Source organism: Devosia sp. LjRoot16, assembly GCF_964252795.1.
GTDB lineage: Bacteria > Pseudomonadota > Alphaproteobacteria > Rhizobiales > Devosiaceae > Devosia_A.
Genome location: NZ_CAXUPH020000007.1, coordinates 115,344 through 173,014, shown reverse-complemented (window position 1 = coordinate 173,014; position 57,671 = coordinate 115,344). Strand labels below are relative to the sequence as shown.

Annotated in this window: 49 protein-coding genes (2 of these 49 cut by a window edge); 31 read left to right on the top strand and 18 right to left on the bottom strand. The window is 65.6% G+C overall.

The annotated features are described in order from the left end of the window. Nucleotides 1-518: the 5' portion of an FAD binding domain-containing protein gene (locus ACSQ23_RS27280; protein ID WP_436092565.1), read on the bottom strand. Its footprint begins 436 nt before the window's first position; only the first 518 of its 954 coding nucleotides appear in the window; the start codon lies at nt 516-518; the stop codon falls past the left edge of the window. Continuing rightward, the gene (locus ACSQ23_RS27275; protein WP_436092564.1) at nt 515-1,063 is read right to left on the bottom strand and encodes a 2Fe-2S iron-sulfur cluster-binding protein; all 549 of its coding nucleotides are present in this window, start codon (nt 1,061-1,063) and stop codon (nt 515-517) included. Before ACSQ23_RS27275 ends, ACSQ23_RS27280 begins: the two co-directional genes overlap by 4 nt. Nucleotides 1,064-1,338: 275 nt before the next feature. On the opposite strand from ACSQ23_RS27275, the gene ACSQ23_RS27270 reads away from it, so the two are divergent. The 4 genes from ACSQ23_RS27270 to ACSQ23_RS27255 are packed head-to-tail and all read left to right on the top strand — an operon-like array spanning nt 1,339 to nt 7,533. Beyond that, nucleotides 1,339-3,339: a DUF5107 domain-containing protein gene (locus tag ACSQ23_RS27270; protein WP_436092563.1), complete on the top strand. Its 2,001-nt coding sequence runs from the start codon at nt 1,339-1,341 to the stop codon at nt 3,337-3,339. After that, entirely contained in the window at nt 3,339-4,199 is an 861-nt protein-coding gene (locus tag ACSQ23_RS27265) for a transcriptional regulator (RefSeq protein ID WP_436092562.1), read from the top strand. Before ACSQ23_RS27270 ends, ACSQ23_RS27265 begins: the two co-directional genes overlap by 1 nt. Beyond that, nucleotides 4,199-6,244 (top strand): ROK family protein, encoded by a 2,046-nt coding sequence (locus ACSQ23_RS27260; protein ID WP_436092561.1) that lies wholly within the window; start codon nt 4,199-4,201, stop codon nt 6,242-6,244. The genes ACSQ23_RS27265 and ACSQ23_RS27260 overlap by 1 nt, the downstream gene beginning before the upstream one ends. Continuing rightward, nucleotides 6,241-7,533: a class II D-tagatose-bisphosphate aldolase non-catalytic subunit gene (locus tag ACSQ23_RS27255; RefSeq protein ID WP_436092560.1), complete on the top strand. Its 1,293-nt coding sequence runs from the start codon at nt 6,241-6,243 to the stop codon at nt 7,531-7,533. Before ACSQ23_RS27260 ends, ACSQ23_RS27255 begins: the two co-directional genes overlap by 4 nt. Before the next feature lie 163 nt (nt 7,534-7,696). Here ACSQ23_RS27255 and ACSQ23_RS27250 read toward each other — a convergent pair whose 3' ends face one another. Next, nucleotides 7,697-8,635, bottom strand: coding sequence for a threonine ammonia-lyase (locus ACSQ23_RS27250; RefSeq protein ID WP_436092559.1), 939 nt, complete (start codon nt 8,633-8,635; stop codon nt 7,697-7,699). Beyond that, nucleotides 8,632-9,654, bottom strand: a complete 1,023-nt coding sequence (locus ACSQ23_RS27245) for a succinylglutamate desuccinylase/aspartoacylase family protein (protein ID WP_436092558.1) — start codon at nt 9,652-9,654, stop codon at nt 8,632-8,634. Before ACSQ23_RS27245 ends, ACSQ23_RS27250 begins: the two co-directional genes overlap by 4 nt. Nucleotides 9,655-9,828: 174 nt before the next feature. Here ACSQ23_RS27245 and ACSQ23_RS27240 point away from each other — a divergent pair, with 174 nt between their 5' ends. Continuing rightward, the gene (locus tag ACSQ23_RS27240) at nt 9,829-10,755 is read left to right on the top strand and encodes an IclR family transcriptional regulator (RefSeq protein ID WP_055877563.1); all 927 of its coding nucleotides are present in this window, start codon (nt 9,829-9,831) and stop codon (nt 10,753-10,755) included. Between the two features lie 155 nt (nt 10,756-10,910). Here ACSQ23_RS27240 and ACSQ23_RS27235 read toward each other — a convergent pair whose 3' ends face one another. From ACSQ23_RS27235 to ACSQ23_RS27215, 5 genes are all read right to left on the bottom strand, one after another. Further along, nucleotides 10,911-11,267: an L-rhamnose mutarotase gene (locus ACSQ23_RS27235; protein WP_436092557.1), complete on the bottom strand. Its 357-nt coding sequence runs from the start codon at nt 11,265-11,267 to the stop codon at nt 10,911-10,913. Next, nucleotides 11,264-12,139, bottom strand: coding sequence for a carbohydrate ABC transporter permease (locus ACSQ23_RS27230; protein ID WP_436092556.1), 876 nt, complete (start codon nt 12,137-12,139; stop codon nt 11,264-11,266). Before ACSQ23_RS27230 ends, ACSQ23_RS27235 begins: the two co-directional genes overlap by 4 nt. Next, nucleotides 12,136-13,065, bottom strand: coding sequence for a carbohydrate ABC transporter permease (locus ACSQ23_RS27225; RefSeq protein ID WP_055877041.1), 930 nt, complete (start codon nt 13,063-13,065; stop codon nt 12,136-12,138). Before ACSQ23_RS27225 ends, ACSQ23_RS27230 begins: the two co-directional genes overlap by 4 nt. Nucleotides 13,066-13,310: 245 nt before the next feature. Next, complete coding sequence (locus ACSQ23_RS27220) at nt 13,311-14,597, bottom strand: ABC transporter substrate-binding protein (RefSeq protein WP_436092555.1); 1,287 nt, start codon at nt 14,595-14,597, stop codon at nt 13,311-13,313. A gap of 278 nt (nt 14,598-14,875) precedes the next feature. Continuing rightward, entirely contained in the window at nt 14,876-15,967 is a 1,092-nt protein-coding gene (locus ACSQ23_RS27215; protein WP_436092554.1) for a Gfo/Idh/MocA family protein, read from the bottom strand. A 176-nt stretch (nt 15,968-16,143) separates the two neighbouring features. On the opposite strand from ACSQ23_RS27215, the gene ACSQ23_RS27210 reads away from it, so the two are divergent. From ACSQ23_RS27210 to ACSQ23_RS27130, 17 genes are all read left to right on the top strand, one after another. Continuing rightward, on the top strand, nt 16,144-17,733 hold the full coding sequence (locus ACSQ23_RS27210) for a hypothetical protein (RefSeq protein WP_436092553.1): 1,590 nt from the start codon (nt 16,144-16,146) through the stop codon (nt 17,731-17,733). Between the two features lie 8 nt (nt 17,734-17,741). Further along, nucleotides 17,742-18,638 (top strand): amidohydrolase family protein, encoded by an 897-nt coding sequence (locus ACSQ23_RS27205; RefSeq protein ID WP_436092552.1) that lies wholly within the window; start codon nt 17,742-17,744, stop codon nt 18,636-18,638. A 44-nt stretch (nt 18,639-18,682) separates the two neighbouring features. Further along, nucleotides 18,683-19,720, top strand: coding sequence for a LacI family DNA-binding transcriptional regulator (locus ACSQ23_RS27200; RefSeq protein WP_436092551.1), 1,038 nt, complete (start codon nt 18,683-18,685; stop codon nt 19,718-19,720). Between the two features lie 371 nt (nt 19,721-20,091). After that, complete coding sequence (locus tag ACSQ23_RS27195; protein WP_244488570.1) at nt 20,092-20,772, top strand: RraA family protein; 681 nt, start codon at nt 20,092-20,094, stop codon at nt 20,770-20,772. Then, the gene (locus tag ACSQ23_RS27190; RefSeq protein WP_436092550.1) at nt 20,772-21,803 is read left to right on the top strand and encodes an ABC transporter permease; all 1,032 of its coding nucleotides are present in this window, start codon (nt 20,772-20,774) and stop codon (nt 21,801-21,803) included. The genes ACSQ23_RS27195 and ACSQ23_RS27190 overlap by 1 nt, the downstream gene beginning before the upstream one ends. A gap of 67 nt (nt 21,804-21,870) precedes the next feature. Further along, nucleotides 21,871-22,851 (top strand): substrate-binding domain-containing protein, encoded by a 981-nt coding sequence (locus ACSQ23_RS27185; RefSeq protein WP_436092549.1) that lies wholly within the window; start codon nt 21,871-21,873, stop codon nt 22,849-22,851. 67 nt (nt 22,852-22,918) lie between these two features. Beyond that, nucleotides 22,919-23,686, top strand: coding sequence for an ATP-binding cassette domain-containing protein (locus tag ACSQ23_RS27180; RefSeq protein ID WP_056003960.1), 768 nt, complete (start codon nt 22,919-22,921; stop codon nt 23,684-23,686). Nucleotides 23,687-24,117: 431 nt separating this feature from the next. Further along, entirely contained in the window at nt 24,118-24,909 is a 792-nt protein-coding gene (locus tag ACSQ23_RS27175) for an IclR family transcriptional regulator (RefSeq protein WP_436092548.1), read from the top strand. 17 nt (nt 24,910-24,926) lie between these two features. Then, nucleotides 24,927-25,232, top strand: coding sequence for an L-rhamnose mutarotase (locus ACSQ23_RS27170; RefSeq protein ID WP_055877009.1), 306 nt, complete (start codon nt 24,927-24,929; stop codon nt 25,230-25,232). 7 nt (nt 25,233-25,239) lie between these two features. Then, nucleotides 25,240-26,121, top strand: coding sequence for an amidohydrolase family protein (locus ACSQ23_RS27165; RefSeq protein WP_436092547.1), 882 nt, complete (start codon nt 25,240-25,242; stop codon nt 26,119-26,121). 38 nt (nt 26,122-26,159) lie between these two features. Next, on the top strand, nt 26,160-27,344 hold the full coding sequence (locus ACSQ23_RS27160) for an enolase C-terminal domain-like protein (RefSeq protein WP_436092546.1): 1,185 nt from the start codon (nt 26,160-26,162) through the stop codon (nt 27,342-27,344). 222 nt (nt 27,345-27,566) lie between these two features. Then, nucleotides 27,567-29,348: an ABC transporter substrate-binding protein gene (locus tag ACSQ23_RS27155; protein ID WP_436092545.1), complete on the top strand. Its 1,782-nt coding sequence runs from the start codon at nt 27,567-27,569 to the stop codon at nt 29,346-29,348. 371 nt (nt 29,349-29,719) lie between these two features. Then, nucleotides 29,720-30,724, top strand: coding sequence for an ABC transporter permease (locus ACSQ23_RS27150; RefSeq protein WP_436092544.1), 1,005 nt, complete (start codon nt 29,720-29,722; stop codon nt 30,722-30,724). Further along, nucleotides 30,721-31,581, top strand: a complete 861-nt coding sequence (locus ACSQ23_RS27145) for an ABC transporter permease (RefSeq protein WP_055876996.1) — start codon at nt 30,721-30,723, stop codon at nt 31,579-31,581. Before ACSQ23_RS27150 ends, ACSQ23_RS27145 begins: the two co-directional genes overlap by 4 nt. Next, nucleotides 31,581-32,615 (top strand): ABC transporter ATP-binding protein, encoded by a 1,035-nt coding sequence (locus ACSQ23_RS27140; RefSeq protein ID WP_436092543.1) that lies wholly within the window; start codon nt 31,581-31,583, stop codon nt 32,613-32,615. Before ACSQ23_RS27145 ends, ACSQ23_RS27140 begins: the two co-directional genes overlap by 1 nt. Next, nucleotides 32,612-33,634 carry an ABC transporter ATP-binding protein gene (locus ACSQ23_RS27135; protein ID WP_436092542.1) on the top strand — a complete coding sequence of 341 codons (1,023 nt, stop codon included), beginning with the start codon at nt 32,612-32,614 and terminating at the stop codon, nt 33,632-33,634. The genes ACSQ23_RS27140 and ACSQ23_RS27135 overlap by 4 nt, the downstream gene beginning before the upstream one ends. 28 nt (nt 33,635-33,662) lie before the next feature. After that, nucleotides 33,663-34,688, top strand: a complete 1,026-nt coding sequence (locus ACSQ23_RS27130) for an aldo/keto reductase (protein ID WP_436092541.1) — start codon at nt 33,663-33,665, stop codon at nt 34,686-34,688. Nucleotides 34,689-34,857: 169 nt separating this feature from the next. Here the strand turns inward: ACSQ23_RS27130 and ACSQ23_RS27125 are convergent, their stop codons facing one another. The 7 genes from ACSQ23_RS27125 to ACSQ23_RS27095 form a co-directional block, all read right to left on the bottom strand. Beyond that, nucleotides 34,858-36,885 carry a putative bifunctional diguanylate cyclase/phosphodiesterase gene (locus tag ACSQ23_RS27125; RefSeq protein WP_436092540.1) on the bottom strand — a complete coding sequence of 676 codons (2,028 nt, stop codon included), beginning with the start codon at nt 36,883-36,885 and terminating at the stop codon, nt 34,858-34,860. An 89-nt stretch (nt 36,886-36,974) separates the two neighbouring features. Continuing rightward, nucleotides 36,975-38,021 (bottom strand): DUF4185 domain-containing protein, encoded by a 1,047-nt coding sequence (locus tag ACSQ23_RS27120; RefSeq protein WP_436092539.1) that lies wholly within the window; start codon nt 38,019-38,021, stop codon nt 36,975-36,977. 218 nt (nt 38,022-38,239) lie between these two features. Continuing rightward, on the bottom strand, nt 38,240-39,358 hold the full coding sequence (locus ACSQ23_RS27115; protein ID WP_436092538.1) for an ABC transporter ATP-binding protein: 1,119 nt from the start codon (nt 39,356-39,358) through the stop codon (nt 38,240-38,242). A gap of 2 nt (nt 39,359-39,360) precedes the next feature. Continuing rightward, nucleotides 39,361-41,916 carry a GH116 family glycosyl-hydrolase gene (locus tag ACSQ23_RS27110; protein ID WP_436092537.1) on the bottom strand — a complete coding sequence of 852 codons (2,556 nt, stop codon included), beginning with the start codon at nt 41,914-41,916 and terminating at the stop codon, nt 39,361-39,363. Between the two features lie 15 nt (nt 41,917-41,931). Further along, nucleotides 41,932-42,786 carry a carbohydrate ABC transporter permease gene (locus ACSQ23_RS27105; protein WP_436092536.1) on the bottom strand — a complete coding sequence of 285 codons (855 nt, stop codon included), beginning with the start codon at nt 42,784-42,786 and terminating at the stop codon, nt 41,932-41,934. A 3-nt stretch (nt 42,787-42,789) separates the two neighbouring features. Beyond that, the gene (locus ACSQ23_RS27100; protein ID WP_248310505.1) at nt 42,790-43,686 is read right to left on the bottom strand and encodes a carbohydrate ABC transporter permease; all 897 of its coding nucleotides are present in this window, start codon (nt 43,684-43,686) and stop codon (nt 42,790-42,792) included. Nucleotides 43,687-43,775: 89 nt separating this feature from the next. Then, the gene (locus ACSQ23_RS27095; protein ID WP_055999955.1) at nt 43,776-45,029 is read right to left on the bottom strand and encodes an ABC transporter substrate-binding protein; all 1,254 of its coding nucleotides are present in this window, start codon (nt 45,027-45,029) and stop codon (nt 43,776-43,778) included. Between the two features lie 289 nt (nt 45,030-45,318). Between ACSQ23_RS27095 and ACSQ23_RS27090 the strand changes: the two genes are divergently transcribed. The 6 genes from ACSQ23_RS27090 to ACSQ23_RS27065 all read left to right on the top strand — a co-directional run bounded on the left by ACSQ23_RS27090 (nt 45,319) and on the right by ACSQ23_RS27065 (nt 52,018). After that, nucleotides 45,319-46,323 (top strand): LacI family DNA-binding transcriptional regulator, encoded by a 1,005-nt coding sequence (locus tag ACSQ23_RS27090; protein ID WP_436092535.1) that lies wholly within the window; start codon nt 45,319-45,321, stop codon nt 46,321-46,323. Nucleotides 46,324-46,409: 86 nt separating this feature from the next. Next, nucleotides 46,410-47,750 carry an ABC transporter substrate-binding protein gene (locus ACSQ23_RS27085; protein WP_436092534.1) on the top strand — a complete coding sequence of 447 codons (1,341 nt, stop codon included), beginning with the start codon at nt 46,410-46,412 and terminating at the stop codon, nt 47,748-47,750. Nucleotides 47,751-47,922: 172 nt separating this feature from the next. Further along, nucleotides 47,923-48,861: a carbohydrate ABC transporter permease gene (locus ACSQ23_RS27080; protein ID WP_055876965.1), complete on the top strand. Its 939-nt coding sequence runs from the start codon at nt 47,923-47,925 to the stop codon at nt 48,859-48,861. Next, a complete protein-coding gene (locus ACSQ23_RS27075) occupies nt 48,854-49,690 on the top strand; it encodes a carbohydrate ABC transporter permease (protein WP_436092533.1) in 837 nt (278 codons plus the stop codon). The genes ACSQ23_RS27080 and ACSQ23_RS27075 overlap by 8 nt, the downstream gene beginning before the upstream one ends. A gap of 22 nt (nt 49,691-49,712) precedes the next feature. After that, nucleotides 49,713-50,882, top strand: a complete 1,170-nt coding sequence (locus ACSQ23_RS27070; RefSeq protein WP_436092532.1) for a glycoside hydrolase family 172 protein — start codon at nt 49,713-49,715, stop codon at nt 50,880-50,882. A gap of 2 nt (nt 50,883-50,884) precedes the next feature. Further along, the gene (locus ACSQ23_RS27065; protein WP_436092531.1) at nt 50,885-52,018 is read left to right on the top strand and encodes a glycoside hydrolase family 172 protein; all 1,134 of its coding nucleotides are present in this window, start codon (nt 50,885-50,887) and stop codon (nt 52,016-52,018) included. 165 nt (nt 52,019-52,183) lie between these two features. On the opposite strand, the gene ACSQ23_RS27060 is transcribed toward ACSQ23_RS27065, so the two are convergent. After that, the gene (locus tag ACSQ23_RS27060; protein ID WP_436092530.1) at nt 52,184-53,398 is read right to left on the bottom strand and encodes a lytic murein transglycosylase; all 1,215 of its coding nucleotides are present in this window, start codon (nt 53,396-53,398) and stop codon (nt 52,184-52,186) included. Nucleotides 53,399-53,599: 201 nt separating this feature from the next. Between ACSQ23_RS27060 and ACSQ23_RS27055 the strand changes: the two genes are divergently transcribed. Further along, the gene (locus ACSQ23_RS27055) at nt 53,600-54,595 is read left to right on the top strand and encodes an arabinan endo-1,5-alpha-L-arabinosidase (protein WP_436092529.1); all 996 of its coding nucleotides are present in this window, start codon (nt 53,600-53,602) and stop codon (nt 54,593-54,595) included. 262 nt (nt 54,596-54,857) lie between these two features. After that, nucleotides 54,858-55,874, top strand: a complete 1,017-nt coding sequence (locus ACSQ23_RS27050) for a hypothetical protein (protein WP_436092528.1) — start codon at nt 54,858-54,860, stop codon at nt 55,872-55,874. Here the strand turns inward: ACSQ23_RS27050 and ACSQ23_RS27045 are convergent. Beyond that, on the bottom strand, nt 55,837-56,865 hold the full coding sequence (locus ACSQ23_RS27045) for a LacI family DNA-binding transcriptional regulator (protein ID WP_436092527.1): 1,029 nt from the start codon (nt 56,863-56,865) through the stop codon (nt 55,837-55,839). The two genes, ACSQ23_RS27050 and ACSQ23_RS27045, sit on opposite strands and share 38 nt — an antisense overlap. Before the next feature lie 208 nt (nt 56,866-57,073). On the opposite strand from ACSQ23_RS27045, the gene ACSQ23_RS27040 reads away from it, so the two are divergent. Beyond that, a protein-coding gene (locus ACSQ23_RS27040) for a glycoside hydrolase family 2 protein (RefSeq protein WP_436092526.1) crosses the window boundary here: on the top strand, nt 57,074-57,671 show its 5' portion. The gene runs 2,147 nt beyond the window's last position; 598 of the gene's 2,745 nt are visible here — the first part of the coding sequence; the start codon lies at nt 57,074-57,076; the stop codon falls past the right edge of the window.

The following is a 57,671-nucleotide window of genomic DNA, read 5'->3' as shown; positions in this document are numbered from 1 at the left end:
TCGAGCGCCCGCAGCGCCACGCACATGTCGGAGGGGTGGGTGGCGATGCAGGCATCGCTCACCCCGAGCACTGCGAGGTTGTGAGTCAGGCCACCGATCGCCGAGCAACCCGAGCCGGGGCGCCGCTTATTGCAGGGCATGTCGGTATTGTAGAAATACGGGCACCGAGTGCGCTGCAGCAGGTTGCCCGCCGTCGTCGCCTTGTTGCGCAACTGCCCCGAGGCGCCCGACAGCAGCGCCCGCGCCAGCACCGCATAATCCCGCCGCACCCGCCTGTCCGCCGCAAGGTCGGCGTTGCGCACCAGCGCCCCGATGCGCAAGCCGCCCTCCGCCGTCGGCTCGATGGTATCGAGCCCCAGCCGGTTGACGTCGATCAGATGATCAGGCGCTTCGATCCCGAGCTTCATCAGGTCGAGCAGGTTGGTACCGCCGGCGATGAACCGCGCCCCCGGCCGCGCCGCCGCGGCCTCCACCGCCTCGGCCGGAGTCGTCACCCGCTCATAGCTGAACGGCTTCATGCGCCCTCTCCCAGATAGTCGCGGATCGCCGCCATGATGTTGGGGTAGGCGGCGCAGCGGCAGAGATTGCCGCTCATCCGCTCGCGGATTTCTGCGTCGCTCAACGGGATCGGCGCTTCGAGATCGCCGGTGACATGGCTCGGCACCCCCGCCCGGATCTCTTCGATCACGGAGAGCGACGAAAGGATCTGCCCCGGCGTGCAATAGCCGCACTGGAAGCCGTCATGCTCGATAAACGCCGCCTGCATCGGGTGCAGCGCCTCGGGCGTCCCCAGCCCTTCGATGGTCGAAATCTCGTCGCCTTCATGCATCACCGCGAGGCTGAGGCAACTGTTGATCCGCCGCCCGTTCACCAGCACCGTGCAGGCGCCGCACTGCCCCTGGTCGCAGCCCTTCTTGGTGCCGGTGAGCAACAAATGCTCGCGCAGCGCGTCGAGCAGCGTCACCCTCGGATCGAGCGATAGCGTGCGAATTTCGCCGTTGACGCTCAGCGTCACCGGCAGCCGGGGCGTGGCAGTCATGGATTCCCCCCTCAAGAAAAGCACCGGTGAGCCTAGAGCGGTTTTGGGAAAAAGCCAGTGCTGATCCTCCCCCGCGTGGCGGGGGAGGGGGACCAGCGAAGCTGGTGGAGGGGGGAGCCAAAGCCTGAGACTCTTGCCGCCCCCTCCACCGCCTTTGGCGGTCCCCCTCCCCCGCCACGCGGGGGAGGATCACGGCACGGCCGGTGCCAACGCCAAACAATGTAGTTTCACAAACATCGATGTTGCAAAACTACAAACACCGTATACTTTCGCCGCGCTTGCACGACCGGGAGGCGCCAATGACCAAGACCAAGATCACCAGAACGTCGCGCCAACTGCCGATGTCGAACCTGGGCGGGCCGAGCACCCTGCCCCGCTTCCGCTGGCAGCAGCCCACCCTCGACAAGAACACCCCGCCCAATCGTGGCCTCACCGATGAGGAAAACGCCCACGGCTTCAACTGGGGCAAGGATTCGATCCTGCCCTACCGCGTCTACGACGATTACGATCGCTCGCAGGAGCCGGGTGAGATGCCGCTGGTGACGCTGGAGAACGGGCGGCTGCGCGTTTCGGTGGCGCCGCAATATGGCGGGCGCCTGATGGAGCTGCGCGACCTGAAGCTCGGCCGCGACCTGGTGTTCACCAATCCGGTATTCCAGCCGGCCAACCTCGCCGCGCTCAACGCCTGGTTCTCCGGCGGCATCGAGTGGAACGGCCTGATCCCCGGCCACACCCCCTTCACCACCGCCCAGGTGTTCGCCGGCATCATCGAGACCGACCGCGGCCCGGTGCTGCGCATCTACGAGTTCGACCGCATCGTCGAAGCCACCTGGCAGATCGACCTGTTCCTGCCCGATGACGACGACCGGCTCTATGTGCATGGCCGCATCGTCAACAATACCGATGCAGTGAAGCTCGCCTATTGGTGGACCAATGTGGCGGCGCCGATGTCGAAGGGCATGCGCGTCCTCGCTCCCGCCGATTACTCGATCGAGCACGTGCTGCCCAATAACGAGCTGGCCCGCTTCCCTTTCCCCGATCCCGATCGCTTCGACGGCTCCTATCCGGACAAATGGCGCGACTCGACCTCGGTGTTCTTCAGGAAGCCCGATGCCGAGCGGCTGTTCATTGCCGGGCTCGATGCCGATGGCGTCGGCCTGGCGCAGACCGCCACCTCGGCGCTCAAGGGCCGCAAATTCTTCTATTTCGGCACCGGCGCCGGCGGCCAGCAGTGGATGGATTACCTGGCCAAGCCCGGTGAGGGCGACTACATCGAAATCCAGAGCGGCATCGCCCCGACGCAGAACCAGCGCTTCGAATTGCAGCCCAACAGCGAAGTACACTGGACCGAGGTCTATGGCGCGCTGAGCGTCGACCCCGCGGACGTGCATGCTGCCGATTACCAGCGCGCCGTCGGCGCTGCGGCCAGGGCGATCGACACCCGCTTCCCCGCGACCGAGCTCGCCGATGTCGACGCCTTCCTCACGGCAGTGTCGCGCCAGCCGCTGACCCGGCGCCTGAGCGACGGTTCGCCGTGGGGTGGGCGGCAGGAAAAACTCACCGGCAAGCCGCTCGCCCAGGGCCTCGATTTCGCCGTGCCGCACCCGACCGATTGCTGGGATGAGCTCGCGACCACCGGCCGCTTCTCCGAGGCCAGCCTCAAGCGCGTGCCGGCCGATTTCGCCGTCTCGCCCCTCTGGGTGGCGGCGCTCGAAAAGAGCCGCGACAAGCAGGGCGAGACCTGGCTCCACGCCTTGCTGCTCGGCATCGCGACGCTCGACAATGGCGATCGTGATGCGGCGCGCGCCCTGTTCGAACGCTCCATTGCACTCAAGCCCACCTGGCTCGGCCGCCGCCAGCGCGCCCTGGTCACCAGCGACCCCGATGCCGCCGATCGCGACTATCTCGCTGCCTGGGCCAGCGGCGATGCGCCGCCGGCGCTCGCCGCCGAGATCGTGAGCCTCCTGGTCAAGCACGGCCGGCTCGAGCGGTTGCGCGCCTTTGCCTCCGGCCTTCCAGCCTCAGCGCTCACCGATGAGCGCGTGCATCTGGGCCGTGCCATGGTCGCGGCGTCGGAGGGCGATTTCGACCTCTTGGAACGGCTGCTCGACCGCCACTTCGCCACGGTGCGCGAAGGCGAGAACCTGCTCGATGAGCTCTGGGTTGCCTTGCAGCGCGGCCGCCTGCAGCAGGCGCTGAAGCGCGCCCCCTCGCCGGCCGAGCTGGCCGAGCGGCTGAAGCAGCATCCGGTGCCGGCGCATCTCAACTTCCGCATGCGGGCCGCCGACGAGGTGAAGTAATGGCGGCATTGGAGCCCACGGCCCCCACGCTGATCCAGTCGATCTCGCTGGGGCTCGGCGGCTACAACAAGGCGTTCCAGCTGGTGGGCGGGTACCTGCTCGCCTCGCCCGAGGCCTTCATCCGCGAGCCGCTGCAGGAGATCGCTCGCGCCGCCGGGGTGAGCGAACCCACCGTGCTGCGCTTCTGTCGCCAGTTCGGCTTCAAGGGCCTGCCGGATTTCCGCATTGCGCTGGCCATGTCGCTGGCCCGCGAGGCACAAGGGGCGTTCATCGACCCCGGCGTCAGCGACAAGGCGGTGGTGAACCTCGGCGCCAAGCGCGCCATCGCCCGTTTCGCCCTGTCACTGGTCGGCGACGATCGCTCGATCATCATCGATTCCGGTTCGACCACCCAGCTCTTCGCCGAGAACCTCAGGGCGGCCAACCCGCTGGTGATCATGACCACCGGCCTCAACATCGCCGAGGCGTTCCGCGGCGCCAGCCAGCACACCGTCATGCTGCCCGGCGGCACGGTGCGCTTCGAATCCAACTCGCTTTCCGGCCGCATGGTCGAGAGCACGCTCGGCGGCATGCGCTTCGACACCATCTATCTGGGCGCCGACGCCATCGACCCGGTGCTGGGGCTTTCGACCTTCAACGAGGCCGAAGCGCACCAGAACGCCGCCATGGTGGCCGTCAGCCAGCGGGTGATCGTCCTTGCCGATTCCACCAAATTCCGCGCTCCGGCCCTGCACCGGATCTGCGAGCCCGACCGTATCCACGCCGTGATCACTGACACTGGCCTTGCCGATGACACCGCCGCCCTGCTCGAGCAGCATGGCGTCGCCGTTCACCGGGTCGAGCCGGAAGGAAGCACCTGATGACCAACGCCGCATTTCCCGCCACCGACCTCGACCGCTGGGCCACCACCCGGGAGATCAAGCGCCAGCCGGCGATCTGGCGCAGCTTCGGCCCGCATCTTGCGACCATCGCCGCCGAGATCAAGGCCTGGATCGCCGAGCGCCGTCCCGATGAAGTGTGGTTCTCAGGCGCCGGCACCTCGGCCTTTGTCGGCGAGACGCTGGCGAGCTACCTCAACACCGCGCCCGGCCCCATCCGCTTCCGCGCCATCCCCTCGACCGACCTGATCGCCGCGCCACGCAACTACCTCAGGCCCGGCATAAAGCTCCTCGTGGTGTCGTTCGGCCGCAGCGGCAACAGTTCCGAGACCATCGGCACGCTCGACCTTCTGGCTGCGCACGCACCGGAAGCCGATCGCCTGCACATCACCTGCAACGCCAATAGCGCGCTGGCCCGCACCGACAATGCCGGCCCAGGCGAGCTGCGCAACATCGTGCTCCCACCCGAAACCGACGACAGCGGCTTTGCCATGACGTCGAGCTACACTACCATGCTGCTGACGGCGCTCGCCGTTTTCGACCCCGCCCCGCCGGCGCCGATCGCCGAGCTCATGGCCCGGCTGGCCGACGGCGCCGAGGCGCTGCTCGCCGGGCAGTTGGAGCGGCTGATCGCGTTGCCCATGCCGGAACGCGCCGTGTTCCTCGGCTCGGGCCCGCTCACCGGCTCGTCGCGCGAGAGCGCGCTGAAGGTGCTGGAACTGGCGGCCGGCCAGATCCCCACGTCATGGGATTCGACCCTCGGCTTCCGCCACGGCCCCAAGGCCATCACCAATGGCCGGACGCGGGTCTTCGTGCTGCTCTCCTCCGACCCGCACACCCGCCGCTACGACACCGACCTCGCCACCGAGGTCGCGGCGCAGTTCGGCGCCGATGTGGTGCTGCGGCTCGGCGACCCCGCCGCGGGCGCCGATATTCCGGTGCCGTCGGTCGGCACCGACGCCTGGTCGTCGGTGCTCTACGTCATGGTGGCGCAGCTCTTGTCGGTGATCTGGTCGCACAAGCTGGGCCTCACCGTCGACAACCCGTTCGCCTCGGGCAACCTCACCCGCGTTGTCGCCGGGGTGAAGCTCTACCCGCTGCCCGCGACTGGCCCGCAGCTGTTCGGGGCCCTCGATGTCGGCGGCACCAAGATCGAGGCGCGGCTGTTCGATAACAAACTGGACGTCATCGAGCGCCAGCGCTTCCCCACCGCCAAGGGCAGTTACGAAGAGCTGCTGCAGGCGCTTGAGGGCGCCGTCGGCTGGCTCGACCAGGTGAGCGGCACCAAGGTGCAGCTCGGCGTCGGCCTTCCCGGGTTGATCGATCCGGCCACCGGCATCTCGATGACCTCGAACGTGCCGGCCACTGGCCACACCCTCAGCGCCGATCTCTCGGCCCGCATCGGCCGCGCCATTCCGGTCGAAAACGACTGCAAGTGCTTTGCCCTCTCCGAAGCCAATGGTGGCGCCGGGGCGGGCTATCGCACGGTGTTCGGCCTGATCCTCGGCACCGGCGCCGGCGGTGGCGTCACGGTCGATGGCAAGCTCGTCGTCGGCCACAACGGTCTGCCCGGTGAAGTCGGCCATTTCGGCCTCCCCGCCGAACTGGTGCAGCGGCACAACCTGCCGATCGTCGCCTGCGGCTGCGGCCGCACCGGTTGCTACGAGACGCTGCTCTCCGGCCCCGGCATGGGCCGCATCGCCAAACACCTCACCGGCGAGACGGTCGACTCCGCCGCCATCGTCGCCCGCGCCGCCGCCGGCGATGCCGCGATGCGCCAGGTGCTCGACATCTGGTTCGATATCCTCGGCGAGCTGGTCCACACCATCCAGCTCACCATCGACGCCGATTGCGTGGTGATCGGCGGCGGCCTCTCCAATATCGATGGCCTCGTCACCGAGCTGTCGCGGGTCTTCGCGCCCAAGATGCTGCCGGGGGTGCGCCAGCCGGCCTTCGCCACGGCCCGCTTCGGCGATGCCAGTGGCGTCCGCGGCGCCGCCATGCTGGTGGCGGGAGCTCGCAAATGAGGGAACTCCGCGATCTCATCACCCGCAACCGCAACGGCTCCGGCGAGGCCTTGCCCTCGGTCTGCTCCGCCCATCCCGACGTGCTCGCCGCCTCGCTGCTGCTCGCCGATGAATGGGACGTGCCGCTGCTGATCGAAGCCACCAGCAATCAGGTGAACCAGTTCGGCGGTTATACCGGCATGACGCCACCGGACTTCATCAGCTTCGTCCGCGGGATCGCCGCGCGCAGCGGCGTCGACGCCAGCCGCGTGCTGTTCGGCGGCGATCACCTCGGCCCGCAAGCCTGGCGCGACCAGCCGGCTGATATCGCCATGGCCAATGCCCGCGATCTCGTCGCCGCCTATGTGAAAGCCGGCTTCACCAAGATCCATCTCGATTGCTCGGAAGGCTGCGCCGGCGAGCCCGCCGCGGTCGGCGATGCGCTGAGCGCGGCCCGCGCCGCCGACCTCGCCGCGATCTGCGAAGCCGCCACCACCGATCCGACCACGCTGAGCTACATGTTCGGCACCGAAGTGCCGCCCCCCGGCGGCGCCCGCGCCGAGGAAGGTCCCATCGGTATCGCGCCCACCGAGCCGGCCAATGCCCGCGCCACCATCGCAGCGCATCGCGATGCCTTCGCCGCGCTCGGGCTCGAGCACAGTGCCTGGCAGCGCGCCGTCGGCCTCGTGGTGCAACCGGGCTTAGAGTTCGCCCCCGACCACATCCACCGCTTCGACACCACGTCGCCCGACCTGCTGTCGCCGGTGCTCGACGGCCATGACGGGCTGAGCTTTGAGGCGCACTCCACCGACTACCAGTATCCGGACGTCTTCCCGGCTTTGGCGCAGCGCCACTTCGCCGTGCTGAAGGTCGGCCCCGCCCTCACCTTCGCCTACCGCCAGGCCATCTACGCCCTCGACGGCGTCGCAAGCTGGCTGGCGCCCGACGCCGACCGCCAGCCCATCGCCCCGGTGATGGAAGCACTGATGCTGGACAACCCCAAGAACTGGGCCAAGCACTATGCCGGCGACGCCGCGACGCTGAAACTGCTCCGCCACTTCAGCTACGCCGACCGCATCCGCTACTACTGGGCCCAGCCACAGGCGACGGCGGCCGTCGGGCAATTGCTGGCGGCACTGGGCACGGCCAAACCGCCCGCGCCGCTGCTCGAGCAGTACTTCGCGCCGGAGGTGATCGCGCGAGCCGAGCGGCTGGAATCTCGGTCGCCGGATTGGGCCAGAGCGCTGATCTACGCCGAGGTGCAGACGGCGCTGGTGCCGTATTTCGCGTGTATCGGGGTGGCGACGTAAGCCCAACACTTCCGCCGGTGCGCGCTGACCCCCACCCTTGATCCCTCCCCGCAAGGGGGAGGGAGACGCAGACTGATATGCCCGTGTGAGGGTCTCCCTCCCCCTTGCGGGGAGGGGACAGGGGTGGGGGTCCACAGCCACCAGCGGCAGCAGCGACGAGCCGTTAAGCAATCCCCTCGGGCCCGGCCCCGCACACCAGCGCCCCGACCGAAACCCCGGCGCCATACGCCACCCGTCCGGTCATCAGCGCCGCCACTGCCGCAGCCCCACTGAGATCCGCGGCAATGCCGAGCTCGAACCACAGCCAGCGGCTGGCTTCCAGCATGTCTTCGTCGCTGAGCAGCACCACGTCGTCGACCACCGACCGCACCACGTCGAACACCTGCGGGTCGGTCTCGGCGCAGCTCATCGTGGCGATACGGCTCGTCACCTCCGTCAATCGCACCACGTGCCCCGCATCGAGCGAGGCCTTGAGTGTCGGCGAGCCCACGGGCTCGATGCCGATAATCTTCACTGATGGCTTCAGCGCCTTTATCGCCACGCCCATGCCCGAGACCAGCCCGCCGCCGCCGATGGCGACCAGCACCACGTCGAGATCGGGCACATCGGCCAAAAGCTCCAGCGCCGCCGTCCCCTGTCCGGCCATCACCGCCGCGTCGGCGAAGGGGTGGAAATACGCCGCGCCATGGGTTTCGGCGAAGGCGAGCGCGTGGAGGTTGGTCTCGTTCCACACCGCGCCCGTGATCTCGACCGTCGCGCCCCAGCGCTTCAGCTTTTCGACCTTCGCCGCCGTGATGTTCTCGGGCACGTAAATCGTCGCCGTCACCCCGGCGAGCTTCGCCGCCCGCGCCACGGCCAGCCCGTGATTGCCGCCTGAGGCGGTGACGATGCCGCGCTGCAAGGCTGTGGGCGGCAGCGACAGCAGCTTGTTGGTGGCGCCGCGCGCCTTGAACGAACCGGTCGCCTGCAGGCTCTCGAGCTTCAGCGACAGCTTTGCCGGCGTGATCGGCGCGGACAGAGCCCGCGCTTCGATGGTCGGGGTGCGCCGCACATGCGGCGCGATGCGCGTGGCGGCAGCGTTGATATCGGCCAGGGTGATCATGCTGCGGGCGCCGTGTAGGGCGAGGCGACGACGAAGCAGCAATTGCCCGGCCGCACCCGGCCCGGCTGGCGACGACCATAGAGAATGCCGCTCGCCCGGTAGTGCAGTTCAACCGGTGTCCGGCCGGGATTGGCGAGGAAATGGATGCGGCCGGCCAGTTGCCCTACCTCCACTGCCGTGCCGAGCTTGTGCAGCGGCTCATACACCCCGTCATCCTCGGCGATCACATGCGCCTTGGGGCCGAGATCATAAAGTTTCGGCTCGGCCGCCACCGGGCTCGCCATCCGCGCCGGCAGCACCCCCAGATGCGCCAGGACGTTCCGCACGCCGCGCCGGCAGAGCGCCAGCGCATCGACCGATACCGTGCCGCCGCCGGCCATCTCGGTGCCGATCACCGTCATCCCCTGCAGCGCCGCCGAAGCGGTGGCAGTGCGCGGGTCGCCGCGATTGTCGATCACCACGGCGATCTCAGTCCCGAATGCCTTGGCCGCCGCCACATTGGCCGCATGCTGCTCGGGCGTCGCACCCGGCTCGATCACCGAGCTCGGGATGATATCGAGCGACGAGCCGCCCGAATGGAGGTCGATGAACACATCGCCCATCGGGAAGATCACGTCGTTCACATAAGCCGCGATCTGCCGCGTCGTGGTGCCGAGCGGATCGCCCGGGAAGGTGCGGTTCATGTTGATTTCGTCGATCGGCGAAGTGCGCCGCGCCGCGTTCACGGCCGGCAGGTTAATCGCCGGAATGAAGATCAGCCGGCCCTGTACATCGGCCGGGTCGAGCTCGCGGATCAGCTCGCCCAGCGTGATCGGGCCTTCATATTCGTCGCCATGGTTGCCGCCTTCGAGGATCACCGTCGGGCCCACCCCATTCTTGATCACCGCTACCGGCACCGGCACCACGCCCCAGGCATCGTCATGCACCGACAGCGGGATGTGGAAAAACCCGACCTGCTTGCCCGGCTTGTCGAAGTCCACCGTCGCGGTGGCCAGCTTCTGTGAAATGTTGCGGTCCATGTTTTGCTCTTGGTCGTGATGTCGGGGTTGCCCACGGCCGCGAAAGCCTGGACAAATTTTACAGGTGATAGTCTACGTTCTCTTGTGATAGTCGATGCGCCGTACGCCGTGCCGTCCCGGCTCTTGCGCTGCAGCATCGGCTCTGCCACCAGAATGCCGAGGGAGACCAATTGAATGGCCAGAACCGGACGCCCTGCCGCGGCAGCGATGACGCCCGAAAAGCCCGTGAAGGCAGCGCGCGCGAAGCCGGCGACCAAAGCCGCCGACAAGACCGCCGACGCCGGCGACAAGCTCGCCTATGGCGTGCCGGCGCTGGAAAAGGGGCTCGACGTGATCGAGCTCCTCGCGACGCAGTCGAAGGGCATCACCCAGAGTGAGATCGCGCAGCTGCTCGGCCGCTCGCTGCAGGAAGTCTACCGCGTGGTGATGGCGCTCGAGCGCCGCGGCTACATCCAGCGGCGGCCGGGCGAGGATGGGTTCTTCCTCTCCAACCACCTGCACGTGCTGGCCAACCAGTATCCGCCGATGCGCCGGCTGCTCGATGCGGCGCTGCCGATCATGTACTCGACCTCGATCGCCGCCTATCAGGCGCTGCATATCGCCATTCTCGACCGGCTCGCCATCCGCGTCGTGGCGCAGGTCGATAGCCCCGCCCCGCTCGGCTTCCGCCTCCGCGTCGGCACCCAGAACCCGGCCGCCTCGACCGCTTCGGGCCGCCTGCTGCTGGCCTTCCAGCCGCCGGCGATTAGAGATTGGGTGATGGCCGAGATCGAGCGCACCGCGCCCGAAACCGACATGGTGGCGCTGAAGCGCCGGGTCGAAACGCTGCACCGCACCGGCTACGAAATCATCGCCGGCGAAGGCCTGCAGGGCATCACCGATGTGAGCTTCCCGATCCTCGACGCCAACGGCCACGCGCTGGCTGTGCTGACCATGCCGTATCTGCCCTCGAGCAAGGAGCGGGTGTCGCTGGAAACGGCAAGCCGCGCCCAGTTCGCGGCCGCCAAGGCCATCACCCAGCTGTTCGACGGCACGCTGATCGAGCCGAGTTTTCCGCTGGCTCCGATCAGGGAAAAACGCCCGCCGGCGCGGCCGACTTAATCCTCCCCCGCGTGGCGGGGGAGGGGGACCAGCGAAGCTGGTGGAGGGGGGAGCCCAAGCCGGAGAGTCTTGCCGCCCCCTCCATCGCCTTCGGCGGTCCCCCTCCCCCGCCGCGCGGGGGAGGATCACGGAGAGGCTGGTGTGTGCAGCAATGCTCATCGCGTCGTCTCCCCGACCCGATGCGCGAACACCTCGTTGAGCCACAACGGCTCGCCCGCGGCATCGCCGATCTCGAGGAAGATATCCGCCATCGAAGCCGTCCAGGCCCGCTGCACGTCCGACACGGCAGTCGCCGCCGACGCAGCACGAAATCCGTCACGGGCCCGCATGCGGCAGACGACGATCTCCGCGTGCCGCCAGATCTGGTAGTCATAGATCCCGGCCGCATCGATCAGCTTGAGGATCTCCGGCCACACCGCGCGGTGCTTTTCGTCATAGGCCGGGCCCATGCCGGGCTTCAGCCGGTAGATGTAGAGGAACGCCTCACCTGGCGCCGTATCGCGAGCCGTCATTTCACCGCCCCCGCCAGCGCGCCCGACAGGATCTGCCGCTGGAACAGCAAGTAGACGATCATCACCGGCAGCAACGCAACGATCAAACCGGCGCTGATCAACGGAATCGACACGTCATACTGGCCCGAGAGCAGCGCCACCCCGACCATCAAGGTGGTCTTGTCCGAACCACCCATGATCACCAGCGGCAGCAACAGGTCGTTCCACATCCAGACGAAGTTGAGAATGGAGAGCGCCGCGATTGCCGGGGTCGAGATCGGCAGCATCATCTGGAACAGGATGCGCAGCTCCCCTGCCCCGTCGATGCGGGCGGCCTCGATCAGCTCATCGGGAATGGCGCGGAAGAACGCCGCCAGCATGTAGGTGCTGATCGGCAGCCCGAACGCCGCGTAGGAAAAGATCAGCCCCTGGTAGGTGCCGCCCAGCCCCAGATCGAGGATGGTCTCGTAGAGCGGATAGATTACCACCTGGCTGGGGATCACCAGCATGGCGATGATGAACAGAAAGATCAGGTTGCCGCCCTTGATGCGGAGCTTGGTCACCGCATAGGCGATGAACAAAGCCGCCACGGTGGAGAGCAGCAGCCCGCCACCGGTGGTGATGATGCTGTTGAACAACAGCCGCGGCACATCCATGCGCACGAACGTCTCGGCATAGTTCTCGAAGCTGATGTCGAGCGGCAGCCCGAGCGGGTTCTGAGCATAGCCGGTGCGGGTTTTCAGCGAGTTGAGGACGGTGAACACCAGCGGGTAAAGCGCCACCACCGCCACCACCACGAGGATGAAGGTCACCAGCCACTTGACGATGCTGCGAACCAACGGGTTGCTGCCCGGCGCGACTTCAGCGGTGGCGGCGTCGGAAACCAGGCTCATTTGCTGGCCTTTCCTTCGGCATACATGCGCCGGACCACGAAGGCCGAGACGATGGCAGCGAACACGAACAGCGCCATGCCGATGGCCGCGCCCTTGCCGCGATTGAGGAACTCGAAGGTGGTGGTGAACACCAGGTATTCGGGCAGCATGGTGGCGCTGCCCGGCCCGCCACGCGTCAGCGCATAGATCAGCGGGAACATCCAGATCAGCATCGACGAGGTGCAGAGCACGGTCCAGTAGCCGATCACCGGTTTCAAGAGCGGCGTCACGATCTCGATCAGCAGCCGCCAGAACCCGGCGCCATCGAGCCGCGCCGCCTCGATCACCTCGTCGGGGACGGTCGAAAGCCCCGAGAGATAGGTGAGAACCCCGAGCCCGAAAAAGCTCCACAGCGCCACCGCGGTCAGCGAGAACAGCGCGCTCGTCGCCCCGTTCAGCCACTCGATGGCGAGCGGCGCGAGGCCGATGAAAATCAGGAAGGCATTGAGCGGCCCATCGGGCGCGAGGATCTGCCGGAACATGATGCCGACCACGATCGGCGCGATCATGTAGGGCAGGAAATACACCGCGCGAAACAGCTTCCAGCCCGGCGAGCGCTGGAAGATCAACAGCGCCAGCACCAGCGGCAGGAAGATCCATACCGGCAGCGTCACGAACACCAAGGCCGCGTTCTTGAACGAGGTGACGAACACCGGGTCTTTGAACATCGAGGCGTAGTTGGCGAGGAAGGCAAACTTCGGCTCCTCGAAGCCGCGCGTATGGTAGAGGCTGAGGATGAACGCCCGGACCAGCGGCACCAGCTTGAAGACCACCGCCAGCGCAATGCCCGGCACCACCAGCGCGATGCCGAGGATCAGCTCCGGCCGCATCCGCCGTTTTTTCGCCCGCGTCAGGCCGCTGCTCGATGACTGGTGGATCTGGGTCATGGAATGTCCGAAGGCCTGGGAAGACGGAGCCGGGTAGCCGGCTCCGAAGGTCGTTGGTTGGACTGCAACTGCCTGTAGTGGGCTCATCCCCAGCCCACCCACCGGCTGTCATCCCTGCGAAAGCAGGGATCCATTTCACAGCCCGCACCAGCTGATAGTTGGGTCCCAGCTTTCGCTGGGATGACAGCTGGTGGGTGGGGTGAGGGCCGGGCCAACACAGCGGCCCCGGCCCACTTACCAGCCCCTTACTGCGCCTTGCTCGGGCTCTCCTCGAGTGCGGTCTGCATCTGCGCCGTCCAGTCGGCCACACTGAGCGTCCCCAGCGTCACTTCCTGCCAGCCGCGCGCCAGGGCGTCGGCTTCCTGGCCGGAGAGCAGCACGCCGACATGCAGGGTCGGCGTCTTGATGATCTCCTGGATCTGCGCCAGCGCCTGCGACTTTGGCAAAGCGTTCGGGTCGACATTCTTGTTGAGCGAGATGCCGCCCGCGACGCTGGCGAGGAGGTTGGCGTTCTCGGCCCCGGCGACGAACTTCACGAACTTGAAGGCCGCTTCCTGCTTGGTGCTCCACGGCGTGACGCCGAACACCGAGCTTTCGGTACCGCTGAAGCTATGGGCCAGCGGCGCATCGGCCACCAGCACCGGCCAGCTCATGGCGCCGACATTCTCATCGCCCAGGGCCGCGCCGAACGCCGCCCAGTTCACCGCATCGGCGATGATGGTGGAGGCGAAAGCGGCGTTGCCGCTCTGGAAGATATCGGCCCCATCGGGCAGCATCGAGATCGACGGCGAGCTCGAGTTGATCCAGCCGCGCGTCGTGCCGATCGAGGCCATGGCTTCGAGGATCGACACCATCTTGGGGTCGGTCCAGGGGAGCTTGCCCGCCATGATGGCGCGCATGTCGTCCTCGGTGAGGAAGTTGCGCGCCACTTCCGGGAAGTTCCAGTAGGCCGGGAACACGCCGGTCATGCCGTGCGCGAGGCAGGTCTTGCCGATGGCTTTCACCGCCGTGCAGGCGGCATCCATCTCGTCCCAGGTCTTGGGCGGGTTGGCCGCATCGAGCCCGGCTGCCGTGAGCACCGCCTTGTTGTAGTACATCACGTTGCCCTGGTAGCCGAACGGCAGGCCGTAGCAGGGCTGGGTGGTGTCGTAGTTGAGGCAGCCGCCCGAATAGGTGATGAGATCATCAGCCGCGGCGAGCACATCCTCGGGCAGCTGCACATAGGCGCTGCGCCGATCGAACAGCTCGAGGCCGGCATTGTTCTCCATCACATCGGGGCCGCTCTTCGTCGCGATGTAAGGGCCCTGGACGCTCGGATAGCGATCGAACGGCACGGTCTCGAGCTCGACCTTCACATCCGGGTTGGCCTTCTCGAACGCCGCGACGAGCTGCGTCCAGTAATCCGGACCGCCCGGCTGCCAGTTGAGCACGCGAATGGTGGTGACATCCTGCGCCAGCGCCGGCCCCATCATCGTCGTCAACGCCACGGCGCCGGCCGCAATGCGCCAGCCCGCTTTCGAAACAACTCTCATCTGAAAATCCCTTCCTCTGATGCCCGGCGCCGGCCCGAGGCCCGTCACGCCGTTATCCCCTGCAGGCGCCGGGAAGGCGCCCCGCCACCCCGATCACCCCATCGACACACCCCTCGGACGCGCATCTCCACGTCCCGTGTCAGTGCCCTGACGCTAGCACGACAAGTTTCCAATATGAAAGTGTAATTTCTTATACAAAAGTCTGCTGCGGTTTGACTGGTTGAGCCGGTGCGGGCTGGCGTTCTTCGCCCAAGCAAGCTCGCACCAGCCCCGCGCCCTCACACCACCTCCGGCACTACCCCACCCTGTCGGCTCGACTTCAGCGCCGCATCGACCAGCGCCATGGTCCTGATCGAGTCATGCACATCGGTGTCGAGCACCTGGTCCTCACCGGCGACGAAGCGCTGGAGGTTCGCCATGACGAAGCCGAAGGCGTCGGGCACCCGCTCGCCGCCGACCAGCGGCACCGCCGTCCACGGCACGCCCGTCACGGTCATTTCCAGCGTCTCGGGCACCGGCTTCACGTAGTCGACGAGGTAGCCGACGGTGAGGTGGGCGCAGCCCGCCGTGCCCTCGACCCGGATCGTCGCTTCGATATGCTCGGGGCCGTAATTATAGGTGTGGTTGAGCGACAGCGCGCAGCGCACCCGGTCGCCATAATCGAGGATGATCGAAGAGCGCGCATCGGCCAGCGTCGGGTAGCGCGGGTGCTTCACCGCCTTGGCATAGACGCTCTCGGGCTCGCCCAGCAGCGAACGGATCCAGTCCATATAGTGGATCGAGTGCAGCGGGATCTCCACCGCATCGAGATGCGGAATGAAGCTCCAGAGTTCCCACGGCATATAGACGGCGAGCCGCACCTCGACCTCGACGATCTCACCCAACAGGCCCTTGCGCGCCGCATCGCGGATCGCCAGCATCGACGGGGTGAAGCGCAGCTGGAAATTGGTGGCCGCAGTGATCGAACGCTGGTCGATCGCCGCAACGATCTTGCGCGCCGTCGCGAGATCCGGTCCCAAAGGCTTCTGCAGCAGGGCCGCACTGTTGGCGGGCAGTTGCTCGACCGTCCCGAGCAGCACCGCCGGCGGCAGCGCCAGGTCGAAAATCCCGTCCGTCCCGCAGGCGGCGATCGCATCCTCGAGGGTCGGATGCACAACCTCGACGCCGAAATCGGAAGCCAGAGCCTTCGCCGTCTCCGGGTTAACGTCGAAAATCCCGGCCACCGGCAGGCCCATTTTCCGGTAGGCCGGCAGGTGCCCGTCGCGGACGATGCCGCCGGCGCCGATAATGGTGATCGGCCGCGGCCGGCTCGGCATCGGCCAGACCTGCTGCAGGTCGGCAAGGGCAGCGGGGAGCGTCGTCGAGGTCATGAGGTCTCCATCACGCGGTCGCTGCAGAGGCCCGGAAACAGGCTCGGTTCGAACGCGTCAATTATCACTGGCGATAGTTGATGTTGATATTTGATAGAAGCGCTGCTTAACTCTGTCAAGGATCGCTGCCATGCTGCGGCAGGTCCAGACGACCACCAACGGGAGGATTTCACGCAATGGCCATCGACGGCGAGGACCATCACCCACACGCGGCGCGACGTCTGCGCGAAAGCTTCGGCGCCGAGTTGCCGAACGTGCGGCTGGTGCTTGATCCCGCGCTGGCCGAGGGCGAATTCGCGATCGCGACGCGCGACGGCACCCTCGAAATATCGGGCGGCCCGTTCTCCGGCGTCATCTATGGCGTCGAGGAGATCATCCAACGCTCGGCCGGCAGGCTCGATCTTGCCGCCTGGGCCAGCGCAGTCACCGGCAAACCCGGCCTCGCTTATCGCACCTTCTGGACCTGGGATCACTCGACCAACTGGGAGCTGTCGCAGATCGGCCAGCAGGAGATCGGCGTCTTCAACCCGTTCCAGAAGCCGCCCGGCGGCTTCCTTGCCGATTACAAACGGCTGGTGGATTTCTGCTCGGTCAACCGTATTGGTGGCATCACTGTCTATGGCTTCCTGCGCGACAGCCATGGCGGCATCGAAGCGGCCAAGGAGCTCTGCCGCTATGGCAATGAGCGCGGGGTGCGCATCATCCCCGGCATCGCCATCGGCGCCTATGGCGGCGTCTATTGGGAGGGCAAGCACAAGTACAACCTCTACACCTGGCTGAAGGCCAACCCGCAGCATGCGGCCAAGATGGAGAAGGATGTCGGCTTCCAGATCACCGACCTCGCCTTCCCGCTCAACTTCCCACATTCCGATTACACCGTCAGCGCCTGCCCGAGCGCCCCCGAGGTGATCGAATGGATGGAAGAAGCCGTCGCCTGGCTGGCCGAAACCTTTGAGATCGGCGGCATCAACATCGAGAGCGGCGACTATGGCGTCTGCGGTTGCGAGCGCTGCGTCGCCCGCCGCGCCAATGATGCCGAAGCGGCGCGCCGCAAGGATGACCACGGCGATTCCTGGTCCCATACCGACATGGCCGAGAACTTCCCGCGGCTCTATCGCGCCGCCAAGGCCAAACGCCCCGACCTCTGGATCTATTGCGAGATGCAGTGGGACAACCTGCTCGATCCGGTGGCGACCGAAGCGCAGCACCGATTGCCGAAAGGCGCCATCTACCAGCACACCGCCAATCGCAGCTTCTGGAAGCGGCTCCGCACCGAGCTGGCGACCGACTATGTGCAAGGCCTCCCCACCCAGCCCAACGTGCTGCGCTGCCAGTTCGCCTGCCAGTGGAACGGCGACGAGCGCACCGAGCGCTATGCCTTCAATGCGAAAACCTTCGCCGATATGTCGGTTCGCGGCCGCGAGCTCGGCATGGAGGGACTGACCGTCTGGGGCGAGCCGTCGGATTACACCGCCACGGTCGAACTCAGCTATCTCGCCTTCTCACGCTTCGGCTGGGACCCGACGCTGCGCTGGGACGACTTCGTCGCCAGCGAACTGGCGCCGCGGCTCGGCGGCCAGCAGCAGGCGGAGCGCTTCATCGCCATCGCCGAGGAAGTCGATGCCAACCAGACGCTGCCGGTGGCGCGCCTCACCGAATTGCAGGGCGAAGCGCTCAAGATCATGGCATTGCTGGACGGTGAGCCCGCCCGCCGCTGGCTGACGCTGGGCGAGCAGATCAGCCGCCGCCGCTATATGGGACGCTGACCGAACCGATGCGCGACGCCAACGGACTTTACACCGGGCCGATCATCGACCCGCACCACCATCTGTTCGACCGCTCGCTCGACAAGCACCCCTGGCTGCGCGGCGCCACGGGCGTGCTGGCTCAGAGCTGCTTGCCGGCCGACTATCTGCGCGATACCTCCGGCTACAACATCGTCGGCACCGTGCATGTCGAAGCCGGCTGGGAGCCGGGCGAACCCTTCGCCGAACTCAGCTGGCTCGATGCGCTCGAAAAACCCGACTGGATGGCGCGCCGCTATGTCGGCACCGCCGTCCTCGACGCGCCCGAGACGCCTGATATCCTCGAGCGCTACGCCGCGCACGGCAAGGTCGTCGGCATCCGCGACATCCTCAGCTGGCACCCCGATCCGGCGCGCTCGTTCTCCCGGGACCGCCACCGGATGAGCAGCCCGGCCTGGCAGGCGGGGCTCAGGCACCTCGATACGCTCGGGCTGTCCTTCGACCTGATGATCTCGCCCTGGCAGGCCGCCGAGGCGCTGCAGCTGGCGCGGGCCTTCCCAAACCTCAGTTTCATCATCAACCACTGCGGCTCGCCCTTCGATCGCACCGATGAGGGCATGGCGCATTGGCGGGCCGGGCTCACCGCTCTCGCCAGCGCCCCGAACGTCGCGATTAAGGTCTCGGACCTCGTGGCCTACGACCCGAACTGGAGCCTCGACAGTCTACGCCCCGTTGTGTTCGATTGCCTCGCAGCCTTCGGCGCCGACCGCACCATGCTGGGGAGCGACCATCCGGTACTCGGTCTGGCCGCAACGTTCGACCAGGCCTACGGGGCCTTCAAGCTGATCCTCAAGGCGCTTTCCGATGAGGAGTCGGAGGCGGTTTTCTGGAAGAATGCCAACCGGCTCTATCGCATTGGGATGTAACGATATATGTATCTCGTCAGTATTCCGATGAGGTGATTTCCGCGATGAGCGGTGACGAGCGGCGGCCGCGGGCAACCATCAAGGATGTGGCGAAAGCCGCCGAGGTTTCACCGATGACGGTATCCAACGTCATCAATGGCCGCATGCAGTTCGTCAGCGCCGCCACCAAGAAGCGGGTGGAGCGCGAGATCGAGCGGTTGGGCTATCGCCGCTCCTCCAACGCCCGCAGCCTGCGCGTCTCCGAGCAGCGCTCGATCGGCATGGTGATCGTCGACGAATCCCCCGCTTTCCTCGCCGATTTCTTCACCTGCCAGGTGGTGGCGGGGCTGGCCAACGTGCTGAACCATGCCGATTACACCCTCACCATCCAGGGCATGCCCGGGGCCGAGCTGGCGCAATCGATGATCATGCGCAATTTCGAGGTCGCCGGCTTCTGCGCCATGATCTCCGGGCCGAAGCCTGAGCGTCTCGCCGCGATCGAACGGCTGGCCGATCTCAACCAGCCGGTGGTGGTGTTCCAGCAGGAACTGCCTGATGCCGGCGCCGATATCTGCACGGTGCGCCAGGATGATCGGGGCGGCGGCCGGCTGATCGGCGATCATCTCCTCGCCCGCCGGGTGACCGAAATCCTGGCGGTGATTCCGCGCCAGCCCTGGCCCGCCGTGGAGAACCGCGTCGCCGGCATCCGCGACAGCATCGCCGCGGCCGGCAGCACCGCCGAGGTGACGGTGCTCGAGGCCGCCAGCGAGTCCTTCGCCGACGTGCAGGCGGCGTTTGCCGCCTATCTCGACAGCCACCCCCTGCCCGGCGCCGTGGTCGGCGCCAACGACCCGGTGGCGACCGCGGCGATGCTGCTGCTGACCGATCGCGGGGTGCGCGTACCCGAAGATGTGAGGGTCGTCGGCTTCAATGGCTTCGAGGCGCATCGCTATGCCCGGCCGCACATGACCACGGTGCTCTCCCCCGCCTATGCCGTCGGCGAACGCGCCGGCGAAGCCATGCTGGCCCGCCTCAAATCCGGCAGCTTCGCCCATCCCGACCACGTGCTGCCGGTGGTGTTCGACCCAGGGTTTACGACGTAAGGGCTGGGCGCTGAACGCGCAGCCAGGGGTCGCGGGCTAACCGCGACGCCGGCAGTCGGCGCACCCTCTCCCGCTTGCGGGGGAGGGGGGACCAGCCGAAAGGCTGGTGGGAGGGGGGTGCCACAAACACTGTCCTGCGCCCCGTCCGCCTACGATCAGTGCGTGGGGCACCCCCCTCCCACCACGCTTTCGCGTGGTTCCCCCTCCCCCGCAAGCGGGAGAGGGAATCCCGACTGCGCCTTCACTGGCCATTCGCGACACACCCCTCACAACCCCGCTTGACTCGCCTCCCACATTTAACGTTACATGTGACAACACGTACCGCTGCACCGACTGCCGCGATCAACCTCCTTAGAAAGGGCGTTATCCCCGTGACTTCCGAGTTTACCCCGCGCCACAACCCGCCGCTGCCGGAGGGCTGGCAACAGCTCTACTCCGCCGTGCTGAGCGATGCGCTCGATGCCATCGGCATCTGGAACCAGGCGATGTCGCCGCGCATCCGGCCGCTCGACGAGAGCCTGAAGCTCTGCGGCCGGGCGCGCACCGGCCAGTACATGGAAGTGCCGTTCGTCGCCGAGGGGTCGAACCCCTACGAGCTCGAGATCGCCATCGTCGACGACCTGAAGCCGGGCGACGTGGCGGTGTTCTCCTGCGGCGGCTCCTCGCGCATTGCGCCCTGGGGGAGCCTCCTCTCCACCGCCACCCATGCCCGCGGCGCTGCCGGATGCATCACCGATGGTTTCGTGCGCGACATCCTCGGCATCCGCGAGCTGCAGCTGCCGGTGTTCCATGCCGGCATCGCGCCGCTCGATTCCAAGGGCCGCGGCCAGATCCAGGCGGTCGATGTGCCGGTGATCGTCGATGGCGTCCGGATCGAGCCGGGCGACCTGGTGTTCGGCGATGCCGATGGCGTCGTCGTGGTGCCACAGGCAGTCGAAGCCGAAGTGCTCAAACGCGCCTTCGACAAGGTCAATGGCGAGCACCATTCGATGAACGAGCTGCGCGCCGGCGGCTTCCTGCGCGACGTCTACGCCAGATACGGGGTGCTCTGATGTCTGCCGGAGCCCATGTAACGCCAACACGCTCCAACCCGGTGGCGAGCTTCTTCAAGATCGAAGGCACCGCCACCGCCCTGGTCTTCGTGGTGCTGATCGTGGTGTTCATGCTCACCGCACCGCGGGCCTTTCTCGGCTACCGCGTCTATATGAGCTTCATGGCCTCGGTGCCGCCGCCACTGATCATCGCGCTCGGCCTGACGCTGGTGGCCACCGCCGGGGAGATGGATCTCAGTTTCCCCTCGGTGGTGGCGTTCGCCAGCTACGTCTTCGCCTTCCTGTTCCAGCAATACGACATGACCTGGCTGGCGCTGCTCGCGGCACTGCTGACCGGCACGGCCATGGGCTTCGTCAACGGTCTCGTGGTCACCAAGCTCGGCATCCCCTCGATGATCGCCACCTTGGCCATGATGTTCCTGTGGGGTGGCCTCTTGACCGTGGTGTCGAACGGCCTGACCGTTGCCATCCCCGCGATCGATGGCACGCTGATCCAGTCGATCATGGTCGGGCGCGTCGGCGGCGTCGTGCCGATGCAGATGATCTGGGCCATCGGCATCTCGATCTTCGTCTGGCAGCTGCTCAACCGTCACCGCTTCGGCGAGAACATCCTGTTCATCGGCGACAGCCTGAAGGTCGCCAAGGTCGTCGGCATCCAGATCGACCGTGAGAAGATCAAGCTGTTCACCCTGATGGGGTTCCTGTCGGCGCTCGCCGGCGTCTTCCTCACCGTTGAGACCACCACCTACTTCAACCAGCAGGGCCAGGGGTATCTGCTCACCGTGATCGCCGCCGTGTTTATCGGCGGCACCTCTATCTTCGGCGGCTCCGGCAAGGTGGTGGGCACGGTGTTCGCCTCGCTCATCGTCGCCGTCATCGAGGCCGGTCTGGTCGCCAGCGGCGTGCAGGGCTTCTGGACCCGCTTCTTCATCGGTCTCGTCTTCATCATCTCCGTGGTGATGAACACCGCCATCGAGGACCCCGACAAGGTGCCTCTGATCAAGTCCGTGCGCTCGCGCCTGCGGCAGTGAAAGCAGCCCGGCCGGGGCGGGGGTTAAGGCTCCGGTCGGGACCACAAAAATAGGGAAAGGAACAATCATGAAGTCTATTTTCAAAGGCCTCGCCGGCCTCGCCATGGGCGCTGCGCTGGTCGCGGCCCCACTCGCTGCCACCGCCCAGGAAGCGGTCGACAGCGGCATGACCATCTACTTCCAGCTCGGCGGCAACCCGGGCGACAGCGCGACGCTCGCCCGTGAGCTCGGCGCCCGCGACGCCGCCCGCATCCTCAAGGTCGACCTGAAGGAACAGCATGCCGGCTGGGACCCGCAGAAAATGCTGGTGCAGGCCAACGAGGCGCTCGCCGCCGCGCCCGACGCCATCATCGTCATGGGTCACCCCGGTACCGACGCGATGACCTCGTTCATCAACAAGGCGAAAGAAGCCGGCATCGTCGTGGTGACGAACAACAACGCCCTGCCCGGCACCTCGATGAGCTATTTCGGCCTCGACAATTACGGCGCCGGCCGGAACCTCGCGAGCCTTACCATCGAGAAGGGCGGTCTCAAGGAAGGCGACAAGGTCGTGGTCTATGGCGCCTTCATCGAAGGGGCTCCAGGCAGTGACGTCGCCAAGGGCACCTCGGAAGTGCTGACCGAAAACAAGATCGCCTTCGACGCCCTGCAGTGGTCGAACGAGGCCGTGGCCGACCCCTCGCTCTCGGTGCCGGTGCTGGTCGCCTATCTCGAAGCCAACCCGGAGACCAAGGCGATCATCGTCCCCGGCCATAGCGGCATCACCGCGGTCCTCGGCAAGGTGCTCGCCGACGCGGGCAAGCAACCGGGCGAAGTCGTGGCCTCGGGCTTCGACATCTCGGCCGGCGCCATCCAGGGTTTGAAGGACGGCTACATCACCGTGGTGCTCGACCAGCAGCCCTACCTGCAGGGCTTCATGCCGGTGGTCGCCGCCGTACTCGAGAAGAAATACGGCCTCGCCGGCCTAACCCTCAACACCGGCGGCGGTTCGGTGACCAAGGACAATGTCGAGGCGCTGGAAGCCCTGGTGAAAACCGGCATCCGGTAACTCCCGGTGGCGCCGTTGCTGACCCGGCGGCGCCACTCCCCTACCTCCTGTGCATTGGACCCACGAAATGACATCCACCCCGATCGTCCGGCTCGAGAACGTTCGCAAGCAGTACGGCAAGGTCGTCAGCCTGAAGAACGTCACGCTCGAGATCGGCTCCAACGAGATCGTCGGGCTGATCGGCGATAACGGCGCCGGCAAGTCGACCCTGATCAAGGTGCTGACCGGCGTGGAGCAGCCTTCGAGCGGCACCATCTATGTGCGCGGCCAAAAGATCGATGCGGCGAGCTACTCGGTGAAGGAAGCCCACAAGCTGAAGATCGAGACCGTCTACCAGGACTCTTCACTGGGCGAGAAGCAGCCGCTATGGCGCAACTTCTTCGTCGGCCGGCCGCTCACCAACCGCTTCGGCTTCATCGACGTGAAGGCCGAAAAGAAGATCGCCAACCAGATCATGCGCTCGACTATCGGCTTTCGCGGCGTCGGCATCGATGTCGATACCCCGGTAAGCCGGCTCTCGGGTGGCGAGCGCCAAGGCGTCGCCATCGGCCGCGCCATGCATTTCGACAGCGACCTGATCGTGCTCGACGAGCCGACGGTGGCGCTGGCGCTGAAGGAAGTGAACAAGGTGCTGGACTTCATCCGCTCGATCAAGGCGGGCGGCCGCAGCTGCATCTATATCGAGCACAACATCCACCACGTGCACGAAGTCTGCGACCGGCTGGTGGTGCTCGACCGCGGCGAAATCGCCCTCGATGCCCCGACCTCGTCGCTGACCTACACCGAACTCACCGACTTCCTGATGTCGCTGCACAAGCCGGCCGTCGCGAGCTGACGTGCATCAAAGCTTGCAGTCAGGACTCCCTCTCCCGCCTGCGGGGGAGGGAATCCCGACTGCCAGTTCCACGCTTATCAGACACCCGTTCCACATGGCCGAACGCGCCCTGCCACGCAGCTCGAATAATACAATAACTTCATGACTTTACCCCGCATCCCGACCTAAGTCGTAGCCCGTTCTCGGTTGACTCGCTCCCGTTCAAGGCGTTCACTATTGGAACGCTGCATTCCACCCATGGAACAAAAATCGGGGGTCTGCGGCTTGAGGAGAGGGAGGCCGGTCAGCGGCAAGCCGTGCGGTTCAGCACGCACCTGCGGGAGCGGGGGCGTGAACGCCGGAGGTTTGCCTGACGTCCGGTAGGCACGACTGTGAACACGCTGCTCGAGCGATGTATCGACGACACCACCCGCGGGAACGCGGTGCGCTAGATGTCGAGCATCAAGCGCGCCATCCAGGTTCTCGACCTGCTTGCCCGCAAGGGCGGGCTCGGGGTGCGCGCCGTGGCCCAGCAACTGGCCCTGCCGGTCGGCTCGGTGCATCGGCTGCTGATCGACCTCGCCGACGAAGGCGTGGTCGAGCGCAATGCCGAGGGCGGCTGGCAGCTGTCCTACCGGCTGCTGGCGATCACCGACCTGCAGCTCGATGGCGTCGCCTTTCCGCGGCTGGCCCGGCCGTTCTGTGAATCCATCGCCGAAAAGACCCGCGAGACGGTGAACGTCAATGTGCTGAGCGGCGAAGGGTGCGTCTGCATCGACAAGGTGCGCGGCAATGAGGGGATGCAGCTCGACTGGCGCATCGGCTCGCGCGGGCCGCTCTATTGCGGCGGCAGCGCCAAGGCGATCCTCGCCTTCCTCGGCGAGGCCGACCAGCAGCGCGTGCTGGAACAGCCGATGACCACCTTCACCCGCTACACCATCACCGACCCCACCGAGCTGCGGGCCGAGCTCGCCCGCATCCGCAAGCGCGGCTACTCGATCGACAACCAGGAAGTGGTGGTCGGCGTGTTCTGCGTCGGCGTGCCGATCGTCGATCGCCTCGGCCGTCCGGTCGGCGCCATGTCGATTTCCGGCCCCGCTCCCAAGGCACCCGGCGCGGCGATCCAGCCGCAGGTCGATCTCCTGAACGAAGCAGCGAGCACCGTCAGCAAGCGGCTCGGCTATGGCGGCCAGTGGCCGCCGCACCAGGCCGGCGAACGGGCGCTGGCCACATCAACAACCTGACTGAGGATTTTACGACGATGCGATCCGCATGGGTGATGAAGCTGAAGCCCGGCCAGGAAGCCGAGTACAAGCGCAAGCACGACGAGATCTGGCCCGAGATGGTGGCGCTGCTGAAGAGCCAGGGCGTCTCCAACTACACCATCTACCGCTACGACCTGCTGCTCTTTGCCTACCTCGAAAAGCCAGACAACGCTCCGAGCCAGACCGAGGGCGTCGATCCGGTGGTGCTCAAGTGGTGGGAATGGATGGAGCCGCACATGGAGACCCATGAGGACGCCCGGCCGAAAGCCTGGCCGGTCGAAGAAATGTTCCGGCTGGATTGAGGGCAAAATGCTGAAAGTCGTCGATCCGCATATCCACCTGTGGGACCTCTGGACCCGCATCTACCCGCATTTCGAAAAGCCCGGCAAAGGCGGCGCCAATGCCGCGATCTCACGCAGCTACCTGCTCGAGGAATATCTCGAGGAAGGCGCCGACGAGATCGAGATCGTGGGCGCGGTGCATGTCGAGGCCTTCCCCACCGACCCGGTGAAAGAAAGCGAAACCCTGCAGGCGGTGGCCGATCGCAGCCCCGTACCGATCGTGCTGGTGGCGCATGGCGACCTCGCCTCGCCGGATTTCGGCGCCCTGCTCGACCGCCATTCCGGCTTCCCGATCATGCGCGGCATCCGCCAGGTGGTGAACCGGCACGCCGATCCCAAGCTCAACTACATCACCCGCGACCTGATGGATGAGCCGGGCTGGATCGGCGGGTTGCAGGAACTGGGCCGCCGCGGCCTGAGCTTCGACCTGCAGCTCTACCCGCACCAGATGGCGCAGGCGGCCAAACTCGCCGGCGTTGCGTCGAACACCCAGATCATCCTCAACCACGCCGGCATGTGGGCCGACCGCGACCTGAGCGGCTGGAAAGCCTGGAAGGCAGGGATGCGCGAACTCGCCGCCCGCCCCAATATCGCGGTCAAGATCAGCGGCCTCGGCATGCTCGATCGCCAATGGACCACCGAAAGCTTCCGCCCGCTGGTGCTGGAGACACTCGAGATCTTCGGTCCGGAGCGGGCGATGTTCGCTTCGAACTTCCCGGTCGACAAGCTGACCAGCGATTTCCCGACCTTGTGGAAGGCCTTCGCCAAAATCACCGAAGGCGCCTCCGAAGCCGAGCGCGCCGGGTTGTTCCGTGAAAACGCGCAAAAATTCTACCGCATCCCGGGCTGAGGCCGCCCGACCGCATAAGACGACCAGGAGATTTCTGAGTGAAGATCAAGAGTATCGAAGCCTTTGCCATCACCAACCCGATTGCCGGCGGCATTTACGACGAGGGCAAGGACAAGGTGACGGCGCGCCGGCCGCCCTGGACCAAGGACGCCGAAGTGGCGAACCCGATGTCGCGCTACCCGCGCTACAAGGCGCTGCGCTCGAGCTGGAACAACGCCTTCCCGGCGGTCGGCGTCATCGTCACCGCTGATGACGGCTCCTGGGGCTTTGGCGTCACCGGCTACGGCCAGCCCACCATCAGCCTGATCAACGACCATATCGGCCCGCTGCTCACCGAGGAGAACGCTCTCGCCACCGAGAAGCTGTGGGACATGATGATGCGCATCACCTCCCCCTATTCCTCCTCGGGCCTCGCCTCCTATGCGATCAGCGGCATCGACCTCGCGCTGTGGGATCTGAAGGGCAAGGTGCTGAAGCTGCCGGTATATGAACTGGCCGGCGGCGCCGCCCGCGACAAGCAGTTCTGCTACGCCACCGGCAACGACACCGACTGGCACATGGAACTGGGCTTCAAGGCCACTAAGCTCGCCTGCCCCTACGGCACTGCCGATGGGCTCGAGGCGCTCGACAAGAACGAAGCCTTCGTCGGCAAGGCGCGCGAGCTGATCGGCCCGCATGTCGAACTGATGCTCGATTGCTGGATGGCCTTCGACGTCGAGTTCGCGGTGCGCCTCGCCCACCGGCTGAAGCCGTTCAACCTGAAATGGATCGAAGATTGCCTGATCCCCGAGGATCATACCTCGCACAAGGCGCTGCGCGAGCGCCTGCCGTGGCAGACCTTGGCCACCGGCGAGCACTGGTACACCCCCTACACCTTCTTCGAGGCGGCCAAGGATCGCGTCGTCGATATCTTCCAGCCCGACATCAACTGGGTCGGCGGCTTCACCGCGGTGCAGAAGATCACCGCCATCGCCGATGCCTCGGGCCTCGAAGTGATCTGCCATGCCGGCATGAACACGCCCTATGGCCAGCACTTCAACTACTCGGCGCCCAACTCGCGTTGGGGCGAGTATTTCGTCGGCGGCGCCCCCGGCATCCCGCTCAAGCACACCAACAACTACCCCGGCATGGCCGTCCCCAAGGACGGTTACGTCGTGGTCAGCGACGAACCGGGCTTCGGCCACGGACTGAGCAAGGACGCCATCGAGAAGATGGCGCTCTGAACCCGAGCCCGGTGGGCGGGGTCGCCCCCACCCACCAGGTCATTCCCGCGAAAGCGGGAACCTCTGTTTCCTGGCCTTTGCACCATCGCAAACGGAGATCCCCGCTTTCGCGGGGATGACCCGGTGAGGGGGCCAGACGAGGCGAAGACGATGCGTGGCGAGGCCCTGCCCCGCCTCGGAAGAAATCAACGAGTGGCCGGAACCGGCCGGAGGAGGACCATCATGAACCGTAGATCCCTGAGGCAGCATCTGCTCGGCGGCGCCATCGCGCTGCTGGCAGCGCCGCTCCTGGCATCGACTGCCTTTGCCCAGGTGGCCGACATGCCGCGCAACGAAACCCTGGTGCTGACCCCGTGGGGCGACCAGCCGGCGCAGTTCGCCAATACCGAGAACTGGCACCCCTACCTGAGCTCGATCACCCACCAGCGCGACGTGATGCAGATCACCATCAACGAGGCGCTGTTCTACACCAACCTCAACGACGGCACGCTGATCCCGTGGCAGGCCGAAAGCTTCGAATACGCGCCCGACTTCATGAGCGCCTCGATCAAGCTGCGTGACGGCGTCGAGTGGTCGGATGGCACGAAGTTCACCGCCGACGACGTGAAGTTCACCCTCGAAGCGGTGCGCGACGCGCCGCCGGAAATCGGTGGCTCCGCGGCGTTCAAGGAGTGGATCAAGGATGTCACCGTCGTCGATCCGCTGAACGTCACCATCAACTTCAACAAGGCCGCACCGCGCTTCGTCCGCGATTTCCTGGCGCTCGGGCACGAGAACCACTACCCGATCCTGCCCAAGCACATCTGGGAAGGTCAGGATATCGCGACCTTCACCAACTACGATCCGGCCAAGGGTTGGCCGGTCGGCACCGGCGCCTACAAGCTGGTCTCGACCACCAACCAGCAGGAAATCTTCGATCGCCGCGACGACTGGTGGGGCGCCAAGGTCGGCTTCCAGGATCTGCCGGCACCCAAGCGCATCACCCTCGTGCCGGTATCGAGCGATGACGCGATGGGCCAGCTGCACATCGCCAACCAGATCGATGGCGGCCGGCAGCTCTTGATCGGCACCTTCGAGGCCGCCCGCGCCCAGAACGACAAGCTGAGCTCCTGGAACCCGGAAGGCCCGAACTGGGGTGCTCCCGATGGCTGCGACTACTCGCTGGTGTTCAACCAGATGCGTGAGCCGTGGAACGACGTGAACGTGCGCTACGCGCTGAACTATGCCATCGACCGCGCCGCCATCAACGATATCGGCTACGAAGGCGGCCAGAAGCCGGTGACCTTCGCCTTCTCCAACTACATGGCCGGCACCTGGCTCGGCGAGGGCAGCCCGCTCAAGGCCGTGCTCGACAAGTACAATCTCGACAATCCCGACCCGGCCAAGGTCGAGGAGTATATGGGGAAGGCGGGCTACGCCAAGGACGCCAATGGCCTGTGGGCCAAGGACGGCAAGCCGCTCACCGTGACGGTGCGCACGCCGGCCTTCATCCAGCCGACGCTGGCCCCGCTGACCCAGCAGTTCAAGAACGCCGGGTTCGATGCGGTGCAGGCTCCGGTGGATGACACCTGGCTGCCGGACATCCAGTCGGGCAACTTCGACACCATGATCTTCGTCCATTGCGGCAGCCTGTCGGAACCACTCGAGACGCTGCAGCACTACCATTCGAAGTTCGCCCGGCCGCTCGGCGAGAACATCCCGAACGCCGTCGCCGCCTCGCGTTACATGAACCCGGAATACGACAAGCTGATCGACGCCATGGACGCCGTCCCGGCCGATACCGATCCGAACTCCGAGTACATGAAGAACGCCGTCGCGGCCCTCGATATCGCCCTGCGCGACCTGCCGCAGATCGACCTGCTCGAGGAATACCATGTGGTGACCTTCAACAACACCTACTGGACCGGCTGGCCGTCCGCGGCTGACCCGTACGTTGCCCCGTACACCCCGTGGGAAGCTTTCAACGTCGTCATCCACAACCTGAAGCCGACCGGCGCGCAGTAAGCGCCGGGCACTGATCGCGCGGATGGCGGCTTCGGCTGCCATCCGCAACCACTCTCCACCAGGACTCTGCCCGTGACACCAAGCGTTGCCCCACCCACCGGGTCATTCCGGCGAAGGCCGGAACCCATCCTGAGATGCGGACTGTGGCACGTGTCTGCGCCAGGCACCCTCTTGCCTTCTCCCCTTGTGGGAGAAGGTGCCCGAAGGGCGGATGAGGGGTCCGCGCAACGAAGTGTAGCGCGATCGGAGCGTAAGCGACGAGCGATCCGGTACGCGGAGAGAACCCCTCATCCGGCCTTCGGCCACCTTCTCCCACAAGGGGAGAAGGCGCTCGCTCAACGGCCCGTGGCTTGGCTACGATCGGTGTCCCGATGAGCCGCGAACTCCTCCGCTACCTCCTCACCCGCTTCGGCCAGCTGCTGCTGATCGTATTCGTCGCGGTGAGCATCAACTTCATCATTCCGCGCCTGCTTCCCGGCGACCCCGTACAGACGGCCCTGGCCCGGCTGCAGGCCACCGGCGGCGCGCAGAATGTCGATATCCAGGCGGTCTCGGCCGCCTATCGCGCCAAATACGGGCTCGATGCGCCGATCCTCGAGCAATATCTCAACTACTGGCTCGACCTGTTCCGGCTCGATCTCGGCGTGTCCTTCGCCAACTTCCCCGAGAAGGTCTCGACCATGATCGGCAATGCGCTGCCCTGGTCGGTGACGCTGCTGGCCGTAGCCACCCTGATCGCCTTCAGCGTCGGCTCGCTGCTCGGCGCACGGCTCGCCTGGCCGGGCTCGGGGCGCACCATCAAGTCGATCGTGCCGCTGATGATGATCCTCACCTCGATCCCGTTCTACCTGCTCGCCATCATCCTCATCTATTTCTTCGCCGTGGTGCTGAAGTGGTTCCCGCCCGCCGGCGGCGTCGACACCACCCGCATCATGCGGTTCGACTGGGCCACCACCGAGGATATTCTGCGGCACGCGTTCCTCCCCTGCCTTGCCATTATCCTCGGCAATGTCGGCTTCTGGGCGCTCGGCATGCGCTCCCAGATGGTCTCGGTGCTGGGCGAGGATTACATCACCTTCGCCGAAGCCAAGGGCCTCCACCCGAACCGGATTTTCGTCTGGTACGGCATGCGCAATGCGCTGCTGGCGCAGGTTACCGCGCTGGCTTTGTCGCTCGGCTCGGTGGTCTCCGGCGCCGTGCTGGTCGAGGTGATCTTCAACTACCCGGGGCTCGGTTCGCTCCTCTATGTGGCGATCCGCGGCCAGGACTATTTCGTCATCCAGGGCGTAGTGCTGATGCTCATCGTCTCCTTGGCGGTGCTGCTGTTCCTCGTCGACCTGATCTACCCCCTGCTTGACCCGAGGATCCGGCGATGAACCTTCTCAGCTCCCTTCGCCGCAATTACGAACAGGGCCGGATCAGCGGCGTGCTGCTGCTCGGGCTCGGCATTCTTGCCGCGATCTTGTTGTTCAGCGCCATCGGTCCGTTCTTCGTCGATGCGGTGAACGCCCAGGTCGGCGCGGTGCGGCCACGCAAGCCCCCCGGCCCCGAGTATTTCCTCGGCACGGATTCGCAGGGCCGCGACATGTGGACCCTTTTGATCTACGCCACCCCCAACACGCTGAAGATGGGGCTGATCGCCGGCTTTATCGGCGTCGGCTTCGGCACCGCGCTCGGGCTGATCGCCGGGCATTTCGGCGGCATCATCGACGCGGTGATCCGGGTGATCTCCGATGCGCTGCTGACCGTGCCGGCCATCGCCATCCTCGTCATCATCGCCGGCAATATCGACCGTATGACCACGTTGGTGATGGCGCTGGTGGTCGCCTCGCTCGGCTGGATGTTCACCACCCGCACGGTGCGCGCCCAGGTGCTCACCATCCGCGAGAAATCCTATGTCGAGGTGGCGCGGGTCAACGGCGAAAGCCAGTGGGAGATCCTCTTCACCGAGATCATGCCCAACCTGATGCCCTATATCGTCGCGAGCTTTGTCGGCACCGTGTCGGGCTCGATCCTCGCCGTCATCGGCCTCGAGGCGCTGGGCCTCGGCGCGCTCGACGAGATGACGCTGGGCAATACCATCTACTGGAGCCAGCAATCCTCGGCGGTGCTGCGCGGCTATTGGTGGTGGTGGGGTCCGCCGATCGTGGTGATCGCCGCGATCTTCATCGGTCTGTTCCTGACCTCGGTCGGCTTCGACCGCTTCGCCAACCCCAAGCTGGCGAGGCGCTGATGTCTGTCGCTCAAGACGCCAAACCCATCCTCGTCGTCGAGGAACTGAACGTCCACTACGACACCGGCAAGGGTCCGGCCAAGGCGGTGAACGATGTGTCGTTCTCGCTCCGACCCGGCGAACGGCTGGGGCTGATCGGCGAGAGCGGTTCGGGCAAGACCACCATGGCGACGGCGCTGATGCGCCTGACCCGGCCGCCCGGCCGCATCGCCGGCGGCTCGGTCAAGCTCGACGGACGCGACATCCTGAAGATGAGTACGAAGGAGTTGCGCGAGACCCGGCTGCGCGACATCGCGCTGATCCCGCAGGGGGCGATGAGCTCGCTCAACCCGGTGATGCGGCTCGAGGAGCAGATGATCGACGCGATCGTCGCCCACAAGCCGGGGATGCGGCGCGCCGAGCTCGACGCCCGGGTGCAGGAACTGTTGAAGAATGTCGGCCTCGCTCCCGAAGTCGCGCGCCGCTATCCGCATGAACTCTCGGGCGGCATGAAGCAGCGCGCCGCCATGGCCATCGCCACCTCGCTCGCGCCCAAGGTGATCGTCGCGGACGAGCCGACCAGCGCCCTCGATGTGGTGGTGCAGCGCCAGGTGATGCAGACGCTGGGCCGCCTGCAGGATGGGCTCGGCGCCGCCGTCGTCCTCATCGGCCATGACATGGGACTGATCGCTCAGTTCGCCGATACGGTGGGCGTGATGTATGCCGGCAAGCTCGTCGAGATCGGCCCGGTCCGCCAGATGATCGAGAGCCCCAAGCACCCCTACACAAGGCTGCTGGTCGATAGCCTGCCCGGCATCGAGGTGAAGCGCGAGCTGACCGGCATCCCCGGCCTGCCGCCGCCGCTGGTCGACCTGCCGCCCGGCTGCAGCTTCAACCCGCGCTGCCCGCTCGCCTTCGATCGCTGCGTACGCGAGACGCCGCTGCTGCAGCAGGTGGCGCCGGGCCAGAGCGCCGCCTGCCACCTCTATCCCGAGCACGCGGCTTTGCCGCCGCTGCCGCCGATGACACGTGCCCACCAGGAGCTCCGCCCGTGACCGCACTCATTGAAATGCGTGGCGTCACCAAGACCTATGGCGCCTTCACCGCGCTCAACGACGTCACCCTGTCGCTGTCCGATACCAGCCCGTCGATGACCGCCGTGGCCGGCGAAAGCGGCAGCGGCAAGACCACCCTGGCGCGCATGATGCTGGGCTTCATCAACCCATCGCATGGCCAGGTGCTGTACCAGGGCAAGGACGTGGCCAGGATGACCGGCGCCGAGCAGCGGCAGTTCCGTCGCGAGGTGCAGCCGGTATTTCAGGATCCGTTCGACGTCTTCAACCCGTTCTACCGGATCGACCACGTGCTCGAGACCCCGGTGAAGCGCTACAAGCTGGCCGACAGCGACATGAAGGCCCGCGCCATGATCGAGGACGCGCTGAAGCGCGTCGGTTTGCGGCCACAGGATACACTCGGCCGCTTCCCGCACGAGCTGTCGGGTGGCCAGCGCCAGCGCATCATGGTGGCCCGCGCCGTGCTGCTCAGGCCCCGGCTGATCGTCGCCGACGAGCCGGTTTCGATGGTCGATGCGTCGCTGCGCGCCACCATTCTCGACGAGCTGAAAACACTGAACCGCGAGCTCGGCATTTCGATCGTCTACATCACGCACGACCTGACCACCGCCTTCCAGATCTGCGACAACATCCTGATCCTCTATCGCGGCAACGTCTCGGAGGCCGGCGCGGTGGAGCGGGTGATCGGGGCGCCCAAGCACCCCTACTCGCAGCTCTTGGTCTCCTCGATCCCGCTGCCCGACCTGAGTAAGGCCTGGGGCGGCGAGGAGATCCCGGTGTCGGAAGCTTCGGCGGCGCGCGCCAACCCCGGCTGCAAGTTCGCGCCGCGCTGCCCGCATGTCATGGAGATGTGCTGGGACAACCTGCCGCCCAAATACGTGCCCGACAGCGAACGGCTCGCCACCTGCTTCCTCTACCGCAACGCCCCCGTCTCGGCGAGCGACGACGTCGCCTCGGTGTTCCGGCCGCCCAACCATTCGATCACCGCTACTGTCCCCTGATTTTCGTCCCCAACCGATTGCCACGACCATGTCCATCAAACTCACCGACCGGCATCGCGTCGGCTCCACCGCCCTCGAACTGCCGCCCATGGGGTTCGGCGCCGCGCATCTGGGCGGCATGTACCACCGCGTTTCCGGCGAGACCGCACATGCGACGCTGAAGGCCGCCTGGGATGGCGGCGTGCGCTATTTCGACAGCGCCCCGTTCTACGGCCGCGGCCTCAGCGAGCATCGGGTCGGCGATTTCCTCATCGACCAGCCGCGCGCTGAGTTCCTCCTGACCACCAAGGTCGGTCGCTACTTCCGGCGCCCCGCCGACCCCAAGACCTTCGACCGCACGCCGTGGGGCGGCGGGCTGAACATGGAGATCGTCTGGGACTATTCCTATGACGGGGTGATGCGTTCCTATGAGCAGAGCCTGTTGCGGCTCGGCCTCGACAGCGTCGATGCGCTGTTGATCCACGATCCTGAAGCCTCGCTCGGCAGCAACCCCGATGGGCCGCGCATGGAAGACATGGTGCGCAGCGGCATCAAGGCGCTCGAGGAGCTGAAGGCCTCGGGCCAGATCAAGGCCATCGGCATGGGGCTCAACGCCGCCCCGTCGCTGCTGACTTTCGCCTCACAGGTGCCGCTCGACTTCTCTATCGTCGCCATGCCCTACACCCTGCTCGACCAGTCGGCGCTCGGCACCGGCCTGAAGCGCTGTCTCGAGCACAACATCTCGGTGATCATCGGCGCCCCCTATGCCTCTGGCATCCTCGCCACCGGCCCCGGCCCCAACGCCCGCTACGGCTACGGCATCGCCTCAGACGAAGTGCAGGACAAGGTGCGGCGCATCCAGGCGGTGTGCTTGACGCATGGCGTGTCGCTGCAGGCCGCAGCGCTGCAATTCCCGCTGGCCCACCCCGCAGTGGTCTCGGTCATCCCCGGCGGGGCGAGGCCAGAGGAAGTGACCAGCAATATCGGCTATTTGCAGGAAGCGATCCCGGCAGGGTTTTGGGGAGATCTCAAAGCGGCGGGGTTGATCGATGCCGGAGCGCCGGTGCCGGTGTGATTGGCCGACAGGCTGGTGTGGGCTGACCCCCACCCCTGTCCCCTCCCCCTAAACAAGGGGAGGGAGACGCTTGCTGGGAAGCTGGTGTTTTGGTCTCCCTCCCCATTCTTAGGGGGAGGGGACAGGGGTGGGGGTCAGCCCGCTCCAGCGCAGCAGTCTGGCCCAACACCTAAGCCGACAACCGCTCCATCCCCGTCGCCACCTCAGCCACGAACGGCCTGGGGATCCCCATGAAATACCCCTGCGCGTAATCGACCCCGATCGCCTCGAGCGCGGCGAGCACCTCCGCCGTTTCGACGAACTCGGCCACCGTCTTGATGCCGGTGACATGGCCCAGGTGGTTGATGGTTTCGACCACTGCGCGGTCGGTGCGATCGTGCAGCATGCCTTTGACGTAGCCGCCATCGATCTTCAGGTAATCCACCGGCAGGCGCTTGAGGTAGTGGAACGACGACATGCCGGCGCCGAAATCGTCGAGCGCGAACTTGCACCCGATCCCCCGGAGCGCCGTGATAAACGCCGCGGCACGGTCGAGATTGGCGACGGCGCTGGTCTCGGTGATCTCGAAGCAGATCAGTTCGGGCGGCACCCCGGTCGTTTGGAACTGCTGCTTGAGGAACGGCAGGAAGGTTTCGTCGCCGATAGCCGGGGCGCTGATATTGATCGCATAGGTGCGCCGATGCGGCTTGGGCTCGAGCGAAATGCGTGCGGCGATGATCTCGAGGGCGTGGCGCACCACCCAGCGATCGAGCAGCGGCATCAGCCCGAAGCGCTCGGCGGCCGGGATGAAGCGGCCCGGACCGATCAGTTCGCCGCGATCGGCGAGGCGGACCAGGATCTCGCAATGCTCGCCCGCGCCGTCGCGGGCCAGCGGCACGATCTCCTGCGCGTAGAGCACGAAACTGTCTTCGTCGAGCGCCCGCTGCAGCCGCCGCACCCAGCCGATATTGCCGGCCATCTCGGCCTGCTCAGCGTCGTCGGGCGAGTAGACATGCACGCGGTTGCGGCCCTTCTCCTTGGCCATGTAGCAGGCAATGTCGGCAGCCCGCAGCGCTGTCGCGAGGCTGCCGACGCTGCGGTCGAGCCGCACGAAGCCGACGCTGGCGCTGACGGTGAAATGCTGGTCGTTCCACACGAACGGCATCTGGCTCAGCGTGGTGCGCAGCTGATGCGCGGTGATCAGCGCCTCGTCGACCGAGCCGGTGTTGAGCAGCACGCCGAACTCATCGCCGCCGAGGCGCGCCAGCATGACGCCAGGGCCGAGGATCGCAGGCAGGCGTTCGGCCAGCATGCACAGCAGCTCGTCGCCGGCCGCGTGCCCGCCGGAATCGTTGACCACCTTGAACTGATCGAGATCGACGAACAGCAGCGCCGTGGCCGAGCTGTCGGCGATCGCCTGTTCGACTGCTCGCTCGAAACTGGCGCGGTTGGGCAGCTTGGTCAGCGCATCGTGCGAGGCCCGCCAGGAGAGTTCGTGCTCGATGTTGCGCCGATGCCTGAGGAAGCTGTTGAGCCGCCATAGCGTCAACGCCACGAACAATGCCGCGATGGCGAGGTTGGCAATGAGCAGGCCCGCCTGAACAAAGCGCGTCCCCTGCCCCAGCGAGTTGGAGAACGCATGAGTCAGCGGCGTCACCTGGTCGTTGATGGCATCAAGCCGCTCGGCCCATTCGCGGCGCTGCCAGGGCTGCACCAGCGCTGCCCGTGCCATCTCGTCGGCCAGGTCTTCCATCTGGAACAGCGTCGTCTCGGCGTTGCGCCAGTCCTCGATGGCGGCGCTCATGTAGCTGAACCAGGAGAAGTTCTGGAACAGCCAAATCAGCCCGGGAATGTCGTCCGGGTGGTTGCCGCCGCGCCGGAACCCGTCCGCCGCCGCCGCCAGGTCCGGCGGGTTGGCCTCGAGCGCAAGACGGGCTTCATGGTCGCCCAGCGGCGCGCTGAGCGCCTGCCGGTGACGCTCGAGGTAGCTCGATTGGGTGGTATCGATGTAGCGGCTGAGAAAGTAGATCGCGTCATGCTGGCCCTTCGACCACATGCTCTCGCCGGTCACATAGGAGCGCAGCGAGGTCACCATCTGCAAACTGAAGGTGGCGAGGATAGCCTGCGTGACAATGATGGCGATGAAGGGCCACGCAACGGCAACAAGCCTGAGGCTCGACTTCTTGTCGGAGGGCAGCGGCCCGCCACGCTTCTGCATGGAACAGCCTGGGTACAATGATGCACTCAGAACTAAGCATCGCCGAGTTAACGACTTGACCCAACAGGACTGCGCAGAGTCCGGTAGTTTTACTGATCCGGCGTTAGCGTCGCCTTCATCACATAGGTGTTGTACGGCCCGAACTGGCTCATCACGAACCAGAAGCTGAGCCCATCCTCGGAAATCCACGACGGCGTCATGTAGGCGCCATAGGCCTGGGCATAGTCGGAGCCGCGCGCCAGCACCTCGGGCGCCGACCACGGCCCTTCCGGCCGCTCGGCGAAGCGCAGCTCGATCGCCTCCGAGAGCTCGTTGAGCGTCGTGTACATCCAGAGTTTTATCCCTGGGTTCCACACCAGCGAGCCCTCGCCGGCGCCCGGCCTGATCACTTCGGCCGCCTGGGCGCGGTCGCTGACCCAGCCGCTGCCGTCGAAATACTCCCAGGCCCTGGTGTCGAGCAGCTTGTCGGCGGCGACGCGCGCCACCCGCGCGCCGGCAAAGCGGCCACATGGGGTGCCCACGGCATAGACATACTTGCCGTCCTCGTTGCCGGCGCCCGGCTGGGCCGAAAGCGCCAGCATGTTGAAGCTCGATTTGAAGCTGCCGAATTCGTCCGGCCCCGGGCTCCAGGTCTTGCCGCCATCGGTGGACGAGATGAAGCGCGACCAGTTGCAGAGCCAGACGCCGCCCATCGAGGAGAAGCCATTCACCGACATGTAGTGGAGGTACAGCGTGTCGCCGACCGTCACCATGGCGGTCGGGATCTTGGTCTGCTCGCCCTTGAACGCATCCTGGTGCGCCCCCCTGGCGATCTCCACCGCCTTGCCGTCCGTATCTGTCACCCAGTCATCGATGACGATGCCATCCGAAGCATCGAGGTCGGAGGTGAAGGCGACCACATTGGAGCGCCAGTTCGGCCCGAAGCGGATGCAGGCATTCTCGTTCCAGCCGAAGGTATCGCCAAAGGCGAGGACGATCTTGCCGCCGATCTCGGCCATGGTGCCAAGATCGGTGCCGCAGATATCCGGCCCCTTCATCGGCGCCGGTGCATTGGGCCCGGTCAGGGCTTTCACCTTTTCGGAGGTGACGCTGTAGTCGGCGCCAAGAGCTGGGGTGGCTGCGAGCAGTAGTGCCAAGCTCAGTGCGGGAAGAATACCCCCCACCCTGTCCCTCCCCCGCAAGGGGGGAGGAGACCAAAACACTGGCGCTGGTGAGAGCGTCTCCCTCCCCTCGGGGCGACCTCTTGTCGTCCCCCTTGCGGGGAGGGGACAGGGGTGGGGGTACTCTGTGCGCACCAGTCTGTCGGCAGCGGTGCCACGAAGCCGGGTGAGGGGGCCTTTTGTCGAGGTACGCATCAGGCGATCTTCTTCATGTAATCGTCGGTCCAGGCGCGGGTCGGCTGCAGGGTCAGCCCATTGGCGTCGAACACATGGGTGAAGGCGTCGGCAATCTCGAAGCGCAGCGTGTCGCCACGGCTGGTGGCGAGGATGCCGCGCATGGTGGCGGTGACGCTCTCGCCGCCGGCGGTCTTGCCGTGCAGCACCGTCTCCGCGCCGAGCACTTCGGTCGAGACCAGTTGCACCGAGAGCGAACCGTTGGCGGTGAGGATCAGGTGTTCGGGGCGGATGCCGATGGTCACCGCGTCGCCCAGTTTCGCCGCGCCCTCACGGCGGGCGAGGTTGAGTGTGGGACCGCCGGCGCTCAGCGCGACGCCGAGCCGTTCGCCCGCCTCGGTGACCTTGCCGGAAAAGAAGTTCATCTGCGGCGCGCCGAGGAAGCCGGCGACAAACTGGTTGCGTGGCCGGGCATAGAGCTCGATCGGCGCGCCGGCCTGCTCGATCACCCCTTCGCGCAGCACCACGATGCGGTCGGCCATGGTCATGGCCTCGACCTGGTCATGTGTGACGTAGATCATGGTGGTGCCGAGCCGGCGGTGCAGCGCCGAAATCTCCGAGCGCATCTTCACCCGCAGTTCCGCGTCGAGGTTCGACAGCGGTTCATCGAACAGGAACACCTTCGGTTCCTTGACGATGGCCCGGCCGATGGCGACGCGCTGACTCTGCCCGCCCGATAGCTGGTTGGGCCGGCGCTTCAGCAGGTGCTTGATCTGCAGGATCTCCGCCGCCTTGTCGACGCGGGTGGCGATCTCGGGCTTTGCGAGCTTCTGGTTCTCGAGCCCGAAGCGCAGGTTCTCCTCGACGCTCATATGCGGGTAGAGCGCATAGGACTGGAACACCATGGCCATGCCACGCGCCGAGGGCAGCAGGTGGTCGCAGCGCACGCCGTCGAGCCAGATCTCTCCACCCGAGGTCTCCTCGAGCCCCGAGATCATCCGCAGCAAAGTGGATTTGCCGCAGCCGGAGGGGCCGACGAACACCGTGAAGCTGCCATCCTCGACGGTGAGGTCGATACCGTGAATGACCTCGAGCGTCTGGAAGCTTTTCCGAACCTGTCTCAGCTCAAGTTGCGCCATGCTCAGCCTCCGATTGTCAGGTCTGCGGCGTCGCCGGCGCCGAGCTTGCGGTCGATGCGGGCACTGGTGCCGGCAAAGGAGAGCGCACCGAGATCGAGGCTGCCATAGCGGACCTCGAGGCGGACGCGGTTGCCGCTGCGGCTGACGACGCCCCAGCCCTCGCCCACCGACCAGAACCAGCTGCCGTCGCCCTGGTCCTTGGGCGCAAAGCCGATCTCGCCCTTGGTGAGATCGTAGCTGAGGCCCGACCAGGCGTTGACCAGCGCGAAGCTCGACATCGAGCGGGCGTAATAGCTGCCGCACTCGATCTCGTTCCACGGGTTGCGGCGATAGCCGTCATGCCGGGCGCGCGCCGTGCGGACGATCGCGAGCCCTTCGTCGGTCAATCCGCGGAAGATCAGGTGCGAAGCGAGCATATATTCGAGCCCGGTCCACACCTCTTCCGAATAGGGCGCCGGCACCGCCGGCTTGGTGGTGCCTTCGGGCCAGGTGGCGATCAGCACGCCGCCTTCGTCCTCATAGGCATAGACCCGGCAGGGGTTGAAGTGGCCCTTGAGGTCAGCGCGATAGTTGTGGCGATACGCCGAGGCGAGCGCCGTCTTTACCTTGTCGGGGTCGAGGAAGCTGCCGAGCCCGGCAAGGTCGGCATGCCACTGCCCGAGGATCTGGTCGGTCGCGCAGCCGTCGTTGAACTGGTACTTCATCTGGCCGTACTCGTCCGACCAGTAGGTCTCCATGAAACCGTCGGCGATCACCCCGACCTTGCCGCTGGCGTGATCGAACTTTTCGATCAGCGCCTTGTCGCCCAGGTCGGTCTTCTGGATGAAGTAGTCGCCGTTGAACAGCTCGGCGTTGAGATAGTCGGCCCCCGCCTGCCCCATCCGCTCGAGCTCGGCAGCAAATGCCGCATCGCCTGCAGCGCGCCCCATCTCGGCGCCGGCCTTCAGCGCCGCGACATACATGGTCGAGAGCCACGAGTTCGGGCCGAACAGTTCCATGTCGAGCGTATGGTGCTGTCGCCCCCACAGGATCCCGGTGCGTTCCGGATCCCACTGGTCCGGATTGTCGGCCGACCAGGCATATTCGAGCGCCGCCTTCACCTTGGGCCAGTAGCGCTTCAGCCACTCCGTATCGCCGGAGATCTTCCAATCGCGAAAGGTCTTGATGATCGAGCCGAACTGGCCGTCGGCGCAGGGGTTGAGCGGGAAAAAGGCCGAGCCGAGCGGGATGATCTGCCGGAAGGTCAGCCCGCCATTGGGCAGCTGGTTATAGGTGTAGTCGGTCTCGCGCAGCGTGCGCTCGAGCCCGGGAAACAGGTAGGGTAGCGTCTGCTGGTAGTTCCAGACGTGGGTGCACGAGCCTTCGCAACTGCCCTCATTGGTGAACTGGCCCTCCCAGGCCCAGAGCTCACCGTTTTCGAGCCGCATTACCGTGGCGGTGCGGAGGATGCTCATGGTGCCCTGCACCGCATCGATGATGTCGACCGGCAGGCTGGTGCCGAACAGCGTATCGCGGAAGGCGAAGGTCGGGGCGCGTAGCTCGTCCCAGCGCGCGAACGCTTCGGCGAGCACCGCGCCGGAGTTCGCCCACTGGCTGGCATAATAGTTGCGCCAGGTTCCGGTCTCGCCATTCACCTGCCCCGGCCGCCAATAGACCTGGCCGACCGGAAAGTGCCAGGCGATGGCGAAGCGCACGGTCTTCGTCTCGCCCGGCGCCACGCTGATCCGGGCGGCGAGCGTGCCGTGTTCGGGCTGGTCGAACATGTTGCGGTTGAGCCGCGGCTTGTCGTAGTGCCGCTCGGGCAGCCGGCCTGCCCTCGCGAACTCGCGCCAGAACAGGTTGAGATCGTCGAACCACTGGCCGCGGAAATGGTAGTCGAGGTGGTCGACATCCCCGGCGTCGGTGGCAATCGAGACGTCGCCCGTCTGCCAGTCCGGCAGCTCATCGGCGGCAGTCAGCAGCAGTGATTTCACCCCGCCTGCCTCGGCATAGCTGTGCCGGCCGTTCTGGCAGCCATGGTTCCCCAGCGTCCCGCCGATGGTGTAGTCGACCGGCACCGGGCCGGTATTGGTCACCTCGATCTCGAACATCGCCGCCGGCAGCGAGGAATCGCGCTCGTTGGTCGGGATGAACGGGCTCCAGGCGGTGAGCTTCACCTGCCCCGGAAAGCTCGCATCATGGAACGCCACCTCAGCCACCGGGAAAGTGCCGGTAAAGGTCGTCGCCTCGAAATGCGGCACGCCCGCCAGCGTGTTGCGGTTGGCGCCCCAACCGAAACCGTCGAAGAATTTCCGCGTCGTCGGCGAGCCGGTGGGCAGTCCCTCATAGGGGCCGTTGAGCACCCGGGCATCGAGCAGTTCGCCCCCTGCCTCGGCCTTGATGGCGAAGTGGCTATAGCCGTTGAAACTCTGCAGCCCCGGCCGGTTGCGGATCGACCAGTCGACCAGCCGCCCGCTGCCCGACAGCGCCAGCCCGCCGGCGCCGATGCCGCCGAGCGGGAAAGCGATGTGGCGGGTACGGTCGCCTTCGTAGATGAAACGCGGATCGGTCTTGGTCATCTGAAAATCCATGGGTCAGGCCCGGATGCCTGAGAACGTGACGCCCTCGATCACCATCTTCTGGGCGACGAGGAAGAGGAGGACGACGGGGAGGATGGCCATGCTCATCGCGGCCATGACCACCGACAGGTTTCCCTGGCTCATGTAGCCGCGGAGCAGGTCCATCGCGATCGGCAGGGTCATCGCCGCCTGCGACTCGATCAGGGCCCGCGGCTGGAAATAGGAGTTCCAGGCGCCGGTGAAGGTGATGATGGCGAGGGCGCCGAGCGCCGGCATCAGCTGCGGCAGCGAGATACGCCAGAAGATCTTGAAGTAGCCGGCGCCATCCATCAGCGCCGCTTCCTCGAGCTCCTTGGGTTGCGAGCGCAGGAACTGGCGCAGCATGAACACCCCGAAGCTCGAGGTCAGGCCCATCAGCACGAGGCCGAGCGGGTTGTTGAGCAGCCCGAGCTTGGCGTAGCCGAGATAGATCGGCAGGATCGTCACCTGCGCCGGGAACATCAGCCCGATCAGCATGACGAAGAACAGGCTGTCGCGACCGGGGAACCTCAGCCGCGCATAAGCGAAGGCGGCGAGCGTGCAGGTGATGAGCTGGCCGATGGTCACCAGCACCGCAACGTAAAGGCTGTTCCAGTAGATCTTGAGGAACGGCACCGAGGACTCGAGCACCGTCTGGTAGTTGCTCAGATCAAAGCTGGGCGGAAAGAAGCTCGGCGGCATCTTGTAGGCTTCCGGCGCCGGCCGGAACGACATCGAGAACAGCCAGAAGAACGGCATCAGCATCAGGATGCCCATCAGCAGCAGCACCGCGATGATGGCGCGATCGACCCACTTCTTGGCTTCGCGCGTCTGCATGGATCTGGTTTGCATGGCCTACTCCCGCACCCAGCGGCGCGAGCCGATGATCTGGATGATGGTGATGATGAGGACGAGGATCATCATGATGACGCTGACCGCCGCGGCGTAGCCGAGCTCGAAGCTGCCGAACGCCTCGTCGACCAGGTAGATCGACAGCGAGCGGGTGGAATCCCCGGGGCCGCCGCCGGTCAGGATCATGATCGACTCGAACACCTGCAGCGCGCCGATCGAGGCGAAGACGATGCAGAAGAACAGCACCGGCGAGATGAACGGCAGCGTGATGCGGCTGAAGCGGCGCCAGGCGGAGGCGCCATCCATCGAGGCGGCATCCATGATTGGCCTCGGCACGCCCTGCAGCGCCGCGATCAGGATGATCATGAAGAAACCGGTGTTCTTCCACACATCCATGATGACGATCGAGGTCATCGCGAATTTCGACGATGACAGCCACGGCACCTGCGGCAGGCCGATCTGGCCGAGATAGTAGTTTATGACGCCGAAATCGACGCTGTAGAAATAGCTCCACACCACCGCGACGAACGCCGCCGAGATGATCACCGGCAAAAAGAAGGCGAGGCGGAAGAAGTAGAGCAGGAATTTCGGCATCGCCCGGTTCAGCGCCAGCGCCAGGATCAGCCCGACCGCGACGTTGAAGCTCACCGCGAGGAAAGCGAAGCGCAGCGTGTTCCAGAAGATCTCGAGCGAGCGCGGCTCGGTGAGGAAGCGCACATAATTCTCGAACCCCACCCAGTCGGCGCCGAAGCTGATGTCGTAATAGGTGAAGCTGAGGATGATGGTGATGGCCACCGGCGCCAGCACGAACGCCGCGTAGAGCAGGATCGAGGGCAACACGAAGATGTAGCCCGCCTGCATCTGCGCCTTGCGGAGATCGGATAGTCGTCGCTTCGCCATAACCATCTCGGGCCGGAGAAAACTGGAGCGCTCAGGTGAAAGTGCCCGCGCCGGACCCGAGGGTTCGGCGCGGGCAGTCCGGGGGAGGACTACTGGGTGACGCGCTTGATGCGCTCGAACGAGCGGGTCAGTTCCTGGTCCGCCTTGGCGACGGCATCAGGAATGGTCATTTCGTCGGTCATGATGGCGTTGAAATACCGCATGAAAATCTGGTCGACTTCCTGGAAATTGGCGGGCGACGGCACCGCATGGGTGGTCGGCAGCGTCTCGTAGTAGAGCGGCGCCGACGGCGGGAACTTCAGGAAATTCTCGGTCTCGGCCGCCGACTTGCGGCCCGGCACGGCGCCGCCCAGATCGCCTTCAGCCACCTGCGTCTCGTAGCTCAGGAGTTCCGTGACCAGCGCCTTGGCCAGTTCCGGGTTCTGCGCCTTGGACGAAATGCCATAGGCGCCGAAGCCGATGACGGTGTCGTTGCTCACCTTGCCCGGCTGCACAGCGATATCCATGTCGAGCTTTGACGAGATGGCGTTCTGCACGATCCAGTGACCCCGCGAGATCATGGCGATCTGGCCGGCGAAGAACTGGTTCTCGACGCCCTCCTGCCCCGGCACCGGCGACACCTTCTTGACGTGGATCAGGTCGTAGAGGAACTGCAGCGTCTCGGCGACCTTGGGGTCCTTCATGTTGGAGGCCGACCAATCCGCGGTCACCGGCGAGGTGCCGTTGGAGAGGAACCACGGCATCAGCCCGAAGAAGAAGGCCGGCACCTCGTAGCCGAACTGGGTGACATTGCCGTTGGCGTCGCGCTTGGTCAGCTTTTCGGCGATGGCGGCGAACTCGTCCCACGTCCAGGTCTTGCTGGGCGCTTCGATACCGGCCTCAGCGAACAGCGCCCGGTTGTAGTTCGTCATGATGTTGTTCCAGGTCGAGGGGATGAAGTAGGTCTTCCCCTTGTACTTGGTCAGGTCGAACAGCTTGGCGTCGAAGTCGGAGAAGTCGCCGGTCGCGATATAGTCGTCGAGCGGAATGAACAGGTCGCGCGCCGCAAAGCTCTGCAGCGTCTCCACCGCCGTGTGGTAGACATCATACTGCTCGCCGGCATTGTATTGCTGCAAGACGCGCGACACGAAATCGCCCCAGCCGCCACCCACTGCATCGACGCCGATCTCGACCTCGACATTGGGGTATTTGGCGTTGAAGCGGGTCACCGCGTCCTGCGTCGATTTGAGCTGCGCTTCGCCGCCAAAGGTCATCAGCCGCAGCTTGCCCGCTTCATCGGACTGGGCCAGCGCAGGCGATACCAGCCCGGCCGTGAGCAGCAGAGCCGCCAGTAATTTCTTCATCTCGTCCCTCCTCTGTCCGGCGTTTCGACAAAGCTTCGCCGGCGCTGGATCGCGGGTTTTTCACCGCGTCCGCTGTTGAAAAGCCATCCGCACCCGGAAAACCGCCGAAAACTGGCGTCCGACTTCAGAGTGCGCTGATTAAACCATTGTGATCGTTCAGGTATTTCTCCCATCGCGGGGTTGTCCCCGTCTTCTGGCGAGAGCGAACGTAACAGCTGTGAATGGATTTGCAAATGCATTCACAAATCCATTTGCATGCGTCTTTCGTTTGGTGCTAGCCGTTGCCGCCATGAGCACGATCTCAAAGGTTGCCGAACGGGCAGGCGTGTCGCGGACCACGGTCTCGCATGTGATCAACCACGCCAATCGGGTGTCGAAGCCGCTGCGCGAAAAGGTGCAGGCGGCGATCGATGAGCTCGGCTATTCGCCCAATCCGCAGGCCAAGAGTTTGCGGACGGGGCGCACCAACCTGATCGCCATGCTGATCCCCGATATCGGCAACCCGTTCTACACCGAGATGGTGAAGGCGGCGCAGGCGGCGCTCGAGGAGGCCGGGCTCGACGCGCTGATCTACAATACCGACGTGCCGGGCGGAAACTGGCAGACGCATGGCCGCGATTACCTGCGCCAGCTCAACAAGAAGCGCGTCGATGGCCTGCTGGTCGGCGATTTCGCCCTGCACGGCATCAACGAGGAGCTCTTGAAGCTCGACACCCCGACGGTGTTCATCGGCCAGCTCGCCAGCCACGCCGTCGACAGCGTCAAAGTCGACGATTACGGCGGCGGTTACATGGTCGGCAAGCACTTCTCCGAACGCGGGCACAAGACTGTGGTGCAGATCACCGGGCCTGAGAATTTCGAGTCCGCCATGGCCCGCGCCGATGGCTTCGAACAGGCCCTCAGGGACCACAAGGTCAAGGTCAAGAAGGCCCAGCGCTACACCGGCACCTACCTGCCGCCCTCCGGTCGCGAGGCGGCGCAGTGGATCGCGCAACTGAGCGGCGAGGACAAGCCGAGCGCCGTGTTCATCGGCAACTACCTGATGGCGATGGGTGCGCTGGCCGAGTTCCACGATCAGGGCGTCCGCGTCCCCGACGATATTGCCGTCGCCATTTTCGGCGACTTGCCGCAGCTCGAGTATGTGAGGCCCAACCTCACCCGAGCCGGCGAGAATCCAGGTGCGCTGGCTCGGCGCGCCGTTGAAATGCTGCTCGACCGCCTCAACGGCAAGTTCGACGGCCCGCCGCGCACCGAGGTCATCCCCTGTGCGCTGCGCATCTTCGAGTCGGCCTAGCCGGACGAAGAATAACCAAGCGCGGCCGTTTCGGGGGAGGTGGCCGCGTCCCGGACGACAACACCAAAGCTCCAGGGAGGAGTGAGATGACTCTTACGTCCAACATGCCGTCGGGATGGTCCCGCCGGTCCATCCTCAAGGGCGGCGCCGCACTGGGCGCTGCCGGCCTTGCCCTGCCGTTCGCCGGCAAGGCGTTCGCTCAGGACAACACGCTCAGCTTCTGGCAGTTCTATGCCCCCGGCGGCGATGTGAAGCCGCAGGTCGACTGGTTCGTGAAGATGGTGGCCGATTGGAACGCCACCCAATCCGAGCAGGTCGCGCTCGAATATGTGGTGGGCTCCGAATATATCGGCGGCACCAAGCTCGCGACCTCGTTCGCGTCGGGCCAGGGCCCGGATATCTTCATCATCTCGCCCGGCGATTTCCTGCGCTACTACAATGGCGGCGTGCTGCAGGACCTGACCCCGGCGATCGAGGAAGCGGCCCGCGCCGATTTCCCCGAAAGCGTCATCGCCAACCGCATGGTCGACGGCAAGATCTTCGGCGTGCCGATGGAAGTCGAGCCGATGGCCTTCTACTACTCGGTCAAGGCGTTCGAGGAGGCCGGGCTCAACGAGAACGATGTGCCCACCACCTGGGACCAGTTGCTCGAAGTGGGGAAGAAACTGACCACGGCCGAGCGCTATGGCGTGCTGTTCGAGACCAACCCGGGCTACTACCAGAACTTCACCTGGTACCCCTTCATGTGGCAGGGCGGCGGCGAATTCCAGTCGGCTGAAGGCAAGTCCGCCTTCGACTCGCCGGCAACCGTCGCAGCACTGAAGCTCTGGCAGGATGCGGTCAATTCCGGCGCCGCACCGCGTCAGATGCTCGGCGGTGGCGGCGGCGATATCGTCGCCAACCTCGGCTCCGGCTACTGCGCCATGCAGAATGTCGGCATCTGGGGCATCTCGGCGATGGACAACAACGCCCCCGACGTCCCCTACGGCATCTTCAAGCTGCCGGTGCCGACTGGCGGCAAGTACGTCACCGTCGGTGGCGGCTGGGCCTTCGTCGCCAATTCCAAGGGCAAGAACCCGGAAGCCGCGGCGAAGTTCATCGCCTGGGCTCTGGCTTCGATGGCGCCGGATTCGGTGCAGCGCGTGGTCGATTGGTGCACTGTGGCGAAGTCCGACATGCCACCGCGCAACTCGGCGCTGGCTGCCGGTGGCGATGCCTTCAACAAGGGCAATATGGGGATCTTCGGCACCCAGATCCATCCGGGAACCCGGGCCGAGCCGCGGGTGCCGCCCGAGGTCTACAAGATCATCTCCGACGCCATCCAGCAGACCCAGCTCGGCGGCGCCGACCCGCAGGCAACGGCCACCGCCGCCAGCCAGCAGCTCGACGCCTTCCTCGCGTCCTACACCGGCGCACCGATCCTGTAAGGGAAGCCACGACGGCTTCGCTCCCCTCCCCCTTGAGGGGAGGGGTGGGGGGTGGGGGTCCATCGGTGATCACTGAACCACCCCCCCCTCAATCCCTCCCCTCCTAGCGGACGCGGTAGCGCCGCGGGGGGAGGGAGGCGACAGCCACATGATCCTGTGTTCGGAGTGACCAGTGACTGAGATCACAACTACGGCGGCGGGCGACAAGCCCGCTGCCATCCGGCTCACCACGAGGCAGCGCGAGGCCATTGCCGGCGTGCTGTTCGTCGCGCCCGACGCCATCGGCCTGATGCTGTTCATCGGCCTGCCGATGCTCCTGGCGCTCGGCATCTCGGTGTTCGAGGTCGACGGCTTCGGCGGCTTCAAGTTCGTCGGGCTCGCCAACTACTTGAAGATGTGGGGTGACCCGCTGTTCTGGTCGTCGCTGCGCGTCACCGGGCAGTTCACCCTGATGCTGGTGCCCCTGCTCTATGTCAGCGGGCTGGGCCTGGCGCTGCTGGTGCAGCGCACCAGCAAGTTCAACACCGTCATGCGCTCGATGTTCTTCGCGCCGCAGATGGTCAGCCTCGTCGTCGTGGCGCTGGTCTGGCAGCTGATGGTGGTCGACAAGCTCGGCGTCCTCACCCGCTTCGCCGCCTCGATCGGGCTCGGCGGCATCTCCTTCCTCGGCGACCCCAACCTGGCCCTGTTCACCGTAACGCTCGCCGCGGTGTGGTTCCTGATGGGCTTTTACATGCTGATCTTTTTGGGCGGCCTGCAGGACATCCCCAAGGAGTATTACGAGGCGGCGCGCATCGATGGCGCGAGCGCCACGCAGAGCTTCTGGTTCATCACCCTGCCCTTGCTGCGCCCCACCAGCTTCTTCGTGCTGCTGGTCTCGGCCGTCGCCGCCATCACCGGCGCGCAGGCCTTCGACCTGATCTACGTGATGACCAAGGGCGGACCGGCCAATTCGACGGCGCTCCTGATCAGCTATATCTACCAGCAGGCTTTCCAGTACTCCGCCTTCGGCTATGCCGCGGCGCTGGCGACGCTCCTCGTGGTGCTGCTGATGGTGGTCACGGTGTTCTTCTTCTTCCTCACCCGCGGCGGACGGTTCGATTATGAATAGCGCAACCCTCTCCCGTTCGCAGGCCAATGTCGTCCGGCTGGTCTGGATGCTGGTGACGGTGGTGCTCGCCCTGATGGCGATCTTCCCGCTGCTCTACATGCTGTCGATCGCCTTCAAGGGCCCGACCGAGGTGTTCAAGTCGAACCTCATCCCAACCAAGCCCGTGCTCGACAACTTCATCTACGTGCTGACCGAGGTGCCGTTCTGGCGCTACCTGATCAACACCTTCGTCATCTCCGCCGTGGTGACGGTGGTGGCTTTGTTCTTCCACACCATGGCCGGCTACGCCCTGGCGCGGCTGAAGTTTCCGGGACGCGAGGTGGTGTTCCTCGCCATGTTCTCGACTTTCCTCGTGTCGCTGCCGGTGATCATCGTGCCACTGTTCATCCTGGTGCGCTCGATGGGCATGCTGAACTCCTATGCCGGGCTGATCGTCCCGGCGATCTTCAACGCCTTCGGCATATTCCTGCTCCGCCAATACTACCTGTCGCTGCCCAAGGAGCTGGAGGAAGCCGCGGTGATCGATGGCGCCGGCTATTGGCGCATCTACACCAGCGTCATCCTGCCGTTAAGCCGGCCGATCATCGCGGCGCTGGCGATCCTGTTCTTCCTCGCCAACTGGAACTCGTTCCTCTGGCCGCTCACCGTCGCCTCCGACCAGAACCTGTGGGTCGTGCAGGTGGCCATCGCCAACTTCAAGAGCCAGTACGCCGCCAGCTGGAACTACACCATGGCCGCCTCGACCATCGTCGCGGTGCCGATGCTGGTGCTGTTCGTGATCTTCCAGAAGCAGATCATGGACTCGATCAAAACCAGCGGCCTCAAGTAGGCAGCCCCCAAAGGAGACAATTATGACCAATGCGGGCCTATCGCCGCTACGGGGACTAGCCAAGCTGCGCGAGGCGCAGAGCCGGCGCTTTTCGAGCTACGACCGCACCGGCGGCAATGATGACCGGCTGCATATCGAACCGGGGAAGACCGTCGTGATCGCCGAGCACCAGGGCGCCGGCATCATCACCCATATCTGGGCCACCCTCGCCTCGTCGGCCGACCACTATCTGAGAAAGATCGTGCTGCGCGCCTATTGGGACGGCGAGACCGAACCGAGCGTCGAGACCCCGATCGGCGATTTCTTCGGCATGGGCCACGCCAAAACGAAGAACTTCGCCTCGCTGCCGGTGCAGGCCAGCCCTCAGGATGGCAAGGCTTTCAACTGCTACTTCCCGATGCCGTTCGGCAGCTCGATGCGGCTCACCATCACCAACGAGTCCGAGGTCGACCTGCTGTTCTACTACTATGTCGATCTCGAGCTGCACGATCGGCTCGAAGACGGCATGGGGCGCTTCCACGCCCAGTACCGACAGGATCGGCCCGAAGGGGTCAGCGAGGCCAATAAGACCAACGAGCAGCATCTGTTCGGCGGCGAGAATGTCGACGGCAAGCGCAACTACCTGATCCTCGATGCCGAGGGCCATGGCCACTATGTCGGCGTGCTGTTCTCGGTCCAGTCGCAGCGCCTGTCGCGGTCCTGGGACTGGTACGGCGAAGGCGACGACATGATCTGGATCGACGGCGCCCCCGGCCTCTCGGTGCCCGACACGGTGCGCAAGCCCGATCCGCGCATCGGCCCCAAAGCCGCGCTGATCGAGCCGCGCCCGGAAAGCGCCCCTGGCGCCAACGACCAGTGGCCGCCGACCCTGCATGGCACCGGCACCGAGGATTATTTCAACACCGCCTGGTGCCCCACTGAAGAATACTCGGCGCCCTATCACGGCATCATCGCCGCCGGCGGCCCGAACTGGACCGAGCCGGTGACGCTCTATCGCTGGCACATCGAGGACCCCTTGATCTTCAAGGAGCGCATCAAGGTCAGCATCGAGCACGGCCACGCCAATGGCCGGTCCGACGACATCTCGTCGGTGGCGTTCTGGTATCAGGCCGAGCCGCACAAGCCGTTCGATCCGCTACCGCCGGTTGCCGAGCGCATCCCCCATTTCCGCTATCCATTCCAGGGACAATGAAAATGACTACGCCGTTCAACGGACTTGGCGTCAACCTCTCGAACCTCTACCGGCTGTCGCCGGCCAGGACCCGCTCGATCTCGCCCGAGAATTTCACCGGCGAGAAGGGTAAGGGCGGCATGGCCACCGAAGGCACCGGCGCCGTGCACGCCAAGGGGCTCGGCCCCGACGGCAATGGCCAGGGCTGGAAGGTATCGCCCTCGATCCGGATCGAACCGGGCGAAACCCGCGTCCTTGCCGATATCGAGGGCATGGGCGCCATCCAGCAGATCTGGCTGACCACGGCGAACCTGCGCTGGCGGAGCCTCATCATCCGCATGTGGTGGGACGATCAGGAGAACCCCTCGGTCGAGGCGCCGCTCGGCGATTTCTTCTGCATGGGCTGGGGCCAGTTCGCCCAGATCAACTCGCTCGCCGTCTGCGTCAACCCCGGCCGCGCCTTCAACTGCTACTGGGAAATGCCGTTCCGCAAGGCCGCTCGGATCGAGATCGAGAACACCGACCCCGACGATTTCGGCATCATCTACTACCAGATCAACTACACCCTGACCGAGGTGCCCGAGGACGCGGCCTATTTCCACGCCAAGTTCCGTCGCACCAACCCCCTGCCCTACGGCACCGATTACACCATCCTCGATGGCATCAAGGGGCGCGGCCACTATGTCGGCACCTACATGGCCTGGGGGGTGAACAATTCCGGCTGGTGGGGTGAAGGCGAGATCAAGTTCTTCATGGATGGGGACAAGGCGTTCCCCACCATCTGCGGCACCGGCACCGAGGACTATTTCTGCGGCGCCTACAATTTCGATGGCGGCGTGGTCGATGCCACCATGGACAGCCGCTATCGCGAGTTCTCCACCCCCTATGCCGGCCTGCCACAGGTGCTGCGGCCCGACGGCACCTATCGCAGCCAAACCCGCTTCGGCATGTATCGCTGGCACCTGAGCGACCCGATCCGCTTCGAGAGCGATTTGAAGGTCACCATCCAGGCGCTCGGCTGGCGCACCGAAAACCGCAACACCCGCCGCTATTTGCCGCTGCAGGACGACATCGCCTCGGTGGCCTTCTGGTACCAGACCTTGCCGACGGCGCCATTCGAGGCGCTGCCTGGGCGGGATTATCTTGAGGTGATTTGAGGGGTTACTGCAAGGCCAGCGCGGGCTGCCCCCCACCCTTAATCCCTCCCCGCAAGGGGGAGGGAGACGCAGACTGCTAGGCCAGTGTTTTGGTCTCCCTCCCCCTTGCGGGGAGGGGACAGGGGTGGGGGTCAGCCCGCACCGGCCATCTAGTCGAAAACCGCCTCAGCTCAACGCGTTCAGCAGATTCCCCGACACATGCCCATCCGGCAGCAGCCCGGCGCGGGTCTGCCAGTCGATCACTGCCGCTCGCGTCTTCGGCCCGATCTCGCCGTCGGGCTTGCCGATCTCATAGCCCTTCTTCAAGAGCTTCGCCTGCACCTGCTTCCGGCCATCGGCGTTGAGCGCAGTGTCCTTCGGCCAGGCCACCGAAAAACCCTTGCCGCCGAGGATCCGGTCCGCGAGGTGGCCGACGGCCAGCGCATAGCTGTCGGAGTTGTTGTAGCGCTTGATCACCCCGAAATTCGGCAGCACCGCAAACACCGGTCCATTGCCGCCCATCGGCATATAGAGCCGCGCGGTATCGCTGTCGCGCGGGAACGGCTTGCCGTTGGCGCGGACAACGCCGACGCCGCGCCAGTCGCCCAAGGTCGCGGTAAGGCCTTGCCAGACGTTCTGGTAGTTGAAGTCGCGCGCGAGCTTTACCTCGTAACCCCAGGTTTCCCCTGCTCGCCAGCCGAACGACTTAAGGTAGTTGGCGATCGAAGCCTGCGCGTCGGGCACCGAGCCCCAGATGTCCTTGTGGCCATCGCCCTTGAAGTCGACGGCGTACTTCATGAAGCTCGACGGCATGAACTGCGGCAGGCCCATGGCACCGGCCCACGAGCCGACCATGTCCTTGGCGCGCACATGCCCGCCCTCGAGGATCTCGAGCGAGGTGATCAGCTCGGAGCCGAAGAAATCGGTGCGATAGCCGCCATAGGCAAGCGTCGCCAGCGCATGCACGGTGTTGGTGCCGCCCAGGAACCCGCCGAAATTGGTCTCGATGCCCCAGATGGCGAGGATGATCTCGCCCTGCACGCCGTAGCGCTCGCTCACCGCCTTCAGCGTCTTGGCCCATTCGCCGCGCATCTCGTGCCCGGTGCCGATGCGCGCGTCGCTGACCCGCTTCACCACATAGTCGGCGGCGGTGGAGACGAATTCGGGCTGCTTCTTGCTGAGCTCGAGCACCGAGCCGATCGGCTTGAAATCGCCCATCGCGATGTCGAACACCCGCTTCGACACGCCGCGCGCCTTGGCCCGCTGCCAGGTCTGGTCGACGAAGCCACCGACGCTGGCAAAGGCCGGCGTGAACGCCGACGAAGCGATCAGCGCAGCAGCGCCGATACCGAAACTACGACGGGAAACAGAGAATTCGATGGGCTTGTTTACGCGGTACATGAAGGCGCCTCTGCACAAGAGGGGCGGCCCGGATAGAACGCTGGGCCGATCTGCCGGCACAATTGGCCGACGGTTTCTCGTCTATTCTCCTGAACGAAATTAAGATCGCGTTACCCACGTGTTCCCGATCGCGTGATCGGTTGACACCCGCCGCCAATCTCTGGGATGCCTTCGCCCCTTTCATCGCGTCGGAGGAGTGCGATGTTTCGATCCCTTGCGGTGGCCACGCTGCTCTGCGGCCTCGTGTCGCCGGCGCTGGCCGCCGATGTGCAGCCGACGCTGACCGGCGACATCAGGATCCATGACCCCACGGTGATCGAGGTCGACGGCAAATTCGTCGCCTTCCAGACCGGACAGGAGGGCGGGCTCTATCGTGGCGCCATTCGCGCCAAGACCTCGCCGGATGGCATTGCCTGGACCGACGCCGGTTCGATCGGCAAGGGCGTCCCCAAATGGCAGCGCAAGGAACTCGGCTACCAGTCGCTCAACATCTGGGCGCCATCGGTCAGCCGGCACGGCGAGAGCTGGAACCTCTACTATTCGGTGTCCTCGTTCGGCATCAACACCAGCGCCATCGGGCTGATGACCAACGCCACGCTCGACCCCGAGAAACCCGGCGAGGGCTGGGAGGATCAGGGCCTGGTGCTCAAATCCAACGGCAAGGACAACTGGAACGCCATCGACCCCTGGCGCATCGACCTCAGCGACGGCCGCGCCTTCCTTGCCTACGGCTCGTTCTGGGACGGCATCAAAATGCGGGAGCTCGATCCGGCCTCCGGTAAGCTGCTCACGCCGGATACCCCGACCCATGACCTCGCCTCACGCCAGGGCGCCGGCATCGAAGCGGCCAGCATTCTCGAGCACGAGGGGCGGTTCTACCTGTTCGTGTCGTTCGACCAGTGCTGCAAGCAGCTCGACAGCACCTACAACATGCGCGTCGGCCGCGCCGATACGGTGACCGGCCCCTATCTCGATCGCGACGGCAAGTCGATGCTCGCGGGCGGCGGCACCCTGCTCCTCGGCAAGACCGGCCGCTTCATCGGTCCCGGCGGGCAGGAAGCCATCGTCACCTCAAAGGGCGAGATGCTCGCCTACCACTATTACGACGGTGACGACCTCGGCGTGTCGAAACTCCAGTTCTCGCCGATCCGATGGACCCCAGATGGCTGGCCCGAGCTCGATGCATTGCCGGAGTAATAGGACCGCTAAGGCCGGCAGTCGGCTTCCCTCTCCCGTTTACGGGGGAGGGGGGACCAGCCGAAAGGCTGGTGGGAGGGGGTGCCACAAACTCTGGCGCCTGCCCCATCCGCTTACGATCAGTGCGTGGGGCACCCCCCTCCCACCACGCTTTCGCGTGGTCCCCCCTCCCCCGCAAGCGGGAGAGGGAAGCCGACTGCGGCTATCGGGCGCCCCTCCCTGAAGCCCACCGGCTGATGCCTGCCAAGGAACCGAATCGATCGTGAAAACCCCCAACCGCGCCGCCGACCTCGACCTGCTCAAGACCCTGCTGGTCATCGGCATGGTCGGCGCCCACGTGGTCCAGCTCATCACCTTCCGGGCTAAGCCCGAGGCGGCGATCTTCGCCGAGTATGCCAACCTCGTCAGCTTCTCGGGCTTCCTGTTCGCCTTCGGCATCGGTCTCGGCCTGCCCAAGCCGGAGGTGCGAAAGCGCAGCCTCTGGCGGCAGCTGCGGCCCTCGCTGCTGCTGTTGCTGGCCGTCTATGCCTCGTCCTTCGCCTTCGCTTTGCTGGTCGATCGCAAGAAGCTCGATCCGCAGCTGATCTTCGACGTCGTCACCATGCAGCGGCTGTTCGGCTGGAGCGAGTTCCTCGCCACCTTCTTCATCTTGTCACTGCTGACCCTCCTGGCGCGTTCAGTGCTGCTCACGATCGGCCGCACCCCCTGGCTGCTGGTCGTCGCGACGCTCGCCTGCCTCGCCACTACCTTCTACACCACCGGCGCCATCGTCCCGCTGCTGCCGACCCTGGTCAGCCATACCGGCTTCGCCAATTTCCCGCTCCTCCCCTACCTGCCCTGGTTCCTCCTCGGCATCTGGTACGGCAGCCATCCGGTGCGCGCCTGGCACTTCGTGCCAGCGCTGGCGATCACCGGCTACCTTTACTGGGTGACGATCCAGACCGGACAGTTTCCCAACCGCTTCCCCCCGACCATCCTGTGGATCGTCGGCCCGGCTGCGATCCTGATCGCCTATCTCTGGCTCTGCCGCTTCATCGCGGCGCGGGTCAGCATACCCAATGTGCTGCTGACGCCCGGGCGGCACGTGCTGAGCTTCCTGGTGCTCTCCAATATCGGCTTCTTCGCCACCCGCTATTTCATGGGGAAGCCCGTGCGCAGCTCGCTGACCGCGGCGCTGGTGACGGTTGGCGTGCTCGTGCTGCTGTCGGCGGGCTGGTACTCTTGGGAGCGGCCGCGGAAAGCTACTCGGCCGCAGCCCGCACCGGCACCGGCCCGATAGAGCCGCGGCTGATCAGCGGACACTCGATCTTGATCCGCCGCGGCGAGGCGGCGGGGAGTTGTTCGTCGAGCAGCGTGCCGACCGCCCAGCGCGCCATCTCCTCGTGCGGCAGCACCACCGTCGAGAGCGGCGGATTCATGTACATGCTGGTGTCTTCGTCATCGAAGCCGACCACCGACATATCGTCCGGCACCCGCAGCCCGCGCGCCTGCAACGCCCCGTAGGCGCCGACCGCCATGCGGTCGTTGAAGGCGAAGATGCCGGTGGGCGGGTTGGGCATATCGAGCAGCCGCGTGGTCAGGTCGCGCCCGCCATGGATGGTCCAGCCGCCGCGCATGATCAGCTCTTCGTCGACCGGCACGTCCCATGAGGCGAGCGCCTGGCGATAGCCGCGCTCGCGGTCGTCGGCCGCCTGGATCCAGCTTTCGCCAGCGAGATGCGCGATGCGGCGGTGCCCAGCCTTCAACAGCGCCTCTGTCGCGGCATAGCCGCCGGTGACGTCGGCCGGCACCACCGAGGGGTAGTAGCGCTGCTTGTCATAGCAGTTGAGCAGCACGGTCGGCACGTCGCGCAGCCGCTCCGGCACTTCGACCGGCCGGGTGACGAGGCTGGCATAGAGCACGCCGATGATCTGGTTGCTGAGCAGCATGTCGAGCGCCAGGCTCTCGAGCTTGGGATCGGAGCGGGTCGAGAAGGTCGCGACCACTACATCCTGCAACGCCGCCTCCTCGCGCGCTCCCTCGATGAACGGCGTGGCGAACGGCGTGGTGGTGACTTCGTCGATGAGCAGGCCGATCACCCGGGTCTTGTTCTCGGGCACGTGGTGCTGTGGCCCCTTGCGATAGCCCAGCGCCTCAGCCGCCTCGATCACCCTGGCCCGCGTCGCTTCAGCCACACGCGCATTTGGCACCCGGTTCAACACGAGCGACACCGTGGCCTGCGAGACCCCCGCACGCTCACCGATCTCGATCATGGTCGGCCGCTTTGCCACCACTTCCCCCAACACGTCTAAAGCGTTCGCTTAACGTCTTTGCGAAGCGTTCGTTTAACGTCTTCAAAGCGCAGCATTATCAGGCTTCGAGCCGTGTGCGCAACTTCGCTTGCTAAACTCATTAGCAACCGAAACGCTTGCCAGACCGCTGGAAAGCCGGTAGCCATAACGAAACTGCTAATAATTATTAGCGTGGTGGGAGGACTATATGATCGGCGAGACTACGGCCACCAAGGCTGGCGCAAACGCACGCGAGGAGATCTCGCTCGATGGCGCTTGGCGCTTCCGGCTCGATGGCCATGGCGACTGGCGCAATGCTACCGTCCCCGGCCCCTGGCAGGCCGAATTCGCCGATCTCCGCCACGCCACCGGCAAGGCCATCTACGCCCGCCAGCTGTCGATCCCGGCCGCCTGGCAGGGCCGCGAGATCGCCATCCGCTTCGGCGCGGTGAACTATTTCTCCGAAGTCCGCCTCAATGGCCGCGTGCTCGGCACCCATGAAGGCGGCTACCTGCCCTTCGAGTTCGTCATCCCCGCGGGCACCCCGGCCGAGAGCGCGCTGGAAGTGCACGTGACCCTGCCCAGCGGCGACGCCGAGGCCTATCCGGACTATCCGTTCGGTGAAATCCCGCACGGCAAGCAGAGCTGGTATGGCCCGCTCGGCGGCATCTGGCAGTCGGTGAAGCTCTTGTCGCGCGATAAGCGGCACGTCGCGCATGTGGCGATCGACGCTAACCCGGACAGCGGCGACGTCGCCGTGACGCTGACCCGCTCGGCCGCCGGCGCCGGCGCCACAGTACGCGCCA

Bases quoted from the DNA above. Each gene is read 5' to 3' on its own strand.
- ACSQ23_RS27065 (WP_436092531.1), top strand. From the start codon at position 50,885: ATGACTACGCCGTTCAACGGACTTGGCGTCAACCTCTCGAACCTCTAC.
- ACSQ23_RS27090 (WP_436092535.1), top strand. From the start codon at position 45,319: ATGAGCACGATCTCAAAGGTTGCCGAACGGGCAGGCGTGTCGCGGACC.
- ACSQ23_RS27265 (WP_436092562.1), top strand. From the start codon at position 3,339: ATGGCGGCATTGGAGCCCACGGCCCCCACGCTGATCCAGTCGATCTCG.
- ACSQ23_RS27250 (WP_436092559.1), bottom strand. From the start codon at position 8,635: ATGATCACCCTGGCCGATATCAACGCTGCCGCCACGCGCATCGCGCCG.
- ACSQ23_RS27220 (WP_436092555.1), bottom strand. From the start codon at position 14,597: ATGAGAGTTGTTTCGAAAGCGGGCTGGCGCATTGCGGCCGGCGCCGTG.
- ACSQ23_RS27055 (WP_436092529.1), top strand. From the start codon at position 53,600: ATGTTTCGATCCCTTGCGGTGGCCACGCTGCTCTGCGGCCTCGTGTCG.
- ACSQ23_RS27230 (WP_436092556.1), bottom strand. From the start codon at position 12,139: ATGAGCCTGGTTTCCGACGCCGCCACCGCTGAAGTCGCGCCGGGCAGC.
- ACSQ23_RS27155 (WP_436092545.1), top strand. From the start codon at position 27,567: ATGAACCGTAGATCCCTGAGGCAGCATCTGCTCGGCGGCGCCATCGCG.
- ACSQ23_RS27185 (WP_436092549.1), top strand. From the start codon at position 21,871: ATGAAGTCTATTTTCAAAGGCCTCGCCGGCCTCGCCATGGGCGCTGCG.
- ACSQ23_RS27235 (WP_436092557.1), bottom strand. From the start codon at position 11,267: ATGACGGCTCGCGATACGGCGCCAGGTGAGGCGTTCCTCTACATCTAC.
- ACSQ23_RS27115 (WP_436092538.1), bottom strand. From the start codon at position 39,358: ATGGCGCAACTTGAGCTGAGACAGGTTCGGAAAAGCTTCCAGACGCTC.
- ACSQ23_RS27240 (WP_055877563.1), top strand. From the start codon at position 9,829: ATGGCCAGAACCGGACGCCCTGCCGCGGCAGCGATGACGCCCGAAAAG.
- ACSQ23_RS27210 (WP_436092553.1), top strand. From the start codon at position 16,144: ATGGCCATCGACGGCGAGGACCATCACCCACACGCGGCGCGACGTCTG.
- ACSQ23_RS27150 (WP_436092544.1), top strand. From the start codon at position 29,720: ATGAGCCGCGAACTCCTCCGCTACCTCCTCACCCGCTTCGGCCAGCTG.
- ACSQ23_RS27145 (WP_055876996.1), top strand. From the start codon at position 30,721: ATGAACCTTCTCAGCTCCCTTCGCCGCAATTACGAACAGGGCCGGATC.
- ACSQ23_RS27225 (WP_055877041.1), bottom strand. From the start codon at position 13,065: ATGACCCAGATCCACCAGTCATCGAGCAGCGGCCTGACGCGGGCGAAA.
- ACSQ23_RS27180 (WP_056003960.1), top strand. From the start codon at position 22,919: ATGACATCCACCCCGATCGTCCGGCTCGAGAACGTTCGCAAGCAGTAC.
- ACSQ23_RS27215 (WP_436092554.1), bottom strand. From the start codon at position 15,967: ATGACCTCGACGACGCTCCCCGCTGCCCTTGCCGACCTGCAGCAGGTC.
- ACSQ23_RS27200 (WP_436092551.1), top strand. From the start codon at position 18,683: ATGAGCGGTGACGAGCGGCGGCCGCGGGCAACCATCAAGGATGTGGCG.
- ACSQ23_RS27100 (WP_248310505.1), bottom strand. From the start codon at position 43,686: ATGGCGAAGCGACGACTATCCGATCTCCGCAAGGCGCAGATGCAGGCG.
- ACSQ23_RS27245 (WP_436092558.1), bottom strand. From the start codon at position 9,654: ATGGACCGCAACATTTCACAGAAGCTGGCCACCGCGACGGTGGACTTC.
- ACSQ23_RS27070 (WP_436092532.1), top strand. From the start codon at position 49,713: ATGACCAATGCGGGCCTATCGCCGCTACGGGGACTAGCCAAGCTGCGC.
- ACSQ23_RS27075 (WP_436092533.1), top strand. From the start codon at position 48,854: ATGAATAGCGCAACCCTCTCCCGTTCGCAGGCCAATGTCGTCCGGCTG.
- ACSQ23_RS27140 (WP_436092543.1), top strand. From the start codon at position 31,581: ATGTCTGTCGCTCAAGACGCCAAACCCATCCTCGTCGTCGAGGAACTG.
- ACSQ23_RS27165 (WP_436092547.1), top strand. From the start codon at position 25,240: ATGCTGAAAGTCGTCGATCCGCATATCCACCTGTGGGACCTCTGGACC.
- ACSQ23_RS27260 (WP_436092561.1), top strand. From the start codon at position 4,199: ATGACCAACGCCGCATTTCCCGCCACCGACCTCGACCGCTGGGCCACC.
- ACSQ23_RS27190 (WP_436092550.1), top strand. From the start codon at position 20,772: ATGTCTGCCGGAGCCCATGTAACGCCAACACGCTCCAACCCGGTGGCG.
- ACSQ23_RS27105 (WP_436092536.1), bottom strand. From the start codon at position 42,786: ATGCAAACCAGATCCATGCAGACGCGCGAAGCCAAGAAGTGGGTCGAT.
- ACSQ23_RS27175 (WP_436092548.1), top strand. From the start codon at position 24,118: ATGTCGAGCATCAAGCGCGCCATCCAGGTTCTCGACCTGCTTGCCCGC.
- ACSQ23_RS27255 (WP_436092560.1), top strand. From the start codon at position 6,241: ATGAGGGAACTCCGCGATCTCATCACCCGCAACCGCAACGGCTCCGGC.
- ACSQ23_RS27130 (WP_436092541.1), top strand. From the start codon at position 33,663: ATGTCCATCAAACTCACCGACCGGCATCGCGTCGGCTCCACCGCCCTC.
- ACSQ23_RS27060 (WP_436092530.1), bottom strand. From the start codon at position 53,398: ATGTACCGCGTAAACAAGCCCATCGAATTCTCTGTTTCCCGTCGTAGT.
- ACSQ23_RS27095 (WP_055999955.1), bottom strand. From the start codon at position 45,029: ATGAAGAAATTACTGGCGGCTCTGCTGCTCACGGCCGGGCTGGTATCG.
- ACSQ23_RS27270 (WP_436092563.1), top strand. From the start codon at position 1,339: ATGACCAAGACCAAGATCACCAGAACGTCGCGCCAACTGCCGATGTCG.
- ACSQ23_RS27205 (WP_436092552.1), top strand. From the start codon at position 17,742: ATGCGCGACGCCAACGGACTTTACACCGGGCCGATCATCGACCCGCAC.
- ACSQ23_RS27170 (WP_055877009.1), top strand. From the start codon at position 24,927: ATGCGATCCGCATGGGTGATGAAGCTGAAGCCCGGCCAGGAAGCCGAG.
- ACSQ23_RS27085 (WP_436092534.1), top strand. From the start codon at position 46,410: ATGACTCTTACGTCCAACATGCCGTCGGGATGGTCCCGCCGGTCCATC.
- ACSQ23_RS27125 (WP_436092540.1), bottom strand. From the start codon at position 36,885: ATGCAGAAGCGTGGCGGGCCGCTGCCCTCCGACAAGAAGTCGAGCCTC.
- ACSQ23_RS27110 (WP_436092537.1), bottom strand. From the start codon at position 41,916: ATGACCAAGACCGATCCGCGTTTCATCTACGAAGGCGACCGTACCCGC.